This is a genomic window from Streptomyces tamarix, assembly GCF_032423885.1.
Classification (GTDB): domain Bacteria; phylum Actinomycetota; class Actinomycetes; order Streptomycetales; family Streptomycetaceae; genus Streptomyces; species Streptomyces tamarix.
In genome coordinates this window covers 1-56,298 of sequence record NZ_JAWCTQ010000035.1, presented here as the reverse complement: position 1 = coordinate 56,298, position 56,298 = coordinate 1, and the positions used below count along the sequence as shown (strand labels likewise).

56 protein-coding genes and 2 pseudogenes (1 of these 58 only partly in view) are annotated in these 56,298 nt (G+C 70.9%); 21 read left to right on the top strand and 37 right to left on the bottom strand.

Annotation, left to right across the window (positions count from 1 at the left end; all coding sequences use genetic code 11):
• Positions 1 to 47, top strand: a pseudogene (locus RND61_RS23810) (STAS domain-containing protein); its annotated part reaches 229 nt to the left of the window's first position; the annotation flags it as partial.
• 54 nt (positions 48 to 101) lie between these two features.
• On the opposite strand, the gene ehuA reads toward RND61_RS23810, so the two are convergent.
• From ehuA to ectA, 8 genes are all read right to left on the bottom strand, one after another.
• Positions 102 to 863, bottom strand: coding sequence for an ectoine/hydroxyectoine ABC transporter ATP-binding protein EhuA (gene ehuA, locus RND61_RS23805; RefSeq protein WP_315880134.1), 762 nt, complete (start codon positions 861 to 863; stop codon positions 102 to 104).
• A 37-nt stretch (positions 864 to 900) separates the two neighbouring features.
• A complete protein-coding gene (gene ehuD / locus RND61_RS23800; RefSeq protein WP_315880133.1) occupies positions 901 to 1,536 on the bottom strand; it encodes an ectoine/hydroxyectoine ABC transporter permease subunit EhuD in 636 nt (211 codons plus the stop codon).
• Positions 1,536 to 2,210 (bottom strand): ectoine/hydroxyectoine ABC transporter permease subunit EhuC, encoded by a 675-nt coding sequence (gene ehuC, locus RND61_RS23795; RefSeq protein ID WP_315880105.1) that lies wholly within the window; start codon positions 2,208 to 2,210, stop codon positions 1,536 to 1,538. The genes ehuD and ehuC overlap by 1 nt, the downstream gene beginning before the upstream one ends.
• Before the next feature lie 12 nt (positions 2,211 to 2,222).
• Entirely contained in the window at positions 2,223 to 3,137 is a 915-nt protein-coding gene (ehuB, locus tag RND61_RS23790) for an ectoine/hydroxyectoine ABC transporter substrate-binding protein EhuB (protein WP_315880104.1), read from the bottom strand.
• A gap of 33 nt (positions 3,138 to 3,170) precedes the next feature.
• On the bottom strand, positions 3,171 to 4,070 hold the full coding sequence (gene thpD, locus RND61_RS23785; RefSeq protein WP_315880103.1) for an ectoine hydroxylase: 900 nt from the start codon (positions 4,068 to 4,070) through the stop codon (positions 3,171 to 3,173).
• A 58-nt stretch (positions 4,071 to 4,128) separates the two neighbouring features.
• The gene (locus tag RND61_RS23780; RefSeq protein ID WP_315880102.1) at positions 4,129 to 4,533 is read right to left on the bottom strand and encodes an ectoine synthase; all 405 of its coding nucleotides are present in this window, start codon (positions 4,531 to 4,533) and stop codon (positions 4,129 to 4,131) included.
• A 28-nt stretch (positions 4,534 to 4,561) separates the two neighbouring features.
• Positions 4,562 to 5,830 carry a diaminobutyrate--2-oxoglutarate transaminase gene (gene ectB, locus RND61_RS23775; RefSeq protein ID WP_315880101.1) on the bottom strand — a complete coding sequence of 423 codons (1,269 nt, stop codon included), beginning with the start codon at positions 5,828 to 5,830 and terminating at the stop codon, positions 4,562 to 4,564.
• A 74-nt stretch (positions 5,831 to 5,904) separates the two neighbouring features.
• Entirely contained in the window at positions 5,905 to 6,453 is a 549-nt protein-coding gene (gene ectA, locus RND61_RS23770) for a diaminobutyrate acetyltransferase (RefSeq protein WP_315880100.1), read from the bottom strand.
• 1,099 nt (positions 6,454 to 7,552) lie between these two features.
• Between ectA and RND61_RS23765 the strand changes: the two genes are divergently transcribed.
• Entirely contained in the window at positions 7,553 to 7,990 is a 438-nt protein-coding gene (locus RND61_RS23765; protein ID WP_315880099.1) for an ATP-binding protein, read from the top strand.
• Between the two features lie 317 nt (positions 7,991 to 8,307).
• On the opposite strand, the gene RND61_RS23760 is transcribed toward RND61_RS23765, so the two are convergent.
• The 5 genes from RND61_RS23760 to RND61_RS23740 form a co-directional block, all read right to left on the bottom strand.
• Positions 8,308 to 9,588 (bottom strand): cation:proton antiporter, encoded by a 1,281-nt coding sequence (locus tag RND61_RS23760; RefSeq protein ID WP_315880098.1) that lies wholly within the window; start codon positions 9,586 to 9,588, stop codon positions 8,308 to 8,310.
• Positions 9,589 to 9,882: 294 nt separating this feature from the next.
• Entirely contained in the window at positions 9,883 to 10,119 is a 237-nt protein-coding gene (locus RND61_RS23755; protein WP_315880097.1) for a hypothetical protein, read from the bottom strand.
• Between the two features lie 170 nt (positions 10,120 to 10,289).
• On the bottom strand, positions 10,290 to 11,522 hold the full coding sequence (locus RND61_RS23750) for a cation:proton antiporter domain-containing protein (protein ID WP_315880096.1): 1,233 nt from the start codon (positions 11,520 to 11,522) through the stop codon (positions 10,290 to 10,292).
• Between the two features lie 270 nt (positions 11,523 to 11,792).
• Positions 11,793 to 12,335, bottom strand: a complete 543-nt coding sequence (locus RND61_RS23745; protein ID WP_315880095.1) for a DUF421 domain-containing protein — start codon at positions 12,333 to 12,335, stop codon at positions 11,793 to 11,795.
• Between the two features lie 155 nt (positions 12,336 to 12,490).
• A complete protein-coding gene (locus tag RND61_RS23740) occupies positions 12,491 to 13,534 on the bottom strand; it encodes a PP2C family protein-serine/threonine phosphatase (RefSeq protein ID WP_315880094.1) in 1,044 nt (347 codons plus the stop codon).
• Positions 13,535 to 14,078: 544 nt separating this feature from the next.
• Between RND61_RS23740 and RND61_RS23735 the strand changes: the two genes are divergently transcribed.
• On the top strand, positions 14,079 to 14,582 hold the full coding sequence (locus RND61_RS23735; protein WP_315880093.1) for a hypothetical protein: 504 nt from the start codon (positions 14,079 to 14,081) through the stop codon (positions 14,580 to 14,582).
• Positions 14,579 to 14,761, top strand: a complete 183-nt coding sequence (locus RND61_RS23730; protein ID WP_315880092.1) for a hypothetical protein — start codon at positions 14,579 to 14,581, stop codon at positions 14,759 to 14,761. Before RND61_RS23735 ends, RND61_RS23730 begins: the two co-directional genes overlap by 4 nt.
• Positions 14,762 to 14,938: 177 nt before the next feature.
• Here RND61_RS23730 and RND61_RS23725 read toward each other — a convergent pair whose 3' ends face one another.
• The 5 genes from RND61_RS23725 to RND61_RS23705 form a co-directional block, all read right to left on the bottom strand.
• Positions 14,939 to 15,244 carry a MazG-like family protein gene (locus RND61_RS23725; protein WP_315880091.1) on the bottom strand — a complete coding sequence of 102 codons (306 nt, stop codon included), beginning with the start codon at positions 15,242 to 15,244 and terminating at the stop codon, positions 14,939 to 14,941.
• Between the two features lie 137 nt (positions 15,245 to 15,381).
• Positions 15,382 to 16,101 carry an HAD family hydrolase gene (locus RND61_RS23720; protein ID WP_315880090.1) on the bottom strand — a complete coding sequence of 240 codons (720 nt, stop codon included), beginning with the start codon at positions 16,099 to 16,101 and terminating at the stop codon, positions 15,382 to 15,384.
• Positions 16,098 to 17,600 carry a helix-turn-helix domain-containing protein gene (locus RND61_RS23715; RefSeq protein WP_315880089.1) on the bottom strand — a complete coding sequence of 501 codons (1,503 nt, stop codon included), beginning with the start codon at positions 17,598 to 17,600 and terminating at the stop codon, positions 16,098 to 16,100. The genes RND61_RS23720 and RND61_RS23715 overlap by 4 nt, the downstream gene beginning before the upstream one ends.
• Positions 17,601 to 17,858: 258 nt before the next feature.
• Entirely contained in the window at positions 17,859 to 19,040 is a 1,182-nt protein-coding gene (locus tag RND61_RS23710; protein WP_315880088.1) for a helix-turn-helix domain-containing protein, read from the bottom strand.
• A gap of 6 nt (positions 19,041 to 19,046) precedes the next feature.
• A complete protein-coding gene (locus RND61_RS23705) occupies positions 19,047 to 19,520 on the bottom strand; it encodes an NUDIX hydrolase (RefSeq protein WP_315880087.1) in 474 nt (157 codons plus the stop codon).
• A 138-nt stretch (positions 19,521 to 19,658) separates the two neighbouring features.
• Here RND61_RS23705 and RND61_RS23700 point away from each other — a divergent pair, with 138 nt between their 5' ends.
• From RND61_RS23700 to RND61_RS23635, 14 genes are all read left to right on the top strand, one after another.
• Positions 19,659 to 20,597: a TauD/TfdA family dioxygenase gene (locus tag RND61_RS23700; protein WP_315880086.1), complete on the top strand. Its 939-nt coding sequence runs from the start codon at positions 19,659 to 19,661 to the stop codon at positions 20,595 to 20,597.
• Positions 20,598 to 20,837: 240 nt separating this feature from the next.
• A complete protein-coding gene (locus RND61_RS23695) occupies positions 20,838 to 21,254 on the top strand; it encodes an ATP-binding protein (RefSeq protein ID WP_315880085.1) in 417 nt (138 codons plus the stop codon).
• Positions 21,255 to 21,555: 301 nt separating this feature from the next.
• Positions 21,556 to 23,979, top strand: coding sequence for a sensor histidine kinase (locus RND61_RS23690; RefSeq protein ID WP_315880084.1), 2,424 nt, complete (start codon positions 21,556 to 21,558; stop codon positions 23,977 to 23,979).
• A gap of 2 nt (positions 23,980 to 23,981) precedes the next feature.
• Complete coding sequence (locus tag RND61_RS23685; RefSeq protein WP_315880083.1) at positions 23,982 to 24,626, top strand: hypothetical protein; 645 nt, start codon at positions 23,982 to 23,984, stop codon at positions 24,624 to 24,626.
• Positions 24,627 to 24,651: 25 nt separating this feature from the next.
• Positions 24,652 to 25,422: a hypothetical protein gene (locus RND61_RS23680; protein WP_315880082.1), complete on the top strand. Its 771-nt coding sequence runs from the start codon at positions 24,652 to 24,654 to the stop codon at positions 25,420 to 25,422.
• Positions 25,419 to 25,664: a hypothetical protein gene (locus RND61_RS23675; RefSeq protein ID WP_315880081.1), complete on the top strand. Its 246-nt coding sequence runs from the start codon at positions 25,419 to 25,421 to the stop codon at positions 25,662 to 25,664. The genes RND61_RS23680 and RND61_RS23675 overlap by 4 nt, the downstream gene beginning before the upstream one ends.
• A gap of 40 nt (positions 25,665 to 25,704) precedes the next feature.
• A complete protein-coding gene (locus RND61_RS23670) occupies positions 25,705 to 26,094 on the top strand; it encodes a hypothetical protein (RefSeq protein WP_315880080.1) in 390 nt (129 codons plus the stop codon).
• A complete protein-coding gene (locus RND61_RS23665) occupies positions 26,091 to 26,867 on the top strand; it encodes a DUF317 domain-containing protein (protein WP_315880079.1) in 777 nt (258 codons plus the stop codon). The genes RND61_RS23670 and RND61_RS23665 overlap by 4 nt, the downstream gene beginning before the upstream one ends.
• Positions 26,864 to 27,040 carry a hypothetical protein gene (locus RND61_RS23660; protein ID WP_315880078.1) on the top strand — a complete coding sequence of 59 codons (177 nt, stop codon included), beginning with the start codon at positions 26,864 to 26,866 and terminating at the stop codon, positions 27,038 to 27,040. Before RND61_RS23665 ends, RND61_RS23660 begins: the two co-directional genes overlap by 4 nt.
• Entirely contained in the window at positions 27,037 to 27,873 is an 837-nt protein-coding gene (locus RND61_RS23655; protein ID WP_315880077.1) for a DUF317 domain-containing protein, read from the top strand. Before RND61_RS23660 ends, RND61_RS23655 begins: the two co-directional genes overlap by 4 nt.
• A 132-nt stretch (positions 27,874 to 28,005) precedes the next feature.
• A complete protein-coding gene (locus RND61_RS23650; protein ID WP_315880076.1) occupies positions 28,006 to 28,539 on the top strand; it encodes a hypothetical protein in 534 nt (177 codons plus the stop codon).
• Between the two features lie 2 nt (positions 28,540 to 28,541).
• On the top strand, positions 28,542 to 28,910 hold the full coding sequence (locus RND61_RS23645) for a DUF317 domain-containing protein (RefSeq protein ID WP_315880075.1): 369 nt from the start codon (positions 28,542 to 28,544) through the stop codon (positions 28,908 to 28,910).
• A gap of 60 nt (positions 28,911 to 28,970) precedes the next feature.
• Positions 28,971 to 29,309, top strand: a complete 339-nt coding sequence (locus tag RND61_RS23640) for a DUF317 domain-containing protein (protein ID WP_391653993.1) — start codon at positions 28,971 to 28,973, stop codon at positions 29,307 to 29,309.
• 34 nt (positions 29,310 to 29,343) lie between these two features.
• A complete protein-coding gene (locus RND61_RS23635; protein ID WP_315880074.1) occupies positions 29,344 to 31,128 on the top strand; it encodes a type IV secretory system conjugative DNA transfer family protein in 1,785 nt (594 codons plus the stop codon).
• Here RND61_RS23635 and RND61_RS32740 read toward each other — a convergent pair.
• From RND61_RS32740 to RND61_RS23540, 19 genes and pseudogenes are all read right to left on the bottom strand, one after another.
• On the bottom strand, positions 31,067 to 31,579 hold the full coding sequence (locus RND61_RS32740; protein WP_391654009.1) for an AMP-binding protein: 513 nt from the start codon (positions 31,577 to 31,579) through the stop codon (positions 31,067 to 31,069). The genes RND61_RS23635 and RND61_RS32740 overlap by 62 nt on opposite strands.
• 399 nt (positions 31,580 to 31,978) lie before the next feature.
• Positions 31,979 to 32,554 (bottom strand): cysteine dioxygenase family protein, encoded by a 576-nt coding sequence (locus RND61_RS23625; protein ID WP_315880072.1) that lies wholly within the window; start codon positions 32,552 to 32,554, stop codon positions 31,979 to 31,981.
• A 25-nt stretch (positions 32,555 to 32,579) separates the two neighbouring features.
• Positions 32,580 to 32,900 (bottom strand): phosphopantetheine-binding protein, encoded by a 321-nt coding sequence (locus tag RND61_RS23620; RefSeq protein WP_315880071.1) that lies wholly within the window; start codon positions 32,898 to 32,900, stop codon positions 32,580 to 32,582.
• A 9-nt stretch (positions 32,901 to 32,909) separates the two neighbouring features.
• Positions 32,910 to 33,335 (bottom strand): 4'-phosphopantetheinyl transferase family protein, encoded by a 426-nt coding sequence (locus RND61_RS23615; RefSeq protein WP_315880070.1) that lies wholly within the window; start codon positions 33,333 to 33,335, stop codon positions 32,910 to 32,912.
• Positions 33,336 to 33,356: 21 nt separating this feature from the next.
• A pseudogene (locus tag RND61_RS23610) lies at positions 33,357 to 33,437 on the bottom strand (4'-phosphopantetheinyl transferase); the annotation flags it as partial.
• A gap of 133 nt (positions 33,438 to 33,570) precedes the next feature.
• Positions 33,571 to 34,593, bottom strand: a complete 1,023-nt coding sequence (locus RND61_RS23605; RefSeq protein ID WP_315880069.1) for a thioesterase domain-containing protein — start codon at positions 34,591 to 34,593, stop codon at positions 33,571 to 33,573.
• Entirely contained in the window at positions 34,578 to 35,276 is a 699-nt protein-coding gene (locus tag RND61_RS23600) for a hypothetical protein (protein ID WP_315880068.1), read from the bottom strand. The genes RND61_RS23605 and RND61_RS23600 overlap by 16 nt, the downstream gene beginning before the upstream one ends.
• 19 nt (positions 35,277 to 35,295) lie before the next feature.
• A complete protein-coding gene (locus tag RND61_RS23595; RefSeq protein ID WP_315880067.1) occupies positions 35,296 to 37,014 on the bottom strand; it encodes a non-ribosomal peptide synthetase in 1,719 nt (572 codons plus the stop codon).
• Complete coding sequence (locus RND61_RS23590) at positions 37,014 to 40,061, bottom strand: amino acid adenylation domain-containing protein (RefSeq protein WP_315880066.1); 3,048 nt, start codon at positions 40,059 to 40,061, stop codon at positions 37,014 to 37,016. Before RND61_RS23590 ends, RND61_RS23595 begins: the two co-directional genes overlap by 1 nt.
• A gap of 34 nt (positions 40,062 to 40,095) precedes the next feature.
• Positions 40,096 to 41,286 (bottom strand): cytochrome P450, encoded by a 1,191-nt coding sequence (locus RND61_RS23585; protein ID WP_315880065.1) that lies wholly within the window; start codon positions 41,284 to 41,286, stop codon positions 40,096 to 40,098.
• 2 nt (positions 41,287 to 41,288) lie between these two features.
• Positions 41,289 to 43,301 carry an alpha/beta fold hydrolase gene (locus RND61_RS23580; RefSeq protein WP_315880064.1) on the bottom strand — a complete coding sequence of 671 codons (2,013 nt, stop codon included), beginning with the start codon at positions 43,299 to 43,301 and terminating at the stop codon, positions 41,289 to 41,291.
• Positions 43,298 to 44,968 (bottom strand): non-ribosomal peptide synthetase, encoded by a 1,671-nt coding sequence (locus tag RND61_RS23575; protein ID WP_315880063.1) that lies wholly within the window; start codon positions 44,966 to 44,968, stop codon positions 43,298 to 43,300. Before RND61_RS23575 ends, RND61_RS23580 begins: the two co-directional genes overlap by 4 nt.
• 32 nt (positions 44,969 to 45,000) lie before the next feature.
• Positions 45,001 to 45,774: a thioesterase II family protein gene (locus RND61_RS23570; protein WP_315880062.1), complete on the bottom strand. Its 774-nt coding sequence runs from the start codon at positions 45,772 to 45,774 to the stop codon at positions 45,001 to 45,003.
• 47 nt (positions 45,775 to 45,821) lie between these two features.
• Positions 45,822 to 47,579, bottom strand: coding sequence for an ABC transporter ATP-binding protein (locus RND61_RS23565; protein ID WP_315880061.1), 1,758 nt, complete (start codon positions 47,577 to 47,579; stop codon positions 45,822 to 45,824).
• Complete coding sequence (locus tag RND61_RS23560; protein ID WP_315880060.1) at positions 47,576 to 49,312, bottom strand: ABC transporter ATP-binding protein; 1,737 nt, start codon at positions 49,310 to 49,312, stop codon at positions 47,576 to 47,578. The genes RND61_RS23565 and RND61_RS23560 overlap by 4 nt, the downstream gene beginning before the upstream one ends.
• 213 nt (positions 49,313 to 49,525) lie before the next feature.
• On the bottom strand, positions 49,526 to 50,815 hold the full coding sequence (locus RND61_RS23555) for a condensation domain-containing protein (RefSeq protein WP_315880059.1): 1,290 nt from the start codon (positions 50,813 to 50,815) through the stop codon (positions 49,526 to 49,528).
• Positions 50,812 to 51,954, bottom strand: coding sequence for an acyl-CoA dehydrogenase family protein (locus RND61_RS23550; RefSeq protein WP_315880058.1), 1,143 nt, complete (start codon positions 51,952 to 51,954; stop codon positions 50,812 to 50,814). The genes RND61_RS23555 and RND61_RS23550 overlap by 4 nt, the downstream gene beginning before the upstream one ends.
• 79 nt (positions 51,955 to 52,033) lie before the next feature.
• Entirely contained in the window at positions 52,034 to 53,242 is a 1,209-nt protein-coding gene (locus RND61_RS23545; RefSeq protein WP_315880057.1) for a threonine synthase, read from the bottom strand.
• A 222-nt stretch (positions 53,243 to 53,464) separates the two neighbouring features.
• Positions 53,465 to 53,947 (bottom strand): TauD/TfdA dioxygenase family protein, encoded by a 483-nt coding sequence (locus tag RND61_RS23540; RefSeq protein ID WP_315880056.1) that lies wholly within the window; start codon positions 53,945 to 53,947, stop codon positions 53,465 to 53,467.
• Between the two features lie 50 nt (positions 53,948 to 53,997).
• On the opposite strand from RND61_RS23540, the gene RND61_RS23535 reads away from it, so the two are divergent.
• From RND61_RS23535 to RND61_RS23525, 3 genes are all read left to right on the top strand, one after another.
• Complete coding sequence (locus RND61_RS23535; protein WP_315880055.1) at positions 53,998 to 55,125, top strand: beta-ketoacyl reductase; 1,128 nt, start codon at positions 53,998 to 54,000, stop codon at positions 55,123 to 55,125.
• A 46-nt stretch (positions 55,126 to 55,171) separates the two neighbouring features.
• A complete protein-coding gene (locus RND61_RS23530) occupies positions 55,172 to 56,023 on the top strand; it encodes a 3-hydroxyacyl-CoA dehydrogenase family protein (RefSeq protein WP_315880054.1) in 852 nt (283 codons plus the stop codon).
• A gap of 27 nt (positions 56,024 to 56,050) precedes the next feature.
• On the top strand, positions 56,051 to 56,298 hold a 248-nt coding region (locus RND61_RS23525; protein ID WP_180333205.1), incomplete at its 3' end, for an acyl carrier protein.

Below are 56,298 nucleotides of genomic sequence, written 5' to 3'. Positions count from 1 at the left end.
TCGCACTTCACGGCAAGCTGAGCGACGCGCTGATAGCTGGACACTGAAGACCCAGGCATGCCGGCGCACCGCGTCGACAAGCCGGACATTCGCCGGACCCGTCAGCGGACCGCCCGCAGGAACGCCCGCGTGCGCTCGTGCTCGGGTGCGTCGAGGAGCCGCTGCGGGGGCCCGGACTCCAGGACGCGGCCGTGGTCGAACATCATGATCCGGTCGGAGATGTCCCGTGCGAAGCCCATCTCGTGGGTCACGCACAGCATGGTGATGTCGGTGGTTCGGGCCACCTCGCGCAGGACGTCCAGCACCTCCGCCACAAGCTCCGGGTCGAGCGCTGATGTCACTTCGTCCAGAAGCAGGATCTCCGGACGCATCGCGAGCGCGCGGGCGATGGCGACCCGCTGTTGCTGTCCGCCGGAGAGCCGCGTGGGGTGGGCGTCGTGCTTGTCGGCGAGGCCGACGAGGTCGAGCAGGTCCCGGGCGCGGCGAGCGGCCTCGTCCTTGTCCAGGCCGAGGACGTGGACCGGGGCCTCTGTCACATTGGCTAGGACTGTCATGTGGGGGAAGAGATTGAACTGCTGGAAGACCATGCCGATGCGTCTGCGGCGCGGGGTGAGGTAGCGCTCGCTCGCCGGGACCAGTCGGCCGCCCGGACCGGTCGGCATGTGCGAGAACGGCTTTCCGTCCACGTGGATGACGCCGTCGGTGACCCGCTCCAGCGTCATAAGAAGTCGGAGGATGGTGGTCTTCCCGGAGCCGCTCGGTCCGATCAGCGTCACCCGCTCGCCGGGAGCGACCGTCAGATCGAGGCCGTCGAGGACGGTGTGATCGCCGAAGCGCTTCGTCACCCGCTCGAAGCGGATCATCTCGGGAGCGTCGCCGGGGTCGGCCACCGGTCGGCTGTCAGTGGGCAAGGTGTGCCTCCAGACGTCGTACGAGAAGGGAAGTGGGCCAGCTCGCGACCAGGAAGACGGCCGCGGCGAGGGTGAAGGACTCCAGATAGGCGAAGTGGGTGCTGCCGAAGGTGCTTGCCTCGTGGACCATCTCGTGCACGGTGATGACCGACAGGTACGGGGTTTCTTTGAACAGGGAGATCGCGTAGTTCCCCAGTGCGGGCAGGACGTTGCGCACGGCCTGCGGCAGGACCACGGCCCACCAGACCCGGCGGTGCGGCAGGGAGAGGGCCGTGCACGCCTCCCACTGGCCTTTCGGCACGGCGTCGATTCCCGCGCGGTAGACCTCCGAGAGGTACGTCGCGTAGTGCAGGCCCAGGACCGCGATGCCGAGCGGCAGCGCGTCGAGACCGGGGATGAGCACCCATGCGGCGAACAGCTGCACCATGACCGGGGTGGAGCGCACGAAGTGCGCCAGGAAACTCACCGGGAGGGTGATCCACCGGATGTCCGCGCGCTGGAGTAGCGCGATGACGAGTCCTGCCAGCACCGCGACGAGGAAGCCCAGGAGCGTGGCGAGGAGTGTGACACCGAAGCCCTCGAGTACGACGGGCAGCGCGGCGCGAGCCGCTTCCATGTCCCACATCATGCACCACCCTCTTGCCCGAGCCGCCCCTTCGCGGTGCGCTCCAGGGCGTTCATCCCGGTGCCCAGGAGGCTGGCCACGCCGAAGTACAGCAGGAGCAGCAGCAGATAGGCGGCGGCCGTGCCACCGGTCGCCGATCGCAGCTGGTCGATCTGGAAGGTGAGGTCGGTGACGGTCACCAGGGAGAGCAGCGGGGTGGCCTTGAGGAGCTGGATGAGCAGGTTCTTGAAGGGTGGGATCATCAGGACGTATGCCTGAGGGAGCAGGATCCGGCGCAGGCGCAGGGCCGGTCCCATGCCGAGGGCGATCGCCGCCTCGCGCTGGGCGCGGGGCACCGCGTTCACGGCGCCCCGCACGACCTCCGCGCCGTATGCGCCGTAGTTGAATCCGAAGGCGAGCACCCCGCAGGCCATCGGCTCCAGGCGGAAGCCGAGCATGGGCAGTGCGAAGTAGAGCCAGAAGAGCTGCACGTACAGCGATGTCCCGCGGAGGAACTCGACGGTCACCCGTGTGGCGCCCCGGACCAGCAGCCGCGAGGAGCGGGAGGCCAGGCCCAGGCTGAAGGCGAGCACGAGAGCGAGGGCAGCGCCCAGCACGGTGGCCTCCAGGGTGATAAGGAGGCCCTCGCCGACGTCGGGCAGCGCCCGGCCGAGTTCGGGCAGGAAGTCAGCCATGCCCACGTCCCATCACGCCGTGCACAGGTCGGCCGTGCGCAGGGTGCGCGGCGGCACTTCGCGTTCGGTGAAGCCGTACTTCCCGATGAGCCGCACATAGCGAGCGGGATCGGCGGTGATCTTTCTCAACTCCTGGTTGAAGGCGTCCCGGAGGCCGGTGGCGCCCGGCCGGAAGACGGCGCCGCCGGGGCTGTGCTGTTCGACGCCGTCGATGACGGGCACGAACGGCTCCAGCACCTCCACGGCCGCGCCTTCGTTGGTGCGGGCGAGCCAGCGCAGGGAGATGCCGGTGAGGGCGAAGGTGTCGATGCGGCCGGCGAGTAGGGCGTCCAGCCCGTCCTGCTGCTTCGCCAGCGCCTTCACCGAGCTGGCCGGCACCCCGGCGGCCTTGGCGTACGAGGTCTCCACGGCGGCCGTGAGCACGCCGACGGTGGCGCCCTTGGCCGCGCAGGACCTGAGGTCGGTCAGCCTCTTCGGGTTGCCCTTCGGGACCATGAGGGCGGTGGGGGAGACGAACTCGGGCTCGGAGAAGATCACCTTGGCGCAGCGTTCGGGGGTGATGGCCATGCCGGCGCTGACCACGTCGAACCGTCCGGCGAGGAGGCCGGGGATCAGAGCGCCGAACTCGGTCAGGGTGGGCTGCAGTTCGGCGATGCCGAGCGCGGTGAAGATCTCCCGGTGCAGCGTCGGTGCCTGGCCGGCGAGTTCGCCGCCGTCCTGGAAGCCGTACGGTGCCTCGCCGGCGAAGCCGATCCGGACGTGGCCCTGCTCGCGCAGCTTCGCCAGCAGGTCGGCGTCGTCGGCCGGGGTGCCGCTGCCGGTCTCCGTACGGCTGCACGCGGTAAGGAGCCCCGGGGCTGCGATTCCCGCGCCCAGGAGCGCGCCGCCGGTGAGGAAGAGGCGTCTGCGGGTGAGTGAGGGGGTCATGCCGTCCTTTCTCCGGTGTGGGTGGGAGCGATGTCAGCCGATGGGGGTGACGTCGCGTGCTGCGATGAAGGACGGACGCCGGACGGGTGCGGCGAAGGGCAGTTCGGGTGCGTTCTCGACGCTGTTGAAGACGAGGAAGACGTTGCTGCGCGGGTACGGGGTGATGTTGTCGCCCGAGCCGTGCAGGGCGTTGCAGTCGAACCAGACGGCGGAGCCGGCCTCGCCGGTGAAGTGCTCGATGCCGCACGCCTCGGCGAAGGCGGTGAGCGCCTTGGGCGAGGGGGTTCCGGCGTCCTGCATCTGCAGGGACCTCTTGTAGTTGTCCTTGGGTGTCGCGCCGGCGCAGCCGAGGAAGGTGCGGTGCGAGCCCGGCATGATCATGAGGCTGCCGTTGGTGGTGTAGTTCGGCGTCAGCGCGATCGAGACCGAGACGGTCCGCATGCGGGGCAGGCCGTCCTCGGCGTGCCAGGTCTCGAAGTCGGAGTGCCAGTAGAAGCCGCTGGCGCCGAAGCCGGGCTTGACGTTGATCCGGGATTGGTGGATGTAGACGTCGGAGCCGAGGATCTGCCGGGCGCGATCCACGAGGCGGGGGTCGGCGGCGAGCCGTGCGAACACCTCGCTGATCCGGTGGACCTCGAAGACGGAGCGGATCTCCTGGGAGCGCGGCTCGACGATCGCCCGTTCGTCGGCGCGTACGGTCGGATCGTCGACGAGGCGGTCCAGTTCGGCGCGGAGTTTCGTCACCTCCTCGGGGGTGACGAGGGCGTCGACGGCGAGGAAGCCGTTGCGCTCGTAGTCCTCCAGCTCACGGGGCCAGAACGGGCCGGGGGTGCCCGGCTCGGACCAGACGACGGGGTCCTTGCGGTCGACGAGGGCTTCCTCGGTGCCGCGAGTGGGGTAGGTGTCGAGGGGACGGGCGGGTGCGGAGGCCATGGATCTCTGCCTTTCCTGCTCTTCCGGTGCCTGCGGGGGTGGGGAGTGCCGTCGGGTCTCAAAGGGGGTCCGGCTCGGTGAGGAGCGGGTAGACGCCGTTTTCGTCGTGGTCTTCGCGGCCGGTGACTGGCGGATTGAAGACGCACAGGCAGCGGAACTCCTCCTTGACCTTGAGCGTGTGCCGCTCGTGGTCGTCGAGGAGGTACATCGTCCCGGGCGTGATGGTGTACGTCGTGCCGGTCTTGTGGTCGGTGAGCTCGGCCTCGCCGGCGGTGCAGACGACGGCCTCGACGTGGTTCGCGTACCACATCGTCGTCTCGGTCCCGGCGTAGAGGACGGTCTCGTGCAGGGAGAAGCCGACGCGTTCGCGTGCGAGGACGATGCGCTTGCTCTCCCAGGTGCCGGAGGCGGACCTCACGTGCCGCTCGGTGTTCTCCAGCTCGTCGAAGCTGCGGACGATCATGGGGGCGGTGCCTTTCCGTGGTGGGGCTTCAGGCGGTGTGGCGGACGGCGCGGGCGAGGATGCCGAGCCCCTCGTCGAGCTCGTCGTCGGAGGCGGTCAGCGGTGGCAGGAGCTTGATCACCTCGCTTCGGGGTCCCGAGGTCTCTATGAGGAGGCCGAGCTCGAACGCCCGGCGGCACACGGCCTCGGCCCGCCCCTCGTGTGCGAGCTCCAGACCCCAGACGAGGCCTCGCCCGCGGAAGGACATGCCCAGCCGTTCGTGACCGGCCGCCAGTTCGCGCAGGGCGGCCTCGACACGCCCGCCTGCCTGGAGGGTCCGGTCGCGCAGGGCCGAGTCGCGCCAGTACGTGTCGAGCGCGGCGGTGGCGGTGACGAAGGCCGGGTTGTTGCCGCGGAAGGTGCCGTTGTGCTCGCCGGGTTCCCACAGGTCCAGCTCCGGGCGGAACAGGGTGAGGGCCATGGGCATGCCGTAGCCGCTGATCGACTTGGACAGGGTGACGATGTCCGGAGTGATGCCCGCCTCCTCGAAGGAGAAGAAGTCGCCGGTCCGGCCGCAGCCCATCTGAATGTCGTCGACGATCAGGAGCATGTCCCGGCGGCGGCAAAGATCCGCGAGCCCGCGCAGCCATTCGGCGCGGGCGACGTTGACGCCGCCCTCGCCCTGGACCGTCTCGACGATCACGGCGGCCGGGTGGTCGAGGCCGGACCCGGAGTCCTCCAGGAGCCGTTCGAACCAGAGGAAGTCGGGAACCCGTCCGCCGAGGTAGTGGTCGTAGGGCATCTGGGTGGTGTGGGTCAACGGAACACCGGCGCCCGCGCGCTTGGTGGCGTTGCCGGTCAGGGCGAGGGAGCCCAGCGACATGCCGTGGAACGCGTTGGTGAAGGAGACCACCGTCTTGCGGCCGGTCACCTTGCGGGCGAGCTTCAGGGCCGCCTCGACCGCGTTGGTGCCGGTCGGGCCCGGGAACATCACCTTGTAGGGGAGGGCTCGGGGTTCGAGGACGGTCGAGCGGAACGTCTGCAGGAAGTCCCGCTTCGCGGTGGTCGACATGTCGAGTCCGTGGGTGACGCCGTCGGCTCCGAGGTAGTCGAGGAGAGGGCGTTTGAGGGCGGGGTTGTTGTGGCCGTAGTTGAGCGAGCCGGCGCCGGCGAAGAAGTCGAGGAAGGAGTGGCCGTGCTCGTCGTACAGCCGACTGCCGCTGGCCCGTGCGAAGACGGTGGGCCAGGCGCGGCAGTAGCTGCGGACCTCGGACTCGACGGTCTCGAAGACGCTGGGAACGGTGTCGATGATGGTCACGTCGTACTCCAGTGAGGGTGCGCGGGTGCGGGTGTCGACGGCGGTGATCCGACCGGTCGGCGGGCGGCTTCGGATCAGGCGGCCATGGGGCCGATGCGGTACAGCACTTCGGTCTGGTGCCCGGGTGGGGGAAAGTCCGTGGGGGCGAAGAGGACCTCGCACGCCACAGCGGCTCCGTGCCGGGCCGCGTAGGAGCGGAAGAGGTGCTCGGAAGGCGTGTTGCCCGGCGTGATCGTCGTCTCGACCCGGTCGAGGCGGCTCGCCTCGGCGACCCTGGCCGACAGGGTGTCGAGAAGGGCGGCTGCCAGGCCCAGTCCGCGGTGGGCGGCGTCGACGGCGACCTGCCAGACGAAGAGAGTGCCGGGCTCCTCGGGGCGCAGATAGCCCGTGACGAAGGCGACGGGTCGTCCCTCCGGATCCCGGGCCACCACGGAGGTGTCGGCGAAGTCCCGGCACCACAGCAGGTAGCTGTAGGGCGAGTTGAGATCCAGCACGTCGGAGTCCCGCGCGATGCGCCAGAGGTGTGGCCCGTCCGCCACGGTGGGGCTGTCGATGCGGCACTGCGCGGCATGCGTGTGTGCCAGGCTCGGGGTGCGGCCCGGCTCGGTACGAGCGGTGGTCATGGGCGCCGAAGTTACCGAGCACAGGGATGAAGTTCCTGGCCTTCCGATCTTCCGGAACGCCAGGTTCTGTGTTACGGGAACGCCGTCGGCGGGCGTGGTGAGGCGCACACGGTTCCATGAATGCGTGGGGCTAATCCGGTGATTAGCGAACAAATACATCGTTTATAACGACGCCATAACACCATTGCTCTGTGTCACGATCGCGTCGTGAGCGTTATCGGATCGTCTACCTTGCGGAGGTTTGAGGTAGGTGGCATAGGCAAGGAGTAGAGCCTTTGGACGCCTCCATGAAGCCCCCGCGGGGGTAAGGCGCGCAGTGGCCGGGCCTCCAGCCGGACGAAGGAGATGCGTTCCCCCGCCTCGTGAGAGGTGGACGCGGAGCCGTCGAACGCGAAGTCCGTGAAGCGGCGCAGCGTTCGTGCGGCGCGGGGGTGACAGCCGGCGTAGTCGTTCATGATCCGGCCACCCTCCACCGGTGTGGGAAACGTCGTGGTGACCGCGTGGTATCAACGGCCGAACTGGACCGTCGCGCAAGGAGTGCTGTGGAAGTTCCGCTACCACTGGACATCGGGACTGAAGTCGCCTGTGACGATCCAGGTGTCGCGGTCGCGGGCGACCATCTCCAGCTCCCTGCCCACCGACGAGCACGCGAAGGAGCGGGCGGGACGTGCCGCGGCCTGCCCGGCCCGGGCAGCGAACCCCCGGCGGCACCCGACTCACCGCGATCCGCCCGGCAACCTCCGGGGACCATACTCGCCCGGCCCGTACGGCGGCGCGGCACAGCCGAGCACGAGCAGCACCTCCTCGACGACGGCCGGCGGACGGTGGCGGACGGCGGTGGGCGCGGTCGGAACAGGGCCGTCGGACAGTGAGCAGTAACCTCTCCTCGACGCCGGACACCGCAGACCCTGCCAAGTGTGACTGGGGCAGGCACGGCGGTGCCCGTTCGGGCTTCTCCCCGCCGGCGTTCCCAGTCTGACGACGACGCGCTGAGAGAGTTATGCATCCGTGATTCGAGGGTTGCGTGTAGACGAGATTTGGGGGTATGTGAGCGCCTTTAGCCAGGTTGCTACAGGACAAGAGTGGCGGTACGGAGCCAGTGCACGAAGACGAGGATCAACCGCTGGTCAGCCGTCCCCTGCTGTTTGTTGTCGCCCTGGAGGGCGGGGAGCGGATCGCCGAAGCGCGGGATGAGACCCGCCGTTTCATGACCGAGGTGCAAGCCGTTCACGGTATCCCGGTGTCAGAGCGTGCAATGGGCCTGGCCCAGCTGGTAGTCAGCGAGCTGGTGACCAACGCGCACAAGTACGCATCCGGCCCATGCCTGCTGAATCTAAAGGTCGGCGACGGCACCGTGGAAATCAGCGTCTGGGACAGCGATCCGACCCTGCCAGTGCCCCGGGAAGCCGATCCGCACCGGGTCGGCAAGCACGGCCTGGAGATCGTGATGGCCGTGTGCCGCAGCTTCGAGATCCGCCGCGAGTCGGGGGGTAAGCGCGTTAAAGCTACGGTCGCATTGGACGACGGCGGACGGTGAATCCGAACGAGCTCGCGCCGTTACGGCCGGGCGTGCCGATCGCGGCCGGAGCTGACGACGGCGCGGCATGGCCGGGGGTGGACGTGACCAGACGCCGAGCGCGGCAACGGAGCGGCTGGCGGCCGGGCAGGGTGGTACACATCGGCGCCGGGCGGCCGGCAGTAGCCAGAGCTCCGGCAGCCCTCGGCACAGCGTGCTCGGTCCGTGCGCACACGTGCAGCCGTGCTCCTCGAAGTCCGGCCGCACCGGGATAGAACCGACGGTTTCGGTTCCTTGCCGGGAGAACGGCGTCTGAGCGTCCTCGCGGGCAGGGCTGCTCAGTCCGCCCGGGACTGGCCGTGATGGCTGTTGATCTTTGTGTTGTTGCCTTCCCCGCCAGGGGACGACGGCTGGCGCTGTGGCTTTTTGTCGTCGTCGGGGAGGCCGATCAGTTCTTCGACGTCGAAGATCCGTGCGATCGGTACGTCCGTGCTGCTGTGGGCGATGATCGAGAAGGCGATGGTGACGGCGATCAGGGTGAACGCTTCCTCGCCCCGAGGAATGCCGGCTTGGAGCACCAGCAGTCCATAGACCACCGAGGCGAATCCCTTGGGGCCGAACCAGGCCGCGGTGAGCTTCTCCTTGCGGTTGAAATCCGTGCCCGCCAAGGACAGCAGCAGAGAGGCCGGGCGGATGAGGGCGATGGACAAGACGGCCACCGCGTAACCGCCGACCGACAGCTCACCGAAGAGGTGCGGAGTGAGCAGCGCGCCGAAGACCAGCAGCGCCGCGAACTTGGCCAGCTCCGCCAGGGCTCCTCCCAACGGCTCGAAGGCATCCTTGGCCTCGGGTGCGAGTGCGGCGATGACCGCGCCCGCGGAGAAGGCGGCCAGGTAGGGGTTGGCGTGGGTGAGGTGGCAAGCCGCGTACAGGACGACGCCGACCGCCAGCGGCAGCAGGGGCTGGAGGTTGGGTTCCGCGCCCAGCAGCCGGAATTTGACCAGCCAGTGCACCAGCAGCGGCAGGGCCACGCCGAAGAGCAGCCCGAGGAGGAGTTCACCGGCGATCGGGCCGAAGCCGACGTCCTCGGCATGGCCGGGGGGTGCGGCGGCCGCGATGAGGACGAGGACGAACGGCAGCGCCAGGCCGTCGTTGACGCCGCTTTCGATGTTGAGCAGTTGCCGCAGCCGGGCGGGGACCTCCTTGCGGCCCACGATGGCCGAGGCGAACACCGGATCGGTGGGTGCCAGCACCGCGCCGACCAGGAAAGACGTCGTCCAGTCCAATCCGACGAAGAAGTGTGTCAGCAGCGCGACTCCGAGGAAGGCCAGCGGCATGCCCAGACCGAGCGCGCGGGCCGGGTTGCGCCAGGCTCGGCGCAGGGCGGGGAAGGAGACGTGCATGCCGTCGGTGAACAGCACCGCGAAAAGCGCCAGATCGGCGGTGACCCGGACGATGTCGCTGTCCGGGGTGATGTGGATCAGGCCGAGGAAGCCGTCGCTGACGAGCGCGCCGCCCGCCAGGAAGAGCAGGGAGGTCGACAGCACCGATCGGGCGGCCAGTCCGGACAGCAGCACAGCCACCAGCAGCGCCACTCCGAAGACGATGACGAGTACCACCAGACGTGCTCCCGCTGTCGATCAAATGCTGCCGACGCCGGCGCCGGACCGGCAGGCGCCTCTGCCTCTCCGCTTGGAGGGCTTGGGCCTGGTTACCGGTACCCCGCCAACGCGCCTGTCACCGCACGAGCCCGTGCGGACTTCCTGTGCCCGGTGCATCCGCGGTCGGTTTGGGCGGCGGCAGACGGTCGGCAGTCCGGCCTTGTCCACCGCTGCACCCGGAGCGTTGAAAATACAGGTGCCACCCTGGTTCTGCGGGGTCCATGGCTGTGATGCACCCGACCGGGGGCTCGATCAGGCTGTCTGCGGCTTCGGTCGCTGGCCGCGCCAGCGGTACCAGCAGAACCGAACGCCCTTGAGACAGAGGAACAGCAGCGCGAGCTGCACGACGCAGACCGCGGCTCCCAACGCACCGTTGGAGACGGCTCTCAGGACCGAGGCGGCAAGAGCACTGCCGCCCTCCCTTGTCGCGGCGGCCGCCACGCCGACCGGAATCGCCGCCTGGAGCAGTCCGGCGAGCAGCGCCAGCACAGCCAGCCCGGCGCCCGCTTGAAGGAGCAGGCCGATGACTCCTCGTTTCCTCGACCGTGTGTGCACAGGTGTCCTTTCTGCTCGCGCGTTCAGCCGCACATCCTGCCAGGCTGCATACGGCCGTCCCCGTAGGGGTCGGCCGGGCGCGACCTGGAACTATCAGGGCGAGGTCACCCCGTACCGCTTTCGGAGGCCCTCGCCCGCCGGCCCGCTGTGCGGTAGGCCTTCAGCCCGGATGTGGTGGTGACGCCGTGTACCACGGTGCTGGCGGCGATGACCAGCGTCCCGGCAGCCAGTACCCGCGGATCGGCGCTGAGCCGGTGTGCCTCCATCGTCAGGTAGAACAGAGCTGAGACGCCGATGGGCCCGAACCAGCCCAGGAAGAGCGCATCACGCCACGTCAAGGCCAGCGGGCGCTTCAGGGCCAGCACGACCGGCAGGCGGCGCAGCAGCAGCACGCCCAAAACCAGCAGCAGCCCGCGCCACCACCCCAGGTCTGCCCACGCCTGCCAGGGGACCATGGCGCCGAACACCACGAACAGCGGCAGGACGGCGAACCGGTTGATCGCCTCGTCGATCTTGTTCTCGGTCGTTCGTTCGTCGATCGAGCCGGCCGCGTTGAAGACCAGACCGGCGACGAAGACGGCCAGCACACCGTCGACGCGCAGCAGCCCGGACAGGCCCAGCACCAGCAGGGCGAGCATCAGGGTGTAGAGGAGCAGCGGGCCCGGCTGCATAGTGCGGTGGTTCTCGGCGGCCCGCAGCACTGTGCCGCCCAGCCAGCCGGTCGCCGCTCCCAGCAGCGTGGCGCCCGCAACCTGCCAGAGGGACTCCAACACCGCCTCGCCACCGCTCAGGGGTCCGGCGATCGCGATCGCGGCGAGCACCAGGGGCAGGGCGAGGCCGTCATTGGCCCCCGACTCCAGGGAAAGCAGTTGCCGGGTGCGCGCCGCGACGGTCTTCTCGGCGGGCTCACCGGTGACGACGCTGGAGGCCAGTACCGGGTCCGTGGGACACAGGGCCGCGCCCAACAATGCCGCCGCGCCCAACCCGACGCCGAGAGCGGCGGCTGACACCACCGTGGTCACCAGCGTCATCCCGGCCATCGCGAGGATCAGCAGGAGCATCACGGGTTTGACTTGCGCCCGCACATCGCAGAACCGGTAACGCAAGGCCACAGCCATCACCGAGACGGCCAGGAGCAGGCGGGAGGCCTCGTGCAGCTCCTTGTGCCCGTCTACCACGGTGGGCAGATCGATGACGCCGAGCCCTGCGGGGCCCAGGACGACTCCAGTCAGCAGGGCCAAAAGGGGAGCGGTCAGCGGGGCCCGCTGGATGCACTTCGAGAGCGCGGCCACCACCAGGGCCAGGACACCAACGGTGGTCAGTAGAACATCCAGCATGTATCTGCGAGTGCCCCACCTCGATCACGGCGTACCTTTGTTGGCCGCACCGGCACCCGAACGGCCCTGGCGCGAAACGTTCCGCCTCCCGGACACCGCAAGGCGAAGCCACGTCCCGCTTCCCGTACTCTTCCTCCGCAGGCCGGTGTCGGACCGAGCATGCCACCTGACCGGTTGGCAGTTCCCGGAGCGGCCCGGACCCGGCTCGTCCAAAGGAGGCGGGCAGGCCGGCACAGCCCCTGATAGCCGATGCGGGTTTCTTCCCGCGCTTCATTCTCCCTTCGCCTGCCCGGCTGCTCGCGGAGCCGGCCTGCGGACGTCCTGAAGAGAGCTGCCGGAGCCGGTCTGAGACCGGCTGAGGACACTGAAGCTGCCGTCGGTCTCCAGTACCACCGCGGTGACGTCCTCGACCGCACCGATCCCCTGCGAGCGAATCGCCTGGCGCACCTCACTCTCGGTGACCCGCTGTCGAGCCATCGCATCGGTGAGCATGCGACCGTCCTTCAGCAGCAACGTCGGTTCCGCCTTGATCAGCCGCCGAAATCCGCGTGAGTGAACGGCAGACTTGGCATTGATGAACTGCAGGACCACCAGCAGCGCCAGAGCGAGAGCTCCCTCGGCCAGGGACACACTGCGGTTGAGGAGGATGGTGGCCAGAGTCGAACCCAAAGCCACAGTGACCACCAGGTCGAAGGCGTTCATCTTCGCCAGGGTCCGCTTGCCCGACAACCGCACCACCACGATCAGTGCCGCATAGGCACATACAGCCATGACCGCCACGCGAAGCATGTCGTACCAGGAGTCGTAGAACATCCCCTACATCTACCCGACGAAGCGAAGGCCGGACCTGTCAGCCACACCGGCGGTGTACCCCCGCTCAGTTTGTGCTGCTTTCATCAGGACCATGGGGATGCCGGTCCCGGTTGCGGCAGTGCGGGGGCGCACGGAGGGACGGGGATCGTACGGTGTCAGCGATAGCGGAGCAGCAACATCGCGGCGTCGTCGTGCAGCGGGCCTCTGGCGTGCTGCAGCAGGTCCTGACGCAAGGTTTCCAGCGCTGCTTCTGGGTCGCGTTCGTTGAGCAGGTGGGCGCGGTCTGCGAGGGGATAGAAGCGGCCCTCGGCGTCACGCGCTTCGGTGACGCCGTCGGTGTAGAGCAAGAGCTGGTCGCCGGGAAGGAAGTCGATGCAGAACGGCTCCGGGTGGTCCAGGTGAGCACTCAGGCCGAGGGGGAGCGCATGGCAAGGGGGGTCGGCCCAGGACGTGGTGCCGTCGGCACGGATCAGCAGGGGCGCCGGATGACCGAAGTTGAGGAAGACGACCTGTTCCGCCTTCACCTCGGCGAGGATGGCGGTGACGAACTTCTCCCCTTCCAGATCCCGCTCGACGGCCCGCTCCAGTCGGCAACCCACCTCTGCCAGGCTTGTCTCCTCCGGAGCCGCTTCGCGGAAAGCCCCAAGGACCACGGCCGCGGTCTCCACCGCCTCCAACCCTTTGCCCTGGACATCACCAACGATCACCCGCACACCATTGGGCGAAATGACCACTTCGTAGAGATCACCGCCGATGCGCGCCTCGGTCACGGCGGACATGTAGGACACCGCCGCACGTACACGCCCCGCGAGCCGCGGAACGGGCTTGAGCAGCACTCGCTGAGCGGCCTCGGCGATGGAACGCACGCTGGCCAGTTCCGCCTCGCGTTGCTGACGCATGGATACGGCCACGAGGCCTGCTGCGGTGACACCGGCAACGGAAGCGATGCTCATGAAACCGCGAACAGCGCCGAGTAGGCCGTTGTACCAGCCGAGAGCGACACACAGCAGGAGCGCGACCCCACCGACGCAAGCGGTACGCCGCCAGCTACCAATGAGCGGAGCGAAGGCAGGCCCCAGCGCCACCAGCGGCAAGAAACCCACTGCGGGACCGGCAGCGACGTCGGCCACCGCAACCGCCGCCATCATGGCGAAGGGCAGTGCCGACAGCACGGCGTGACGACGGCTCCCCGCTTCCATTCAGCCCTCTCCTCGCCCGGACACGGCCTGGACCAGACCGGCACGGTTCCAGCCCGGCAGATAAGATCCATAATGGCAGACCCCCGCATCCACCATCCGAGGGGTAAACGCGGCACACCGATCTCCACGCCGTACCGGCCGCCCCACGCTTCCCGGACCTGGCGTCCGACCACTTCGGCCACTGCCACGCTGCGATGCCTGCCCTCCCTGACACGCGGTCGTGAGCCGGACCAGCCAGCCCACCGGCACCTCCTCGGCCAAAGCACACAGCTGGACGGTGGTCCGGTTGATCAGCGTCAAGGCGCTGCGGGCATGCAGGACGCGGGCGTAGCCCCTGGGGTCCAGGCCGGTGAGGTAGCACATCTCGAGGTTGTCGGCCGGTTTGCGCAAGGCTCGACGGAGATCGAGGTAGAGGCTGTCGGTGACCAAGGCACGGGCACCGTCGTGACGGAAACCGATCGAGCCGATGACAGCGGCGACGGAACCTCAGGCCAACGCCTTCGTCAGCGATGAATTAGGCTTGTGGAACGGGTGGCGAGAGCCAGTGACGACCGCGCTGATGGGCCCGTGGGCGGCGCCGCTGCTCAGTGGCGGCAGCCTCGCGCCCTCAGCTCTGGAACACCTCCAAGCCGAGGCGAAGGAGATCCACCGGCAACTGACCCCGATCTGGCAGCGCAAGATCAACCGCGCGCGGCTGTGGAGCCTGGACCAGATCTTCGGCGATGGCCTGACCACGTACGACGTCGTCGCCAGCGGCCCGGACCCGTACGAGCTCCTGACCGGCACCCTGTCCGACGAACCTCGCATCGCTGCGGTCCTCGCCCAACTCACCCCGGTCGAACGCGCAGTCGCAATGACCTGGGCCAACACGCGCGCCGCCATCTGGGCCGAGGCCGCAGCCATCGTCACCGAGCTGGACACGCCCCTGGTCGCCGGCCTCGACCCGGCCGCCCTGGGCACGCGGGTGCGCCGCAAGCTCCAGCGCTTCGGCAGTCGGTACGCCGAGCATGCCGCTGCGGCCGCTGCCCGGCGGCAGGAGCAGGCATGACCTTGACCGCCCTGCTCTTGATCACGCTGCTGTTTGTGGTGACCCTGCTTGTTGGCGAAGGGGTCCTGGCCCTGCTGCTGCACCGACCCACCTGGGCCACCGCCGCCACCGCTGCGCTCGCCGCCATGATGCTCATGGCCACCGTCGTCGGCGTGCTCGTCGCCGTCACCCGCAGCTGAGCTCACCTGGGCGGCACGCGCGGGCGTGCCGCCCAGGCGAATCTGCCACACCTTCGCGCCGGGTACCCCCGGCGCTATCCAAGGCGATGACTCTGGACAGCGACCGCGAACGCTCAGACCAGCCAGGTGGAGCGCTCACTGGCCAACCGTGACGCTCAGTCACAGCAGCGGGAACGCTTACCCGTCGCTCGTCCGGACCTGTGCCCCGTGCGCGTTTCGCTCATACGTGCGGCGTGCGTTCTTTTTGATCTTCCGCTCTACCTCTGAGGCGAGGTCTACGCCGTTCATCTCGGCCAGGGCTGTCAGGTAGAGGAAGACGTCGGCCAGCTCTTCTCCGAGGTCGGGCAGGCCCTTGCGCCAGGCGGTGAAGGCTTCGCCGACCTCGGCGGTGAGGAGACCGAACTCCAACGCCACATCCGTGGTGTTGAACCCCTTGATGGTCTTGTTCTCCCAGGCGAGCTTCTGGGCCGATCCGATGTCCACGGCTTCTCCGGCGGTGGTGCGGCAGGTGCTCTCGCAGCCTAGCGGGAGCTGTGCGACGGCGTGCCGGGTTCGGCGAGCCGTCGCCCTCACCGGTCACGTCACCGTGGATCGCCTCCAGAACGCGGTGAACCCGTTCCTCACCGACCCCGTACGGCAGCCTGAGCCCGATTGATGAAGTGGAGGAGGGTGGTGGTGGAGGTGAGGTCGGAAAGGACGTGCTGTGCTCCCGCGGAGCGGAGCTGTTCGGCGGTGGTGGTGCCTGATGCGACCCCGATGACCCTGGCGCCACCTTCCAGGCCGGTGCGCACGTCTTCCAGCGAGTCACCCACGATCACTGTGTTGTCGCGGTGGAAACGGCCTCCGTGCTTGGCGGCTGCCCGGTCTTGGGCGATGCGCACGAGAGCTGGGCGGTGGAGGTTGTCGGACGCGTAGCCGCCGATGGTGGTGTCGAGGTAGCCGATGAGGCCCAGCTCGGACAGCTTGGTCTCGGCGCTGCCGCGCAGGTTTCCGGTGACGACGGTCGGGATCAGGTCTTCCGCCTGCTGGACCGCGGCGAGCGCGTCCACGGCTCCGGGCATGACGACCCCGTCACGGACCAGCAGCTCGCGGTGTCCGGCGAGGCGTTCGGGGAGCTCGGCGACGATGCGGGCTGCGAGCGCCTCCACGTCCTGTTCGGGAACCTGGTTGACGCGCAGGAGTTCACGGACGGCCAGGGGCATGGTGACCCCGGTGCCACGGGCGGGCAGGGCTGTCGGGGGACGGCCGACGACGCTGGTGAATGCCTCCCGGTAGACGCGGCGGTCGATATCGCCGGTGTAGACGAGGGTGCGGTCGATGTCCCACAGGACCAGGATCATGCGGCACGCTCGCTCATGACGGCCTGACCACGTTCCAGGAGGTCCCGGGCGGGTGCCGCCGATGAGTAGCGGCGGGCTTCGGTGAGCATCGCGTCCAGGTTGTCGTCCAGCCGTGCGGAGCGGACTCCGTCGACGAGAGCGAGGACCTCGTGTCCGGTGGCGGATCCGGCCTCGACGTCGCCGGCGCGCATCTGGGCGGTGGCGGCGCGGGAGAGGAACTGGGCGCGGGTGCGGATCTCGTCCGGGCTGAAGGCGTTGCGGGCGTCGGCGAACGCCTGGGCGGCCTGGTCGGGGCGGCCGAGGTCGAGCAGGCAGCTGCCGGTCTGGCCCATGATCTCTCCGAGGTTGATCCAGTACAGCCAGTGCGGGTCGTCTTCTCCGCGTCCGCGGGCGCACAGGGCCTGTGCCTCTTCCAGGGCGGTGAGGGCCTGGCGGTCTTCGCGTAGGCGGGCGTGCCCGCGGGCCTGGCGGGTGAGGAGCATGGCGTGCAGGGCGGGCGCGTCCTGGTCGGTGATGATCTGGCGGGCGGTGCGCGTGGCGGTGATCGCGTCGCGGGGGTCGCCGGCGGAGTAGCCGTGGATGGCGATGAAGGACAGCGCCCCGGCCCGCAGCCTGCTGTCGCCGCTGGCGTGGGCAGCGCGCAGGGCTCCGAGGAGGAGGTTGTGGGCGGCGGTGTGGGCGCCGCTGTCGAAGTGGTACCAGCCGGTCTGGATCGCGGTGTCCGCGGTCACCGCCGCGAGGCGTCGGCCGGTCGCCTCGTCGAAGTCTCCTTCTTTCAGGAGCCGGAGGAGGACCTTCAGGTGCGCTGTGGCGGCTCGGGCGAGGTTGCCGCTGCCGTGGCTGGCGTCGGCCTGGCGCAGGGCGTCGGTGGTGGACTGCAGGCTGGTGAGGAGCTGGTCGGAGACGCTGATTCCGTTCCGGGCGGTGGCGGCGACGGCCTCAGGAGGGGCGACGGCTGCTTGCAGGATGTACTGCGTGAGGCCGGCCCCGCCCAGCGCGGCGATCAGGCTGCGGCGGTTCAATCCGTTCATGGCTCCTCCGACGGCTGCTTCCAGTGAAGTCACCATACGAGCCGCCGTCCACGGCAGAGCCGGATCGATGGCCTCGACAAGCCGCTGCGATTCGGCCTGCGCGAAGGGGGCGAGGAGGAGGTGGCGCAGGTCGGCTGGAAGCCCGAGTCCGGTCAGGAGATCGATGATCGTCTCGCGGCCGTTGACCTGTTTGAGGCCGCGCTCCAGGTCCGAGATGAAGCCCTGGGTCAGTCCGGTCAGCTCCCGTACGGCCTTCTGTGAGAGCCCGGAGCGGCGGCGGACCAGTCGTACGACCGTTCCGAAATCCCAGGCGGCAAGGGCCCGGTGCACTTCCTCATCGCGCCAGGCCCGGTCCGGGATCGTCGGTGTCGCATCGGACCGGACGCAGGCGGAGCAGCGGGTGTCGGGGTTGTACCGGCTGATCGGCAGCCCGCACCTCACGCACGTGCGCCCTGGCCCCCCTGGCATGTTCACCTCGGCTTTCCTTGCCACGTTCCAGCTCCCCCCGGCTATGAGACCAGGCTAGGTGGAGATCGATATCGCTGCAGCGATATCGCCGCAGCGATGCCCTCGAAGTCGGCACGCCTCCAGACTCATGGCACTGACAGGCACTCACCGCCGAACTGCGCTGGTGACAGGCCGTTTTGATCTGCCAGCCCAGGGAGGAGACGCCCGATGGGAACAGGATGCCCGGCTGTGCCCGCGTCACGTGGCACCCGCCTTCGGCTATGCAGCGATCTCGGTGCGGAGCTGGACCAGAGCACGGGTGGCGGCGTCGTGAGTGTCGGGCAGCCTGCCAACGGCGGTGCGCTGGACGCGCTGGAGCTGGTGCGGGAGGCGCTGGGCCTGGGCTTCGCGTACGGCCGTGGTCAGGAGCTGCGTAGCACCGTGGCTGTCGCCGGCGAGGAGGCGGACGCGGCCGGTGGTGATGAGTTCGATGACACGCCATTGGGGTGCGACCGTGACGGTCGGGGCGGGCGGGGCGGACTCAGCATGCCGTATCGCGTCGCGGGTGCGGCCGGTGGAGATGAGGCCGCGAAGGCGGATCTCGTAGAGGGCGATGGGGTTGACGAGGCTGGTGTGCTCGACCGTGTCGAGGAACTGGTGGGCTTCGCGGACGGCATGGTCGAACAGCGCCGCGTTGCCGAGGGCGCCGGCGGCACGGGCCAGGAGCGGCAGTACCGCGGCTCGCTCCTCGGTACTGGGGGCGGTGGCCGCGGCCTGGGTGAGCCGGTCGACGGCCGCGCCGAGCAGGCCCGCCTTGCGCAGCTCATTGCCGTGCATGCGCAGGGCGGTGGTGGTCAGGGCCCGGTCGTCGAAGGCGCGGACGACGTCCAGGCTCTTGGCGGTCCAGTGCGCGGCGGTGGCCAGCCGTTCCTCGGGCAGCACGTTGCCCAGGGCCGTCCCGAGACTCAGCCGGGCGTGCGCAAGGAGCCGAAGGACGTCCCGCTCGGTGCTTCCGTCCTGGGCGCGGGCTTCCAGACGGGCGACGAGCGGCCACAGTTCGGCGACGGCTTCGGCCGCTCGCCCGCACTGGCGGGCGACCTCGGCGAGCCGCACGGTGGAGGTGCCGAACTGGATCATCGCCCGGTGGTCGGTGTCGGCCGGGTCGGTGACGCCCAGGACGTGCGGGGGCAGAGCGAGCCGCTCGGCAACGTGACGCAGGCTGCCGACATCGCTCAGATGCCGTTTGCCCAGTTCCAGGGCCGAGATGTACGTCTTGTCGTAGCCCAGGAGCTCGCTGGCCTCCAGCTGGCTGGTGCCGTGGACGTGCCGGTAGTACCTCAGGATCGAAGCCAGGTCACGCGTGGCGAGGACGGCCTGTGCCTCCGGTGTCGCCCAGCGCCAGGAGACCAGCCGAGCCGACCGGCGCGGGGTCGACCCGGAAGCAGAGGTGAAGGTGTCCATGCCGGGTCACCTTCCGGGGTGGTCGTACCAGGCCGCGATCGACTGCTTGTACCCCTCGGGCATGGTCAGGTCATCGACCTCGTGCCGGTGGAAGAGTCCGATCTCCTTGTGCTCGTGGCTCAGCACCGGCACACGGTCGGGGGACAGGACCGTGCAGCCGTAGGTGACGATCAGGACCCGGCGGCCGGGAATCGGCTCGTAGATCCAGGTCCCGCCGTCGAGCAAAGGCCCCGCCTTCACCGTCCAGCCGCTCTCCTCGGCCACCTCGCGCTCCAGCGCCGCGTCCGGGCTCCCGTCGGCTGGCGCCGATCCATTGCCCGCAGGGCCGATCTCCAGCCGGCCGCCCGGCAGTTCCCACTCACCACGCTCGTTGTGCAGGAGCAGTACACGTTCGCGGGGATCGAGGGCAACGCCCTTGATCGACACCGGCCACAACGACGGCTTGTACATGGGCTGTCCCTGAAACGTGAGCGCGGACATGGCCTTCGGAACGTAGCACCCGCCCGCAGGACGGAGCCGGGCTTGCCGCATTTGTCCGGGTCGACAGTTTGTCGCTTTACACCCTCCGTCGGCCGTCCGGACGCTGGGTGTCCAGCTCGCCCCCAGAGGAGCACGTCGATGACGACACCTTCGCTCACCTTGTTCGAGACACATGTCCTCCCCTTCGCTACCGGTTCCGGCCGGACCCGCGCCGTAATGGAGCGCCTGCGGACGCGGGGTATCGCCACCGTCGAGGGCCTGGGCACCCGAGCCGAAGTCCTCGCATTCGCCCGGCAGGTGATGACGTTGGTGCCGCACCCCGACAGCGACCCGGACGGGCTGACCACCATCCGTGACAGAGGTGCCGCCTCCCGCCGATCCGGGCTGGCGGGGCTGGGCTCCGGGGAACTCCTCGCGCACACCGAACGCTCCAGCCTCCCCCGCCCACCCCGTTTGATGCTCCTGGTCTGCCAGCAGCCCGCAATCTCCGGCGGGGAGGTGCTCCTGACCGACGGCCGCGCCCTCCATGCCTTCCTCGCCGAACACGCGCCGCAGGCCCTGGCGATGATGGTCCTGCCCGGCACCGCGTTCTACGGCGACGGCGGCGGACATCCCTCCCAGATCTTCACCCGCCACCGCGACGCACGGATCTCCATCCGCCTGCGTCAGGATGCCCTCGCCGCATTCAGCCCACTGATCACCGGACACCTGCCCCACCTCCGTGCGGCGATCGACGCCCTTCAGCAGCGCATCACGCTCGACACCGGGCAGGGGTACCTGATCGACAACAGCCGCTGGCTCCACGCCCGCACCGGCTTCTGCGGCGATCGTGTGTGCGTACGCGCCCTGGGCAACCCCCGAACCCGGATGGCCCCCGGCTTCCCCGTCCTAGCCCCTATGGTCGACGTTGCGCTGGACGACGTTCCCGGTGGTCTTCCCACGCCGGCGCTCAGCGGTCGAACCGCTGCCGTGGACCCATCCGTACGACGCGGCTTCGCTGCTGGTACAGGCCCCAGTCGCTCCGTCCGGTTCAGAACTACCGGGAGGAGTGCGGCGTGGCCTTCGACGTCGTACTAACTGACCGTCTCTGGCCGAAATGGCCTTGCACTTCCTCCCTCGCTACGAAGGGCCGTTCGAGCCTGCGGTGCCGTTCCCCGGTCTCCGTACCGCCGATGTGCTCACGCCCGGCAATTAACAGATCTCCCTGCACAAAGCCGTGCCGCCTGTCACCTGGTCATGCCTGCGCACTTCGAAGAGGACGCGATGACAACAACCACCGCACAACCGTCCCGAAACCCTCCTCACGGCTCCCGGCTGATGGAGGTCTCTTTCCCCATCGCTCCGCGCGCGATCGGCACGCCGCCGGTGCCGCAGGATGCCGCCTGCGTGGGGAAGATCCGCAAGGAGAGCCGAACCTGCCTGGGCGCCTGCGGCCTGTCCCACTTGATCGAGGACGTGTGCCTCGTCGTCTCCGAGCTGGTGACGAACGCGCTCGTGCACAGCGGAGGGACCGAGATCACCCTGACGCTGGAGCTTCGCGGCGACTTCCTGAAGGTCACGGTCCGCGACGGAACCCCGACCCGTCCGGCGCCCCGCGCGCCGAAGATGGGTGAGGAGAGTGGCCGCGGCCTGCACCTCGTGGAGGCGATCGTCCACCAGCACGAGGGGAGCTGGGGTGCCAGCGACTGCGGTGCGGTGACCTGGTGCGTCCTGTCCGCCCGAGATGCGGCATGAGGGGCACCGTGGTAGTCGACGCCGGCCCGGTAGCCGTCTCGGGGGCGCGGAGGCCGTAGACACGGGTGGCCTTGTGTACGGCGGCATTTCCTCGTCGCCGTGCTGGGGCCATCCGTGGGTGGGCTCCTCTTCCCACCTCTCCGTAGGGCGACCGGTCCGGCCGCGGCTAGTGCCCGCCGGAAGGGAGGAGTGAGAGCAGCAAGCTCTGCTCTCCCGACCGCCGTGGTCGTGGCGTTGCCCCGCGGTGGCCGGTCCACCCGCCTATCACCACTACACGTAGACGATCATCTTCTGAGGAGTCATGACCTCCACCCTTTTCCTACCGCGTGAGGGCCGACGGCGTCGTCGGCACGCCACCGGCAGCACCGCGCCCCGCCCCCGCATGACCGTGTTCGCCTCGACCGTGGGCACGGGCGCGGTGGCCTCGGCGGCGTGGGCCGTCCAGGCGGCCGGGCTCCTGCCCTGGCAACTGTGCGTCCTGGTCGTGGGCATCGGGTGGGTGGGGGTGGTGGTGTGGGGCTGGCGACGCGCCGGCGCCGCGGAGCGCATTCTGTGCGCCCAGCAGGCGGAGCGTCGTGGCCAGGTGGGAGCGCTGGAACAGCTGCTGCGTCTCCTGGCCGAGGGCAGGGCGGCTGTCGCGGAAGCGGTGGGCCGGGCGGAGGCGGGCGAGGTGGGGCCCGGGCTGCCGAAGACGGTCGACGGGTCTGTCCTGCCCGATGGCTTCGCGTCGGTCGCGGACGCGATCGTGGCCGCGCTGGGTGAGGCGGTAGGGGCCGTCTTCCGGGTGGCGGCCGACGAGCGGCGCCGTACGGACGCCGAGCGGGAGCAGGCCGAGATGGCACGGGGGTTCGCCTCCCGGATGTATGCCCTGGTTGAGCGTGCGACCGCCGCGATCGACGAGGTCGAGTCGGCCATCGAAGACCCTGATCTCCTGGCCAGGGTGTTCCACGTGGACCACCTGCCGATCCGGATCAGGCGCCGGGCCGAAGGGCTGGCCATCTTGGGCGGGCACCGCCTGTCGCCGCTGCGGGAGGCGCCGTCGCTGTCGCTGTCGACCGTGCTGCGCCTGGCCCTGCAGGAGGTCGAGCGCTACCAGCGGGTGGTGATCCACCGGCCCGCTCCGGATGTGGCCCTGCCCGCCTACGCCGCGCCCGGGGTGGTGCACCTGCTGGCCGAGTTGATCGACAACGCGACGTCCTTTTCCCCGTCCGACACGCCGGTGGTGGTTCGGGCTGCAACGGCGGCGGGCGGGGCGGAAGTAACGGTCGAGGACCTCGGGGTGGGGATCAAGCCGGGCTCCTTGGAGGCGGTGAACCGGCTGATCGCCGACCCGTACGCCGCTTCCGTGCACGAGCACGTGGTGTCCGGCCGTATCGGTCTGGCCGTCGTGGGCCGCCTGGCCGCCCAGTACAACCTGCACGTCGCCCTCCACCCACGGCCCGAGAGCGGCATCCAGGCACGAGTCCTGCTGCCCGACCACCTGCTTCTCGCCCCGACACCGCCCGCGCCTCTCCCCCGTGCCCTCACCGAGCCTGCCCCCGCGTCGGCACGTCGACCGGCCCGACCGGTCGCCGCCGCGGTCGGTGCGACGACACCGGCCGGGCTCCCCCGCCGAACCCCCGCCCCGACACACTCGACCGCCGGTGGCGAACACCCGGTCACTGCCGCTGGTACTCCCTGTCCGCGCTCAACCAGCTCGTCCACGTCGCCGATTCCGGCCGCGCGGGCCGATAAGCGCCGCCCGGCCCGGTCTCGCCGGCAGCGGCATCGAGCGTCTCTTCCCTTCTCCCCCTTCTTCGTCCGGCTCTTCGCGCCGGCACCGAGCGAGATCATGATCATTCACGTTCACCGACGCGGCGCCGACGCCGCCGCTGCCCTCGCCGACGCGCTCGGCCGCCCGGTCAGCAAGGACGAGGGCCTGACCACCGAGCCCGGCGGCGACGTGGTGGCCCACTGGAACCAGCTGGACTACTACACCGACGAGCACAGAGTCTGGACCACGCCAGAGTGGGCGGAGCACCTCGCCGACCCGCTGCTGGAGCACCCCTTCGTCTCCGGCCCGGACGACGACCGGCGGGCGATCCTCCACCTGACCGTGCGGCTGCACCCGCTCGACCGGGAGCTCTCACCGGCCGAGTGGTCCGAGATCGGCCACCGGATCGCGCGGATGGCGGGGCTCGCGCCGCCCGGCGACGAGCGGGCGTGCCGCTGGATCGCGGTGCGGGACAAGCCCGACCGCATGGACGTGATCGCCAACCTCATCCGTCTCGACGGCGCCTGGGCCAGCACGCCTCACCGTCTCGCGCAGGTCCTGGACGCGGAAGCTCGGCGCATCGAGGCCGACCTCCTCCTCCGCGTACGCCACCCCTCGGTGGAGGACAAGCCCACCGGGCTCGCCCCGGCACCGGCCGCCGCACCGCCGCTCGTGCCGGCCGCGACCAGCCCGCTCGCGGGAATCTTGAGACAGCTCGCGGCCGAGCAGGCCGGGCCGATCGCGACGGTGCGGAAACTGATCGAGCAGGTCGGCAGGCAGGCGGCAGCCCTGCCCGGACACCAGACCGCCGCTGCGGGACGCGACCTGTTCTGGGCGGCCCGCCGTCTCCACGGTGTGCAAGAACACCTCGGGGAGATCGCCACCCGCCTGAACCCGCCCCTCCCACCAGCGCCCGAGCGGGCAGCCCTGCCCGTGACGGCGCCCGCCTCCTCCGCAGCGGTGACGCGGTGAGCATGCCGGACACGAGCGCCGGGCGGACCGTGACCATCACCCGCGCCCAGGACACCGGGCAGATCATCGCCCGCGGCGGTGACGGTCCGGCCCACGGCATCCTGGAACGCACCTTCTTCCTGCGCGAGGCGCACGGCACCACCTGGCACCGGCTGTCGCCCACGATCAAGCCCGAGGAAGAACCGCATGTGACCCGCCTCGCCGTCGAACGGCTCCAGGGCGCCGGGTACGGCGTGGTGGCCGATGCGGAGTTCGCCTCCCCGCTCCTGGGTTTTCAGTACGTGACCACGGGCCGGTCCATCGCCAACCTCGCCGTACGCGTCCGCGAAGCGTCCTCCGCCGCCGAGGCGTCCGACCTGCTGGAAGAGGTGACCGCCGCCCACGACGGCATCCTCGCCTTCCTCGACCAGATGCTGCACGCGCTCGCCGACGTCTACGACCGCCTCGGCGGCCCCGCGGACCGTCATTCCGCGGCCCGCATGCGCTACCTGGCCGCGCACCGGCTCGGCACCATCAGCGCCGACCTGCTGCACACGCGCGCCGAACTGGCCGACCGCAGCGCCCAGCCCTCCCGGTCGGGGCCGGCCGGCCCCGTGCCCGCCCCACCGGCCGCGCCAGCGCCTACCGCCTCCGGACGGATCCGATGACCCCCGCCCCTTCTTCGAGGAACCCATGCCCGCCCCCCGCGCCCTGCCCGTCGACGGCCGCGACCTGGAGTCGTTCGCCACCATCCTCTCCGAGGAACTCCCCGGCACCTGGACCGTCACCCACCACTCACACCAGCACCACCAGGCCCAGCTCGCGCACGCCAAAGACGTCTGGGACCTCAACCTGGTCAGCGAAGCCATCGCCGAGTTCGCCTTGGGCGAGGACGCCCACCTCACCCGCGACGACGGCACCCGCCTGTACGTCATCGTCCGCCCGCTGCACGACGAGGAGTTCCTCGTCGCCGCCATGGCGCCCGCCGGCATCGCCCCGGAGGCGTTCGCCGGGGTCCGCGAGCCCGACGGGATCGTCGTCCCCGGCGCCCCCGAGCGGGCCGCCCGCGCCGTCGCCGCCGACCTCCTGCCCCGCTACGACATCGCCCTCGCCCAGGTCCGGCACAACGCGATGAACCCTCCCCAGCCCGTTCCCGCCCCCGGCGCGAAGCCGGAGCAGGTGGTGATGACCTGGCGCGACGACGGCACCCTCGCGGCCGTCACGGGCGCACGCCCCGCAGCCGAGATCCTGGTCGCCGAAGGGTTCGTGTGGGAGACATCGTCGAACGCGTACGTCCTCTCCGGCGACGACACCCAGACCCAGGCCCACGCGGTCCAGGACGCGGGCGCCCGCCTCGCCCGGCTCGGCATCGGCACCGTGCTGCGCGCCGCCACCCGCCCGACCGCCGACACCACGGTGCCGGCACCGCCGCCCGGTGCCCGAAGCACCGCGCGCGCCCGGTGACCGGCACCCCCCGCCACCCCGCGCGCTCCCAGGAACCCCTCGTCGGCACTCCGGCCGGCCGCCCGCGTGTTCCCCCGCTCGATGCCGCTCTCAGGCCCCGGCTCGCCGCCTTCCTGCTGCGCCGCTACCTGCGCGATGTCGTCGTCCAGGCCGCGGGTCCCGACCGGCACCGGCCCGCCGTATCGCCGCTTCAGTCCCCCGCCGACGCCCAGGCCGCCCCCATCCACCGCCACACCCGCTGACCGCCGTCGTGGGTACGGCACAGCACTCCCTGGACCACCCATGCCCCCGCCCGTCACCACCGCTACCCTCGCCGACAGCATCACCCAGCAGCTCGACCAGCTCTCCGAGCACTTGGCCCAGGCCGGCCCGCAGCAGGCCGCGCAGATCCTGCTGAAGGTCCTGAACGCCGAGGACGGCGTCCTGGGCAGGTTGTCGGCCCTGATCGTCACCGGCACCTACGTCACCAAGCACCACACCCAAAGGGGTGCGTTCCCTGCGGAGATGTGGCTGGCGCTGGGCCGCACCGCCAACACGCTGCACGACCTCGCCCTCGATCTCGACGAGCACCAGGAGGTCTTCGAAGAAATCGCGACGCAGCGTGCGACAGCCGCATCCGCCGCGGTACCGCCGCAGGCCACCGCGCTGGTGGCACGCGGGAGGCACCGGTGAGCAGGCGGCAGCAGCGGTGGACCGGCTGGGGCCAGGCCCAGCAGCACTACCTGATCGAACCCCGCCACCTCGCCGGCGGCGGAGACCTGCGGCACGTCACGGAGTACCTGCGCGCCTCCGGGTGGAAGGACACCACCCGCCGCACCGGAGCCGTCTTCGCCTTCGACTCCCCCGACCAGCTGGTGCGCGTCGCCTACCGGCCACCGGGCGGATGGCAGATCCGCGGAGCCGCTCAGGGACATCAGCCGGCCTGGCAGGTCACCCTCACTCCGCAGACCCCGGTGGAGATCGTCGCCGGGGTCACCGACGCCCTGACCAAACCGCGCTCCGCCCACGCCCCGGACGTGTGGGCCCCGCTCGCCACGCACCGCTGGAACACCGAGCCCGGCCAGCCCTACACCGCCACCAGCCCGAACCGGGACGCGTTCGTGCAGTACGTCACCGGCGAACACGACCAGCAGCACTGGTGGGTCGGGGCCCGGAACGAGTTCGGCCCCGTCTGGAACGCGCAGGCCACGGCGAGCACCCCGCTGCACCTGATGCAGGCGCTGACCACGGCCTTGGCCGACCCGGAGCCGGTGATGCGCCCGCGCGGACACGTCCCGCTCAGCAACCGCATCCGCACCACCTCCGTCTCCGTGCTCCCCGACCAGCTCACCGCCTGGCAGCGGGCCCGCATCACCGCCGCCCGCACCGCCGCCTGGGGCCGCACCTGGACCTCATCCCGCAGCCGTACCGCGCCGGCCGCGCCCCGTTACGCAAGGACCCGATGAAGCGCCTCGCCCCTTCCTCCCCCAACCAGCAGACCCACCTGCCCCTGGAGCTCGCCCATCCCGACGCCCGAGAGACCGCCTGGAGGTTCCTTCCCACCAGGGGCATCAACCAGTGGCAGATCGGCTTCGCAGCGGAGACACCAGTGGAGGTCACTGCCGGGGCGGCGCCGTGACCATAAGCCCGGCCCAGCGGGCCTCCTACGCCAACGACCACCACACGAAGATCCCGTTCGCCACCGCGCCCCGGCACCTCGCCGGCCCCGGGGATCCCCGCCACGTCACCCACGCGCTGCTCGCCGGCGGCTGGAGCCTCACCTCCGCGCCGGGAGACCCCCGGACCGTCCTGACCGGTACCGACCAGGCCCACCAGTTGGTGCTCGACCCGTTCTCCAACGACTCGTGCTGGCGGCTCCATTCGGCCGACTGGTCGTGGGACGCGTCGTTCGACCGGATGGTGCCGGTCGAGATCATCGCCGGAGTCACCGACCGCCTCGTCGACGGCCCGCGCCGCGGCGACATCGGCCCGTGGGAACGCATGGCGCAGGCGGGCTGGGCGGTGGAGCGCCGCCCCGACAAAACCGGCGAGGCCCTCTCCCCCGGCCCCTACCCCGTGCGGGCCGAGCTCCGGCCGATCAGCGAGGAGGAACCGGACCGGTGCGTCTGGCGCATCGAGGCCCTGCCCGAGTACGGCGGCCCGCGCATCTGGCACATCTGGATCAGCGGTCCCGTTCCCGAGCACCTCCTGTCCGGCCTCGTCGAGCAGCTCGTCTCCCCCGCGCCCGTCCTGCGCCGGATGTTCGATCTCACTCACTACGGTGCCCGGCAGATCCCGAGCCCGCTGAGTCCCGAGCAGGCGGTCGAAGCCCACTTCGACCGCGTCGACGCCACCCAGCAGCGGGCCCGCGCCCGGCGCCGCACGCGGCTCAAAACGGCTCTCCCCGCCCCGGCCACTCCGCCCGCGGCCCCCGCCCCGGCGTCGCCTGCTCCGGCCGCCGCCCGCCGCTGACCGGGCGAACAACCCCACCGACCGGCACCTGAAGGACCCGACATCCCCGCACTCCCCGACTTCCACCGCGCCGCGCTGGAGCAGCTCAGCCGCTTCCTGCGCGAGAGCCAGAAGATCCTCATCGCCTGGGAGGTGTACTCCGAGGAGCACACCGGCCTCGACGGCTGGCCCTACGACCAGCACGCCTACGACCTGCGCGCCGCCCAGCGCACGGCCGGCGTCGCCGCCGCGTTCGACACCGTCCGCGACGCCGCGCACCACCTCCTGGCCACCGCCGAGGCGCAGCTCGTCGCGCTGCCCGCCCGCACGGTGCAAAGCCGGTGGACCTGGCAGCTCGGCACGCTGCACGACGCGCTCACCCGGCTCGACTCCCTGCACGAGGAGTGGCTGGAGACCCGCGACAACCTGCCCCTCAACGCCCGTGCGGGCACCGACGCCTACGACGACGCGCTCGCCGCCCACCACGCCCGGGCGTGGAGCTGCCTGTACGACTGGGCCACCCACGGCCAGGCCATCCTCGACATCCACGCCGCCGCCCGCCGCGCTCCCTCCACCTCGGCCCCGTGCACCGCTGCCCTGAAGGCCGCGCCCCGCGTTACGGCCGGCCCGCGGCCCGTCGCCGGCACGCACACGACCACGACGGCCGCCCCCGGAAGGGGACGGTGAGCATGGGCATCTCCCTCTTCGTCTCGCCCCGCCACTTCGCCGGTCCCGGCGACCCGCAGTGGGTCACCGTGCCCCTGCACCGCGCCTGCGGCTGGAGCTACGGCCACGACCCCCTGGCGCCGCGCGTGCTTCTGTCCGGTCCCGGCCAGAAGGCGCTCCTGCGGTTGCAACCCGAACCCGAACCCGACCGACAGTGGTGGACGCTGCGGCATGCCGCCGCCCCCGACCGGCCCGCCTGGTACGCGAGCTTCGGCGCCCGTACCCCGGTCGAGATCATCGCGGCCGTCACCGACACCCTGACCGACCCGGCGGACCCGGCGGACCCGGCTGCGGACACCGATCCGTACGGGCCGCTCCTTGAGGCCGGCTAGACGCTCGCACCCGGCCGGGACGGGCTCATCTCCTCCGACGGCAAGGCGCACGTCGAGCACGTGGTCACCGACGCCTCCGACCACTGGGTCGCCACCACCACGCTGCACCAGGGCCCGGTGTGGCAGGCCCGCTTCGGCCAGCACACCCCGCCGCACCTGATCGCCGCGTTCACCCGGGCGCTCGCCGACCCCAGCCCCCTGCTGCGCGAGGGCCTCCCGTCGAGCATCCCGGCCTACGGCACCAGGCTCGTCACCCTCACCTCCCGGGAGGTTCCCGCCGTGCAGGTCGCCTCCGCGCTGGAAGACCGCGTCCGCGCTCTCGCCGCCCGCCGCGCCGCCCCGCCGACGTCCCCGTCGCCTCCGCGGCGTCCCCCGTCCAGCCCGGGCCGCACCCGCTGACCACCGCCCCCATTCCCCTTACGGAACAGTTCCTTTGTCCCAGCCCAGCTCCTCGTCCGACGACATAGCCTTCAAGATCCTCCTCGGCGTGCTCGCCGTCGTCGTCCCTCTGTCCCACCTCGCCTGGCTGTCCGGCAACATCACCGCCTGGGTCACCGGCAGTGGCTCCTGGGCGCCGTACCAGCCAACCGCCGCCCTGCTCCACCCCGACCGGCTGTGGCCGCAGGCCGGGGAGATGTCCCTGCTGATCGGCGCCCGCATCGTCCCCGTCGCCGTCCTGCTCGCCCTCGGCGCCGCGGTCGGCGTGGTGTGGTCCCGCCGCAGAACGAGCGGCGGCGGCCGGAAGAAGAAGATCAGCGGGATGGCCAAGGCGAAGGACGTCGAACCGCTGCTGGCCAAGGCGATCACCGCCAAGGCCCGCTCCCTGCGGCCGAGCCTGAAGACCGCCACGCACATCGACGCCCGCGACACCGGCCTCCTCCTGGGCAACCTCCAGGGCACCCGCCACGAGGTCCGCATGGGCTACGAGGACGTCGCCGTCGCGATCATGGCCCCGCGTTCCGGCAAGACCACCTCGTTGGCGATTCCCTCGATCCTCAACGCGCCCGGCCCGGTCCTGCTGACCTCCAGCAAGGCCGCCGGTGACGCCTACACCGCGACCATCGACGCCCGGGCGGCGGTGGGACGGGTGTGGTCGATGGACCCGCAGCAAATCGCCCACGCGGCCCGGGAGATGTGGTGGAACCCCCTCGCCGACGCCAAGACGCTGGACGGCGCCGGCCGCCTGGCCGGGCACTTCCTCGCCGCCTCGGTGGACGCCTCCCAGCAGGGCGACTTCTGGTCCAAGGCCGGATCCAACATCCTGTCCCAGTTGTTCCTGGCCGCCGCGCTGGACGAGCGGCCGATCACCGACGTGATGCGGTGGCTCGCCTTCCCCGCCGACCGCACCCCGCTGGACATCCTGCGCGACCATGGCTTCACCGCGGTCGCCGCCCAGCTCAAGGGCACCGTGGAAGGCCCACCGGAGACACGGGACGGCATCTACGAAACGGCCCGACAGTACGCCGCCGCGCTGCTGAACAGCGAGATCGCCGCGTGGGTCACCCCGCAGAAGAACGTCCCCGAGTTCAAGCCGAGTCAGTTCGTCACCTCCACCGACACCCTCTACCTGCTGTCGAAGGACGGCGGCGGCGGAGCGAGCGCGCTGATCGCGGCGTGTGCGGACTCCGTGATGCGGGCCGCGACCGCCCAGGCCGAACGCGCCGGCGGGCGCCTGGATCCGCCGATGCTCGCGATCCTCGACGAGGCCGCCAACGTGTGCAAGATCAGCGACTTGCCGGACCTGTACTCCCACCTCGGCTCCCGCGGGATCATCCCGATCACGATCCTGCAGTCCTACCGCCAGGGTCAGAAGGTGTGGGGGGACGCCGGGATGGACGCCATGTGGGCCGCCTCGACCGTGAAGGTGATCGGCTCCGGTATCGATGACCCGGACTTCGCCGACAAGCTCTCCCGGCTGATCGGTGACCACGACGTGGAGACCACCTCCACCTCGCACTCGGAGTCCGGGAAGTCGACTTCGGTGTCGATGCGGCAGGAGCGGATTCTGCCCGCCGACGCGATCCGCGCCCTGCCCAAGGGCACCGCGCTGTGTTTCGCCACCGGTCTGCGCGCCGCCATGCTCGACCTGCGCCCCTGGTACCTCGAACCCGGCGCCGCCGAGCTGTCCGCCGCCTCCAAGCGCGCCTCCGACGCCATCACCGCCCGCGCGGTCGCCAAGCACGCACCCCCGCAGTCCGAATCCGGGACGGCCGCGTGAACCGGACGCACCTGCACCTGGTGCCGGTCCGCTCCCGGCAGGCGAAGGACTTCGTCCGCGCCTGGCACCGCCACCACCCGCCCCCGGCCGGGCAGGTCTTCTCCGTCGGCGTCGCGGACGAGTCGGGGCCGAGCGGGTACTCGGCCTGCATCCAGCGCAGGCAGTTGACGATGGCCTCGTGGGACACAGCCACCCCCTTGGGCCGGCCGGTGGATCCCGAGGTGTAGATGAAGTAGGCGGTGTTTGACGGGCGGGGCGGGGGCCACTCCGTCCCGTCGGCCGCCAACCCGTCCTGTTCCGACATCCGCCGGACGTCCTCGCCGTCCAGCGTCAGCACGGGCTGTGCGTCCTCGATCATCTCCCGTGTCCACTCGGTGGGCAGCAGTGGATCGATCGGAAGGTATGCGGCGCCTATCCTGTGCACCGCGTAGAGGGCGACCAGCAGCTCCACGAATCGCGGCACCGCGACCGCCACGATCGTGTCGGGTCCCACCCCTTGGCCGGAGCAGCCGCGCCACCCGCCCGGCCTTGGCGTCCAGCTCGACGTACGTGAGCGATACGTCGGCGTAGACGAGCGCGACGGCGCCAGGGGTACGGGCCGCCTGGGCCGCGAACAGATCGGGCAGGGTCTCTGCCCATGTCGTGAGCCGCGGTGTCGCTCATGACGTCACTTCTCATCATTGTCGAACTGGGCGTCGGAGCGGGCCGGCACCGACGAGGCCCGGGAGAGCGGATCAGCCGGGTTGCTCTGCCGGGGGCGGGCAACCTCGGGTGCGGCTTCACCGGGGTACAGCGCAGTGCCCGGCTCCTCCAGAGGCCGGCCCGGTCCGCTTCCGCAGCCCTCTCCTCGTCAGCCGGTGAGCTCCGCCGCCCGCACCGAGAGGGCGTAGGTGCGCCTGATGCTGGAACCGCTCCTGCGCAGGTCGGTTCCGTACACGTGGATGGACACGCTGGTGTGGTCGGCTGCGTTGCGGACCTCGTGGATATCCCCCGGCGGAACGAGGAAGTCCACGGCGCCGGCCTCGTGCACGGTGGCCTCGATGGGGACCAGGTGGGCCTGGTCCCCGTCCGCTGCCAGGCGGTAGTGGATTTCCTCCTCGGCCCCGAGGTGGACGCCGGTCACGCACCAGGCGAGGTGGTCGTGAACGGCGGTCCGCTGCCCCGGCAGCCACACCAGCGCGACGATCGAGAACAAACCGTCGGGCTCCACGTGCAGGACGTGCTGCCGGTAGGACCACCAGTCCGGCTCCAGCTGTTCCGGCGTCAGCAGTCCTTCGCCTCCGAGGTGGGGGGCGACGGTCCGGGCGACGCTGCGGGCGGTGTGCTCGGGGTTGTCTGCGCCCCCTGTGCGCACCGCCGCTCGGATGTCGGTGACAAGCCGGGCCAGCGGCAGCGGGACGGTCCTGCTCTCGGTGTGTCCGTTCACGCGGATCGTCCTTTCTCGCGGTCGGCTACGGGTGGGTCGCTGCGGCCGGGCGGACGGGCGCCCCACGCAGCTCCTCGATGCACGCGGCCAGCGTCTCGACGGTCGGAGCGTCGACGAGGGCGCGCACCGGGATGTCCAGTCCGCGCTCGGCCCGCAGCCGGCCCGCGACCGTCAGCAGGGAGAAGGAGTCCCCGTCGGCCTCGAAGAAGTTGGTCCGCACATCCACCTCGGCGAGCCCGAGCACTTCCGTCCAGGCGGTCGCGACGGTGCGCTCCGTCTCGGTGCCCGGCGGCGTGACGGCCGCCGGCAGCACCGGAACCGGCTCGGGCCAAGGCAGCTGCTCCACGAATCCGCCCTATGAGCGGGCCCGGTTCGGAACGGCGCTCGCGGCTTGGACCATCCCGTCCGCCACCCGCCACCGCCCTTCGAAGAAGACCGGGCCGTCCCCCTCGGCCATCGTCTCCGGCGGCGACAGCCGGGCGGTGAAGGTCTCGCTGTCCGGGTCGAGTTCCACTTCGGCGTCGACGAAGTCGAGCGTGACGCCACCCAGGAGGTACCACGCCTTGTAGACGCTCTCCTTGACGGCGAAGAGCAGCGTGTCCCAGTGCACCTGGGCGTTCCTGGCGACGAGTTCCGCGAGGTGGCGCCGTTCGGCCGGGGAGGAGGTCAGGCGCAGACCTCCGTCGGGCAGCGGCTGGTGAACCTCCGCATCGATGCCGAGGGAGCGGAATGCCCCCGCCCAGGCGACCACGGCCGCCCGGTAACCCGAGCAGTGGGTCAAGCTGCCGACCACGCCGGACGGCCACTGCGGTGCCCCCGCCGCGCCCCGGGGGATCAGAGCCGGCGGGATGCCGAGCCGCATGAGGGCGGTTCGGGCGCAGTGCCGGACGGTGGCGAACTCCCGGCGCCTGGCGACCGGCGACCGGGCGACCGCGTCGGCCTCCCCGGCTACAGCGGGGCGTCGGGCACGTCGCCGTACGCCTCCTCGACCTCCACACCGGGCGGCAGGAGGGTGATCACGAGGTGGCCCCGTCGAGTTCGGCCATCACGGCTTCCACTGCCTCCAGGGTGGGAACGTGCTCGATCATCTGGAAGTGGTCGACGGGAACCGCGTACTGGCGGAAGTCCGGCAGACCGAGATCCGGCCAGTCGACCACCGGTCCCGGGGTCGCGGCGATGTCGGCGGGGTCGTCCCGGTCCTCGGTGGAGAACAGCCGGACCGGGAAGGCGACCGGCTGCGGGACGAAGCCGGAGACCGCGGCGCCGACCGAGCCGAAGACGCGCACCCGGGCGTCGAAGTCAGCCGGATCCTCGCCCGAGCCGAGCTCCCGGAGCACCTCCCCGGCCCCACGATCCGCCACCTCGGCCGGCAGCCCGGCCTCGGCGACGAGCTGCCGGAGCTTCTCCTGCATGGCCTGTTCGACGGTGAGCGGCGGGCAGTAGAGGGAGGTGTTGAGCAGCAGCAGCGAGCCGATCTCCCAACCCCGGGCGTGCAGGGCCCGGGCCAGCTCGTACGCCACGATGCCGCCGACGCAGTAGCCGGCCAGGTGCAGGCGGCACGGCAGCTCCAACACCTCCAGCACCTCGGCGAAGTCCGCCACCTGCTCGGCGAGATCACTGCTCGGCAGGCCGTCCTGGACGTTCAGGCCGCGCGCCTGGAGGCCGTGCACGGGCCGGTCGGCCAGGCTGCCGCCGAGGCGGTGCAGCCCGACGACGCTGCCGCTAGCGGAGGGCACCAGCAGCAGCGGTGTGCCGGCGCCGGCCGTGTTGAGGGTGACGAGCCGCCGGTGGGCGGTGTCGGTGCCCTCGCGGAGGGCGGAGCCGATGCCGCGGAAGGTCCGCAGCTCGTAGATCCGCTGGAGGGAGATCTTGACGCCGGAGGCGCCCCGCACGGCGCCGGCCAGCTGGGCCGCCTTCAGGGACGTGCCGCCGGAGGTGAAGAAGTCCGCATCGGGATCGGCCGGCCGCTCGCCAAGGATGCGGGACCACTGGGCGGCCAGCAGCGCGTCGACGGCGTCTCGCTCTATGACGGCAGGCATGCCTCTTCCTTCCTCCCGGTGGCCAGCAGGCCGGTGAGCAGTTCCTTCACCACAGGGGCGCGGAACAGCTCCTCCGCCGTCACGCCGACCCGGTACACCTGCCCGGAGCCCGGCCAGTCGAGCCCCTCGCTCAGCAGGACGTACGCGGGGGCCGGCGGGGTCTGCGCGGGTTCCGCCGCGGTCAGGGTGAAGCTCAGCCAGGCCCGCTGCCCCCCGGTCAGCTCGACGAGGATGTCCTCGTCGAGCCCGGACGAGCATGCGACGACCACCGAGAGCAGGGAGGAACTGCCCAGTGCGAGCGCCTCACTGGCCGGCAGGCCGGTGATCGCGGGCACCTCGGCGGATTCGTCCATGGCCTGGACGAGCTCTTCCAGCAGTTCCTGCGGGGCCTCGGGGTGGGCCGGTGCCGGGTCGAGCACGATGAGCGGGACGTCCGGGCCGGGCAGCGCCTCCACGAGCGCCGACGCCAGGCCGACGGCCGAGCAGTAGGCCAGCACGGCGGCCGGGGGCGGTCCGGCGGCGGTGATCCGCTCGGCCCAGTACGCGGCCTGTTCGGCGGTCCCGACCACTCCGTCGGCGAGTCCGGGGTGGTGCAGGGGGTCGATCCTGAGGGTCCGCTCCTGCCAGCCGTCGGGCAGGATCCCGTCGAACGTCCTCCGGGGGACCTCGTTCCCGAATTCCATGATCACGAGGGGGGGTGCATCACTCGGCGCTCCTGACGGCTTCGTCGACCTTGGCGGAGAAGGCCGCGAGAACAGGGTTGTTGAAGATGACCTGAAGCCCGATTTTGACGCCGAACAGCTCACGCGTCCGGGACACGGCCCGGGCGGCGATCAGCGAGTGCCCGCCGATCTCGAAGAAGCTGTCCTCGGGACGGGGCCGGTTCCCGGTCAGCTCGTACCAGATCTCGGCGATCCGCGCCTCGGTGGCGCCGAGCGGGGCGTGTTCGGCTGCCGCGGCCTCGACCGGGATGTTCAGCAGAGCCATGACGTCGATCTTGCCGTTGGGCGTCAGCGGCATCGCGTCGAGCTGGCGCAGCACGGCGGGGAGCATGTACGCGGGCAGCCGGTCGGTCAGCGCGGCACGGATGCCGCCCGGCTCGGCCTCGCCGCAGTGGAAGGCGCGCAGCGATCCGCCGTCCTCGTCCGGCACGTGGACGACGGCCGCCTGCTGGACGCCCGGAACGGCCAGCATCTCCCGCTCGATCTCGGACAGCTCCACGCGGTGCCCGCGGATGCTGACCTGGGCGTCCCGCCGCTCCACAAACTCCAGCTCGCCACCGGCCGTCCAGCGGCAGATGTCGCCGGAGTCGTACCAGCGGTTCCCGTCCTGGTCGGCGGCGAACTTACGGCCGGTGAGCTCCGGGTCGCCCCGGTAGCCGAGAGCCAGGACGTCGCCCCCGATCAGCAGCGTCCCGGGCACACCTGGCTCGGTGATCTCGGCCCCGCCCGCATCGACCAACCGGACCTTCGCGCCGGTGATGGGGCGTCCGATCACCGGCGCGCCGCCGGTGGAGCCGCGGCGCAGATCCCTGCTGGCGGTGGTCACCACAGTGGCCTCGGTCGGGCCGTAGTGGTTGAAGACCGCGGCGGGGAAGCCGGCCGGCGGGCCCACCCGGAGGCGGTCGCCACCGGTCAGCAGAACGGCCAGGCCCGCGGGCGGTGCCGGGAGGGCGAACAGTTGCTCGGCGAGCGGGGTGCTCAGGAAGCAGTGCGTGATGGCGTTCTGCTCGATGAATGCGGCGATCGCCGCGATGTCGACGAGTATCCGCTCGTTCGGCAGCACCAGCGTCGCGCCGCTCGTGAGCGCGGCCCAGACCTCCCAGACCGTGGCGTCGAACCCCAGCCCGGCGAAGGCTCCGACCCGCACTCCGGGGCGGGTGCCGTAGGTCTCCCGGTGCCAGGACATCAGGTTCGCCAGGCCCGTGTGGCCGACCTCGACGCCCTTGGGTGCACCGGTCGAACCAGAGGTGTAGATAACGTAGGCCGGCTCGGCCGGGGTCACCAGCACCGGGTCCGCGCCGGGGCCGGTGCCGTCGAGCACCGGAATGCCGGCGGGCACCCGCGCGGCGAGCCCGTGCTGTGCGAGCACGGCGGCCGGCCGGGCGTCCCGCAGGATCGACTCGAGTCGGCCGCCCGGGAGTGCCGGGTCGAGCGGCAGGTAGGCGGAACCCGCGAGCCAGGTTCCGAGTTGGGCCACGACGCCGTCGATGCCGCGGTCGAAGAGCACGCCCACGAGGAGGCTGCCGTCGCGGTGGCCCTCGGCCTGCCGGATGCACCCGGCCACCGAGACGGCCTCCTCCCACAGTTCGCGGTAGGTCAGCTTCCGGCCGCCGCACTCGACCGCGACCGCGTCCGGATGCGCGTCGGCGATTTCGCCGAGCATCCGGACCACCGTCCGTTCCTTCACGATGCCCTGCATCAAAGACCACTCCTATCCCCGACAAGAAGTTCCTGGTACGCCCGGGCGACGCGCTCCACCACGTTCCTGCCGACTCGGTGGCCCTGGTGGGTGAGGTCCACGCGCAGTCCTCCGTCGGGCAGCGGCCAGACCTCGCAGACGAGTTCGTTCATGGCGGGCACGGCCGCCGGTGTGTACGGCCGGACGGTGCACTCCGGCAGTTCGAGCCGCGGCTCCTCGTTGCCCTGGTAGGCGAACAGCGTCTGGTAGAGCGGGTTCCGTCCGGTCCTCGGCGGGCGCACCTCCCGGACCACGTCCGCGAACCGCAGGTCTTGGCGGGCCAGGCCCGCCGTCACCACCGGCAGGGCGGCGGCGAGGGCGTCCTCGGGGGTCCGACACCCGTCCAGGGCCGGCAGGCGCAGGCAGAGGGCGTCCACGAGGCAGGAGACCGCCCGGGCCGCCTCGTTGCCGAACCGCCGGGCCAGCGCCACGCCGATCCCGAAGTCCCGCTGCCCCAGCACCCGGGTCAGGGCGGCGCCGTAGCAGGCCACCAGCGGGGCGAAGAGCGTGGCGCCGGACCGCTGGGCCAGCGCGGAGAGTGCGCCGACCCTTTCCGGCCCGACGGTGAAGACGACGGGCTGCGCCGCCTCCCGCGCCGCCGGGGCTCCGGCCGGCTGCGGGAAGTCGAGCTCGGGCAGACCGGCCAGTGCCGAGGACCAGTAGCGCAGCTGCTCCGGGTACCCGTCCGGGCCGTGTAGGGCCGCCTCCTCCTCGGCCAGCCGCCGTAGGCCGGGAGGCTCCGCGGCGAACCGCGGTGTCGCTCCGCGGAGTCGGGCCACGTAGGCCTGCGCCAGCTCGGCCACCAGGATTCCCTGGGACCAGCCGTCGAACGACACGTGGTGCACGGCGAGCCCCAGCAGCCCGGTCTCGGTCACCACGCAGCGCCAGACCTCGCCCTTCTCGATCCGCAGCGGCCGGCCGAGCGCCTCGTCGAAGCGCTCCTCGGCCACCGTCTCCACCCGGATGGCGTCGACCGGCCCGGGCAGGACGGTCACCGGTGCGTCGTCGACGCGGTAGACCGCCCGGAGGCCCTCGTGACGCCGGTGGAGGTCGTTCAGTGCGGCTTCCAGGACGGGGAGCCGCAGCGGTCCGGAAACCCGCCAGGCCACCTGACAGACGGCCGACGGGTCGTCCGGCAGCAGTTCGTGCTGGAGGCAGAAGTTCGCCTGGACGCCGCTGAGCGGGATGGGGCCGGTCTCCTCGGCCGTGCTGCTCGCCGACACCGCGGCGGCCGACTCGACCAAGGCCAGCAGGCCGGCCAGGGTCGGGGTCCGCAGGAAATCGCCGGCCGAGATCCGGCGGCCGATCCGGTCCGACGTCCGCGCGCAGAGCCGCAGCGCGTCCAGGGAGGTTCCGCCCAGGGCCGCGAACGAGGCGTCCGGGTCGGCCTCCGGGCCGACGATCCGGGCGTACTCCCCGCGGGCGATGTCCTGGTGGCCGCCGACGGCCGTGGCGGCGTCCGCCGAAGCGGGCGCCCGCGTGAGGGTTTCGAGCAGGGCGTGGCTGTCGGCCTTGCCGTTGGGGGTGAGCGGGATGGCCGCCAGCTCGCGGAATTCGGCGGGCATGCAGTGCGCGGGCAGCGATTCGGCGAGCCGGGCCCGGACGGTTTCCTCGGCGAGCGGTTCCGTGCCGGCCCCGTGCACGTAGAACAGCGCCATCCGGGAGAGGGCACCGTCCTCGTCGGGCACCGGCACCGCCACCGCCCGCTCTACCGAGGGCAGCGCGAGACAGGCGTTCTCGATCTCCAGGGGCTCGATCCGGTAGCCGCGGATCTTCACCTGCCGGTCGGTGCGCCCTCGGTAGTACAGGAGCCCGTCAGGCCCCTCGAAGCCCAGGTCGCCCGTCCGGTAGACGCGGGTCGGCACGCCGTCCAGCTCGACCGTGGTGAAGCGGGCGCGGGTCTCCTCCGGCTGTCCCAGGTACTCGTTGGCCAGGCCAGCGCCGGAGATGCAGACCTCGCCGGTCTCCCCCGGGCCGCAGAGTGCGTCGCCGTCCAGCAGGTGGACCCCGGTCTGCGGCACGGGCCGGCCGATCGGAACGCCGTTCGGGTGCTCGGTGTCCTCCAGGGTGATCGGGTGGGTCGTGGTGAAGACACAGGCCTCGGCCGGGCCGTAGCCGTTGGTCAGCCGGATCCCGGGGTGGCGGGTGAGGAATTTGCGGACGTGGTGCTGCGAGACCCGCTCCCCGCCGATGAGCAGCTGTCCGATCCCCTCGAAGCAGGAGAGGTCCTCGTCCACGAACATGTTGAACAGGGACGTGGTGAGCCAGGCGGTGTCGACGCCACGGTCGCGTACGAGTTCGGCCAGGCCGGCGGGCATCAGGTACTCGTCCTCGACCAGCGCGACCGTCCCCCCGCTCACCAGCGGGCCCCACACCTCCAGGGCCATGACGTCCCAGTACGGGGTGCCGGCGGCCATCATGGTGCGGCCGGGGCCGAGGTCGGCGAAGGTGCCGGGGCCGAACAGTCGGAGCACCGCTCGGTGCGGGGCGACCACTCCCTTCGGCGTGCCGGTGCTGCCGGAGGTGAAAAAAACGGTGGCGGCCGATCCGGAGGCGCACGGCAACTCGGGAGCCGGACGGCCGCGCCGGGCCAGCTCCCCGATCGGGGCGTCCGCACCGGTCCAGCACAGGACGCCCAGGTCCACGGGGGACTGCGCCAACAGCACCGGCGGGGCCAGGCGGCCGATGATCGAGCGGAGCCGTTCCTCGGGCCAGGACGGGTCCAGCACGGCGTACCCGGCACCGCACTTGAGGATGGCAAGGAGGGTCGCCACGAGCCGGGGGGAACGCGGTATCAGCACCGGGACGAGGGCGCCCGGACCGACGCCCGCCGCGTGGAGATCGACGGTGAGCTCGTCGCTCGCCAGGTGCAGCTCTCGGTAGGTCACCTCGGCGTCGCCCTGCCTCAGGGCGATCCGCTCGGGGTGCCGCCGGGCCTGCCGGGCCACCGCCTCGTGGATCAGCCCGCGGTCCGCGGGCTCCGGAGACCCGCTCGTCACTCGTGTCATCCCAACTCTCGTTTCAGGGTTGTGCGGTCGGCCGTCAGCGGCTCGTGCCGCGCACGGCCAGGCGTTCCAGGACGGTGATGCCGAAGTGCTGCCTCGTCACCGGCGGCCCGTCGAGGGCCAGATCCGGCCACTGTCCGGCGAGGCGCTCCAGCGCGATCTCGGACTCCATCCGCGCCAGCCCCGCCCCGAGGCAGTAGTGCGCACCGAAGCCGAAGGTGAGATGCCTCCTGATCTCCCGGTCGTAGTCCAGGAGGTCCGGGCCGGCGAAAACGGCCGGGTCGCGGTTGGCCACGCCGAGCATCAGCAGGACGAGGTCCCCTTCTGCGATCAGGTGGCCGGCCGCCTCCACCGGCGCGGTGGCGACGCGGGCCACCTGCTGGACGGAGGTGTCGAAGCGCAGCAGTTCGTCGACCACCACGGCCGGTTCGCGGCCTTGCACGCCGGCCCAGGCACCGGCGTGCAGCGCGGCCCGTACGGCCTTCCCGATGAAGGTCGAAGTGGTCTCGAACCCGGCGTAGATGAGCAGGCTGGCGGTGGCCCAGATGTCGGATGCCTCGATGGTGCCCTCCCTGCGTGCCTTGTCCAGCAGCCACAGGCCGGTGCCCTCGCGGACCTCCGAGCGCAGTGCCTCCTCCACCACGTCCGCGATCTCCCGCAGAGCCTGGTGCCCCCTGGCCCTGACCTCCGGCAGGTAGTCCGCGATCAGCAGCGCCGCGATGTCGGGCGCCCAGTGGTCCAGCCGGGGCGCCACGCCGTCGGGCAGGCCCAGGATCAGGCAGATGACGCGGCTGGAGAGCGGGACGGCGAGGTCCGCCATGACCTCCACCCCGTCCGTGCGCCCGGCCAGCAGCTCGTCGACCAGTTCCTCCACGACGGGGCGCATCGCGGCGAGCCGGTCGGCCGCGAAGAGCGGCGCGACGATCCGGCGGGCGGCCGCGTGTTCGGGGTCGTCGTTGAACATGAACCACCTGCGCACGACCTCTGCGGCCCGCTCCCCGCCCTCGTCCTCCCGGTGCAGGGTGGTGGTGCCCCGCTGCGGCCAGGCGGCCGACAGGGCGGGGTGCCGCAGCAGGGCGGTCACCTCGCGGAACCCGGAGACGATCCACACCTCCAGGTCCTCGTCCCAGCGGACCGGCTCCTCCTCCCGCAGTGGGAGGTAGTCCGCGCAGGGGTCGGCGGCCGGCTGGTCGCCGTTGCGGTACGGGCAGCGTGCGGCCTGCATCATATTCACTCGGCTGTCTCCGGGTACTGGTCGACCCGGCGCAGAGGGGCATAATCAATCTCGTCCAGGGTGTTCGGCGCCCCGTCCGCGAGGCCAGCCAGGACGGCCTCGACAGTCGCCAGGTACAGGCCGACGAGATCGGGGGGCAGGTAGTCACGGCTGGCGGTGAGCGACAGGTGGAGTCCGGAGCCAGTCGCGGCGCGAAGGTTGAAGCCCGGGCTCGCCTGCCAGGCGGTCGCGGCCCATTCGATGCCGTCGAGGAGCGGCGACCAGGGCTCCGGGGGCTCGGCGATCTCGCCGAGGAAGTTGAAGTAGCAGCCGAACAGCAGCGGGTCGGGGTTCGGGTGTCCCGCCGCGGTCAGCTGCTCCCGCAACTCGTCGAGGCTGTAGCTCCCGTGCAGGAGGCGTTCCAAGCCGCTCTGGTAGACCGCGCGCAGCACGGCCTCCGGGCAGGTTCCGCGGTCGGCCGCGACGGTCATCGGCGCCAGCTGGTTCATGCTGCTGACGAGGGTGTCCCAGCGCGAGTCGGTCCGGTTCCCGGCCACCAAGGCAAAGGTGGCCCGCTCCCGGCCTTTCAGCCGGAACAGGGCGAGTGCCGAGGCGCCCAGGACGACGGACTGCACGGAGGTGCCCAGCCGCTCGGAGATCCGGACGGCGGCCGCCATGGCCGCTTCCGAGTACAGGGCCGCCCTGACGCGGAGGCTGGTGTCCCCGGCCTGCCGGTCTTCCTCTACGAAGCCTTCCCAGGCCTTGAGCCAGTACTCGACGGTGCGGCGGCGCTGCCGCTCCTGTGCTCGTTGGGCCAGGGCGAGCTGCACCGGCTGGGGCACCGGCCCCGGCCCGAGTGAACCGCCGGCCACCAGGGTCCGGAACTCCTTCTCCAGCAGGGCGCAGGCGGCGGCGTCGACGGCCAGGTGGTGCAGGACGCAGACCAGGTGGCGGGGCTCGCCGGCGTGCGTCGCGATCACCGCACGCCAGGAGTGCTCGGACTCCACCCGGATCTCGCGCTCGGCCATGTCCGCGGCGAGGACTTCGGCAGCCTCCGCCGTCCCGTCCGGGAGCTCCACCCGGTCGAGGTGGACCGGTCGGAAGGGGTGGACGATCTGCAGGGGTTCGGCCGGGGACCGGTCGTAGACCGTGCGCAGCGCCTCGTGCCGCTCGACCAGCGCCGACCAGGCGGCCTCGGCCTCGGCGGCGGTGGTCCCGGCGGGCAGTGCGTACACCGCGGTCAGGTTCCCGTCGCTCTGCTCGTCCGGGGCGGACAGTTCCAGGTCGCGGATGACCGACAGCTGGCCGAAGGTCACGGGCGCGGCGGTCGGGGTCACGACAGCGCCCTCCTGCGTGCAGGCCGCCTCGACGGCGGCCACGAGCTCCCGCTCGGCGGAGTGCAGGAAGAAGTGGTCGCCGGGGATCCTCTCCACGCGGAAGGGGCCGTTCGTGTAGTCCGCCCACGCCTCAACCGAGGGCAGGTCCGCCTCGTCGTCCGCGTCCCCGTAGAACGCCGTGATGGGGCAGTCGACCGTGCCCGGGATGCCCGTGCCGTACGCGCCGAGGATCCGGTAGTCGGCGCGGATGACGGGGAGGTAGATCTCCATCAGCTCCTCGTTCTCCAGCAGCTCCTTCGGAGTCCCGCCCAGTGCGGCGAGCCGCTCGACGAGTTCGGCGTCCGAGAGCCGGTGGCTGTCCGCGTCGGCGGCAGGGAGCCGGGGGGCCCGGCTGGCCGAGACCAGCAGCGCCGACGGCCGGCGGGCTCCTTCGGAGCGGAGCAGTCTGGCCAGCTCGAAGGCGATCAGGGCACCGTAGCTGTGGCCGAACAGTGCGTACGGCGTACCGGTGTCGAGCTGCCGGTACAGGTCCTCGAGCAGTGCCGCGAGCTCGTCGATGGGCTCCTCTGTGCAGCGAGAGCCGCGTCCGGGGAGTTCCAGGGGCACGACGGTGACGTGGTCCGGCAGGTGCTGCTGCCAGGAGTCGTAGACGCGTGCCGAACAGCCGGCGTAGGGAATGCAGTAGAGGTTCACTTCGGCGCCTTCGTACAGATGATGTGGTCGGCCAGCCCGCTGACGGTCGGATTCCGGAAGATCTCCCTGATCGGCACCCGGATGCCGAGGCCTTCGGTGAGCCGTTTCTGGAGCACCGCCAGGAGGACCGAGTTCCCGCCAGCGTCGAAGAAGTTGGTGTGCTCGCCGACGGTGTCCGTGGCGAGGGTCCGCCGCCAGGCCTCGGCGACGGCCTCCCGTACGTCCCCCGGGGGCACCGGCGCGGCAGGTGCGGCAAGCGTCGCCGACCGATCGCCGTTGGCGGCCAGGCTCGCCGCGAGCCCGACACGGTCCGCCTTTCCGGTGCTGGTGCGGGGCAGGACAGGCAGGGCGGTGATCCTGGCGGGGTGGTGGCTCGCCGGCAGCCGGGCCTTCAACCAGGCCTGGAGGTCCGTCTCGGCCCGCTGCACCACGAAGGCCACCAGTGCCGCGGCGTCGGGCCGATCCGCGTCCTGAACCAGCACGACGGCCTGCGAGACGTCCGGGTGATCCTCCAGGACGGCCTCCACCTCGCCCAGCTCGATCCGGTGTCCGCGCAACTTGACCTGGCTGTCCAGGCGGCCGAGAAACTCCAGCGCTCCGTCCGGCCCGGGTTTGACCCTGTCCCCGGTGCGGTAAAGGCGGCGCGGGCTGTCGGGGGTGTCACCCAGCGGGAAGCGCTCGGCCGTCAGCTCCTCCCGGTCGAGGTAGCCGTGCGCCAGCCCCGTTCCGTAGAGCAGGAGTTCGCCATTCCCGTCTGTGAGCATGCCCGTCCCGGACAGCGGCTCGCCGATCGAGATGCGGTCGGCCGAGACCACCCGCGCGGCCGTGGCCCAGATGACGGCCTCGGTCGGGCCGTACACGTTCCAGAGCTCGGCGCACCGCGGCAGCAGCTCCCGGGCGAGGCTCGGGGTGAGCGGCTCCCCGCCGGTCCACAGCCGGCTGCGGGGTTCACCCGTCCAGCCGGAGGCCGTCAGCATCCGCCAGAAGCTGGGGGTGGCCTGGACGAGGTCCGGCCGGGCCTCCTCCACGAACTCCGCGAAGGCGAGCGGATCGGCCCGGCCCTCCTCCGGGACGACCGTGAAGGATGCCCCGACGGTCAGCGGGAGGAGCAGCTCTGCCAGCGAGATGTCGAAGGACAGTGCGGTCATCGCCAGGATGCTCTCGCCGGCCGCCAGCCCCGGCCGCTCGGCCAGACCCGCGAGGCGGTCGATCAGGGCCTCGTGCCCGACCATGACGCCCTTGGGCTGCCCGGTCGACCCGGAGGTGTACAGGATGTAGGCGATGGCGTCCAGGTCCGGTTCCCTCGACAGTGCCGGGAGACCATGCGCCTCCAGGGCGAACTCGCCCTCGGCCAGCTCGCGCAGGAGCAGGGCGGGGCGGGCGTCGCCGAGGACCCGGGCCCGTCTGGCCGGCGGGCTCTGCCGGTCGAGCGGCAGCACGGCGCAGCCCGCGGCGGCCGCGGCGAGGATGGCGACGGCCCCGTTGAACTGGTTGGATGCGTCGAGTGCCACCAGGGAGCCCGGCCGGACCTCCGCCGCGATCCGCCGGCCGAGCTCCTCGGCCAGCGCCGCGACGTCGCGGTAGGTGTAGGTCCGTGCGGTCCGTGCCGCCACGGCCTCGGGCGTCCGCTCCACCTGTGCCCGGACGACGTTCCACACTGTCTCCACACACGCCCCCTGGAGTTCGAAGAAGATACTGGTCAGTGGCCGACGGTCGGGAGGGCTCTGGAAACACTCCGGAGCACGGCCTTGCGCTCCTCGTTGAGGAAGAGGTGGCTGCCGGGGAACACCTCCACCTCGGTCGGACCGGTGGTCAGCTCGGCCCAGCCCTTGAGGTGCTCCTCGGCGACCCGCGGGTCCGCGTCGCCGCCGAATGCCGACACGGGGCAGGACAGCAGCTCGCCGGGCCGGTAGACGTAGCCGGCGAACAGCGAGAGGTCGGCCCGGAAGGTCGGCAGGATGAAGGCGGCGAAGTCCGGGTTCTGCAGCAGCTCCTCCGGTGTGCCGTTGAGCCGGCGGAGCTCGTTGATCAGCTCTTCGTCGGAGAGGTCGAAGTCGCTCAGCTTCCGGGACTCGTGGGCCGGCAGAGCCCGGCAGCCGGACACGATGACGCGGACCGGCTCCAGCCCCTGCTCGCGCTGGAGCCTGCGGGAGAGCTCCCAGCTGACAATCGCGCCCATGCTGTGGCCGAAGAAGGCGAAAGGCCGGTCCAGGTACGGGAGCAGGGCCGGGAGGAGGCCGTCCAGCAGCTTGTCGAGGTCGGCGATCGCCGGGTCGAAGAACCGGTCCTCCCTGCCCGGCAGCTGCACGGCGAACGCCTGGATACTCTCCGGGAGATCGGCTCCCCATTCCCGGAAGACCGAGGCGCCGGCCCCGGCGTACGGGAAGCAGAAGAGCCGGAGGGCGCTGGGCTCGGTCCGGCCGGGAATCGGCCGGACCCAGCTCTGTGCCGTCTGCGGTGGTGCCGAGTGCATGGGGTTCCGCTCCTACTGGTCGAGGGGTCGAGAGGGGTGGGGGCTGCTCAGGCCCCGTGCCAAGACTTCCACAGCGCGGCGTAGCCTCTGCCGGCCGCCAGCAGCTCTTCGTGGCTGCCCAGTTCGGTCATCCGGCCGCCGTCCATGACCGCGACCCGGTCCGCGTCGTGGGCGGTGTGCAGGCGGTGGGCGATGGCGATCACGGTGCGTCCCTTGAGTACGGCCGCCAGCGAGCGCTCGGTGTGCCGGGCCGTAGCCGGATCAAGCAGGGAGGTCGCCTCGTCCAGGATCAGCGTGTGCGGATCGGCGAGGATCACCCGGGCCAGGGCGAGCTGCTGGGCCTGCTGGGCATCCAGGCGGAGTCCGCCGGAGCCGAGCTCAGTGTCCAGCCCGTCCGGGAGCTCGTCCACCCAGTCGATGTCGACGGCGGCCAGCACCGCGCGCAGGTCCTCGTCGGTCGCGGACGGGTCGGCGATCAGGAGGTTGTCCCGGACGGTGCCGAGGAAGACATGGTGCTCCTGGGAGACCAGGACGACGTGTCGGCGCAGCTGAGCCGGGTCGAGCTCGGCGACCGGGACCTGCCCCACCGTCACCCGTCCGGTGCGTGGCCGCTCCGCCCCGGCCAGCAGCCGGCCCAGGGTGGACTTGCCCGCTCCGGACGGGCCGACCACTGCCAGCCGCTCGCCCGGGCGGACGGTGAGGTCGACGCCGTGCAGGACGTCCCGCTCGCCCTGGTAGGCGTAGCGGACGTCGACCACGTCGAGCTGGTCGTCCTGGGGCCGATCGGCGCCGGTCACGGGCGGGGCGTCCACTTGGCCGATGCCCTCGACCCGGGCGAACGAGGCATTACTGCGCTGGATCTGGTCGAGCCAGAGCAGGATCTTGTCCATCGGCTCGGAGAGCTTCCAGAAGTAGAGGGCGCAGGCGACCACCGCACCGGTGGTGACGGTGCCGGTGTCGCGCAGGGTGGCGCCGAGCAGCAGGATGGCGGCGACCGGGGCGACGTATGAGAACTCGACCACGGGGAAGAGCACCGTGCGCAGGTTCAGGGTGTAGGTGCGGGTGGCCCGGCAGCGCTCAACGGCCTCCGCGGTGGCGGTGATCCGGCGCTCCTGGAGGCCCAGGGCCTCGACGGTGCGGGCCCCTGCGGCGGTGGAGGTGAGGATCTCGATGAGCGCGGAGTTGGCGGCTCCCTCCTTGAGGTAGCCCGCGTGGGCACGGCGCAGGTACCAGCGGGTGGCGAACCAGATCCCGGAGAGGCACAGCAGCCCGCAGACGCCGAGGAGCGGGTTGACCGCGAGCATGGCGACCAGGATCAGGAGGATCTGAACCATCGCCACGGAGACCTCCGGCCCCGCGTCGCGCAGGGTGGTGCCGACAGTGGCGACGTCGGAGGTACCCCGCGTCAGTAGGTCACCGATGCCGGCGCGTTCGACGACCGACGCAGGCAGCACGAGGGAGCGTTCGACGAACCGCTCGCGGATCCGCGCCAGGGTGCGCTCGCCGAAGCGGTGGGCTGCGTAGCGGGCGAAACGGCCGAGGAGCAGCTGCGCGAGCGCGAAGCAGAGGATACCGAGGGCAAGCCGGTTGACGTGTCCGACGCCGGCGCCGCCCCGGACGTCGTCGATGATCTTGCCGAGCAGCCAGGGGCCGCCCAGGCCTGCGGCGGCGGCCAGCCCATTGAGGATCAGCATCACGGCAACCGCACGGCGGTCCTGGCCCATCAGGCCCACGGCGGCCTTGCGGACCTCGGCGGGACCGGCGATCGGAAGCCCCGCAGGGGCGGCCTCGGTCTTCGCGGTCATCGGACGGCCTCCTCGGCGGACATGGACTCGGTGTCGGTTTCGCCGCGGGCCACCAGCGCGCGGTATCCGGGCTCCGAGGCGAGCAGCTCCCGGTGCGGGCCAGCCGCCGCCAGACGGCCATCGACGAGGTAGGCGACGGTGTCGGCCTGCTCCAGTAGGACCGGTGACGTCGAGGTGAGGGCAGTGGTGCGCCCGGTCCGCGCCCGGCGCAGACCAGCGGCCATGGCGGCCTCCGTGTGGGCGTCCACGGCGGATGTGGGCTCGACCAGCAGGAGCACCTCGGGGTCCGCCAGCAGGGCGCGAACCAGCCGCAGCCGCTGACGCTGGCCGCCGGAGAGGTTGCTGCCCTGGGCCTGGATCGGGGTGTCGAGGCCGTCGGGCATCGCCTGGACGATCTCCTCCGCCGCGGCATCCTTGAAGGCCTGGGCGATGGACGGGCCGGTGTGTTCGGAACGGCCGCCGACCACGCTGCGCAGCGGCCCGGAGAAGAAGTCGGCGTCGTTGTCGGCCACCACGATGCGGCTGCGGACCTCCGCCAGGGCGACCTCGGCGAGCGGAACACCGCCCCAGGTCGCCGCGGATGCGCTGTACCGGCCGAGCCGGTCGACCACGGCCGCGGAATCGGCCGGGCGGGCGCTCACGATTGCGGTCATCCGCCCCGGGGCCAGTTCCACACCGGAGTCGGCGTCACGCAGGGTCGACGGTTCCCCAGGGGCCGGCCGGAGCGTCGCGGCGTCCTCGACTGTGGGCTTCAGGGCGAGCACCCGGATCACCCGCCGAGCGGCCACCAGGCCCCTGGTGAGGTCGTATCCGCCTTCGATGAAGTTGGAGACGGGCACTACCAGGACGGCGACGTAGCCGTAGACGGCGACCAGCGTGCCGATCGTGATGGTGCCCTCGGCGGCCATCCGTGCGGCGAGCCAGGTCACCAGCGCGAGGAAGAGGGCGGGCAGGCCGACCGAGAGCGCCTGGATCCAGCTGGTGACGGCGCCGACCCGGTAGCCCTCGCCCTGCAGGTCCTGCGAGCCGCGCAGGTAGCGGCTGGCCATCATCTCCTTGCCGCCGATGCCGTTGAGCACTCGCATGCCGCCGACGATGTCCCCGAGCCGGGCCGTCAGCGCCCCCTGCTGTTCACGGTACTTGGACTCCGCACCCTGGAGGCGCTCCAGCAGCGGCCCGACCACCACCACGAGCAGGGGCACCCCGAGGAGGACCACGAGGGCGAGCGGGACGGAGATCGACAACAGGAGTGCGGCCGCCACCAGGTATGCGACGACCGCGCCGACACCCGGGCCTGTGATCGTCAGCGTCTGGCTCATCTGCGCGACGTCGCCCACGCCGATGCTGGCCACCTCGCCGGTCGACACGCGGCGCGGCAGTTCGGCACCCAGCCGCGCGGAGTGTGCGACCACGACCTTGATGGTCCGGAAGGTGGCGTCCATGCGGACCCGCGTCATGATGCGGTGGCGCATGATGCCGAGCCAGGCATTGAGCAGCGCGGCGCCGACCAGTGCGGCCACCCAGCCGACCAGGGTGCCGGTCTTCCCCGACTGGAGCCCGTCGTCGACCGCGCGCTGCATGAGGTACGGCGGCAGCAGGAGACAGACCATCCAGAGGGTGCCGATCACCGTGCCACCCGCCACCCGCTGGCGCTGACTTATGGTCAGCCACCACAGATAGCGGGCGGCACTTCGGTGATCCGGGGTTCCCGGGTCGGCGTACGAATCCGTCATGAGTGAAACCCTAACCGTCTTCCCTGGGCCTTATCCAGAATTTTCTTCCACTCCCCGGCGCCTGCGGTTATAGTCACCATGGACAAAGGAGGTGTTCATCATGCAGAAGCAGCTTCGCGGTATCTGCGCAGGATTCTAGAACCGGCTCGGCCAAGCCAATTGAAGCCGACGTGCGGGGGGGGTAGATACCTTTCCCCCGCATTCTACTTCCGGTCATAAAACCCGCCACAGATTATCCAGCGAAACATCGGCCAGGGAGTTCTCAGAGCCCTTGCACATATTGATGAGACCGGCCTCGATCGAAGCCGCAAGAACGGCTGGGAGATTCCCTCCGAGGTAGTCGTGGCTCGCGCCCACTCCGATGAGGATTCCCTTCCCCGTGGCCACGGCCAGGTGGAAGTTCGGACCCGACCTCTGGGTGGACGGACGCCACTCGATCCCGGTGTGCAGGGCGGACCCGGCGGCCGGCTCGGCGTCCACGTCGCCGAGGAAGTTGTAGTGCTTGGCGAAGGCGGTGGGGTCCTTCTCGGGCACGCCGGCCTCGCGGAGGCTCTCCTTGAGCGCGTCGACGTCGTAGCAGCCGTGCATGTACGCCGTCATGGACTGGACGTAGCAGGCCCGCAGGTACTCCATCGGGTGGGCCTCGTCGTCGACCGTGACGGTCACCGGGGCGAACTGGTTGAGCGAGCCGACCAGCGGCACCCAGCGGGGCGTGAGCCGGTTGGCCGCCATCAGCGCGAAGCTCATCTGCCGGGTGCCCTTGAGCCGGGACAGCGCGAGCGCGCCGACGCCGAGCACCACCGACTGGACGGAGACCTTCAGCCGGTCGGAGAGCTCCTGCGCAGCGGCCAGCCCGTCCAAGCTGTAGAGCGACGCCCGGCGCCGCTTGCCGGAGTCCCCCGGGTCCCGGTCCGCCGGAACGATTCGCCCCCACGTCTCGGTCCAGTGCCGGACGCTCCGCGTGTTCGGCTCCTCCTGCTGCTCCTGCGCCATCTCCAGCGGTTGCACCACCGGGCCGAGCGTCCCGCCCTCCAGGAGGAGGCCGAGCTGCTCCTCCAGCACCCGCAGGGCGCCGTTGTCCGCCGCCACGTGGTGGATCACCGTGACCAGATGGAGCGCGTCCCCCTGGTAAGTGGTGACGAATGCTCGCCACGGCAGTGCGGTCTCAATGTCGATCGGCTCGCCGGCCGCCTCGGCACCCAGCCGCAGGGCCGCCGCGAAGCTGTCCTCCGCCAGCTCCACCGCCGGCACGCGGGACGGGCGGTGGGGGTGGACCTTCTGGACCGGCATCGGGCCGCTCAGGTTATAGGTGGTGCGCAGCGACTCGTGCGCCGCCACCAGCTGCAGCCATGCGTCCATCACCTGGGCCACGCCGACGCCAAACGGCACCTCCCAGACGCTGACCAGATTGGCGACCGACCGGTGGCCGGGGCCGTGCGTCTCCAGCGAACGCAGTACCGACAGTTGGCCGTAGGTCACCGGCCCCGTCCAGACCTCGCTCACAGCCGGACCGCCCGGACGGCGAACTGGCCGAGCATGGTCTGTTGAATCTGCGAGGTGCCCTCAATGATCTCCATCACCTTGGCGTCCCGGTAGTGGCGCTGGACGGACGCCTCCGCTCCGATGCCCTGGGCGCCGTGGATCTGCACCGCGTCGGCGGCGGCCTTGACGGCGACCGTCGAGGCCCGGTACTTCGCCAGCAGGGTGTGGTTGACGGCCTCCACCTCCCCCCGCTCCTTGCTCACCCCGGCGTGGTGGCAGAGTAGGCGGGCCGTGATGGTGTCGGTGAGCATGTCGGCCAGCATCTGCTGGACCAGCTGGTGGTTGCGGATCTCGGTGCCGTACTGGGCACGGCGGCCCGCGTACTCCGTGGAGGCCTCCAGACAGGCCTGGGCCAGACCGACCGAGCCCCAGGCAGTGCTGTAGCGGCCGAGGTCGAGCGCGCTGGAGGCGACGAAGGTGAGGCCGAGGCCGGGACGCCCGACCAGGTCGGCGGCGGGGATCCGGCAGTCATCGAAGGTGATCCGGCCGAGCATCGAGCCGCGCAGGCCGAGCAGGCCGTCGAGCGCCTCCACCGTCAGGCCGGGGGTGTCCCGCTCCACCAGGAAGGCCGTGTGCTGCCCCTCGAACTTGGCGAAGACGAGGAAGAGGTCCGCGATCTGCGCGAAACTGATCCACTTCTTGGTGCCGCGGAGGACGATGTCCGTGCCGTCGGCCGTAGCCGTGGTCTCGACCGCGGCGGCATCGCTGCCGACCTCCGGCTCGGTCAGGGCGAAGGCAGCCAGTGTGCGGCCCGAGGTGATCCGGGGGAGCCACTGCTGCTTCTGCTCCTCCGTTCCCCACTTGTGGATCGAGTGGGCGACCATGTCGTCCACGGCCACGAAGTTGCGGATCGACTGACAGCCGCGGCCCAATTCCTCGGTGAGCAGCCCGTATTCGATCCAGTCCATGCCGAGGCCGCCGAATTCCTTGGGGATCAGCGCACCGAGGTAGCCCTGCCCGACGAGGTCGGCGACCACCTCCCGGGACATCGACTGCTCGTGGTCGAAGCGGTCCGCCTGCGGCACCAGGGAACGGTCGGCGAAGGCTCGGAACTCGGCGTGGCGCCCGGCCTGCTGCGGGGAGAGGTGACTGAGTATCAACGGAATCCTTGCGACGGTGGGGCGGGCGGGCGCGGCGCTCCGGTGGGAGCGGCGGCACCCGGCCCGGGGAGCAGGGGGCTCAGCCGGCGGTGGCGGCGGCGAGAGCCGGTCCGGCGTCGGAGGCGGTGTACCGCTCGCGGCCGGTCAGGTTGACGAGTACGACCTTGTCCGGGGTGATCCGGCGGGCCGCGGCCTCGTTGCGCAGCGCGGCGATGGTCGCGGCCGAGGAGTGGCAGACGTCCAGCCCCTCCAGCTCGCGGAGCATCGTACGGGCCTGGACCAGCTCGTCCTGGCTCACCGAGACGATGGCGCCGCCGCTCTCGGCGGCGATGTCCCGCATGTAGGGATACGTGGCCCGGCCGTCGCCGAGCAGAATCGCGCGGGCCAGTCCGGTGGGGCGCTCGATGACGTCGTCCTCGGTCAGCTCGGCCCGTCCCTCGCTCCAGGCTGCCGCCATGGGCGCGCAGGTGTCCTGCTGGACCATCAGGAGGCGCGGCGGGGAGGTGAGCCGGCCGCAGGCGAGGTACTCGGCCACTCCCTTACGCACGGCCATCATCCCCATGCCGCTGCTGATGGCCTGGACGACGACGTCGGGCTTGTCGTCCATGGCCTCGAAGGCTTCCAGGTAGGTGAGCTTCAGGCCCTCACGCCGGGCCCAGTTGAAGAACCCGCCCTCCCAGACCAGCCCGTTGCGGGCTGCGAACTCCTGGGCCGCCTGGGTGGCCTGCGCGTAGTTGCCGTCCACCACGGTGAGGGACACCCGGTCGCCGGTCTCGATGTCGTGGTCGCCGGTGAAGTCGCGGCCGCAGAAAAAGTGTGCCCCCATCGAGGGGTCGCGCTGCACGGCGCGCGCCAGGGCGGTGGAGCTGTTTCCGGTGCTGGAGGCAACGAACTCGTTGATCCCGAACTGCCGGAACACCGCCAGGACCACGGAGGCCAGCCGGTCCTTGGTGGTCCCGGTCGGCTGCTGGGACTCGTCCTTCACCCAGAGGCGGGGCAAACCGATGGCCGCTCCGAGGTGCGGGGCCGGCCGGCAGGGGGTCCGCACACTGATGTCGGCGTCGAGGAAATGCTCGGATTCGACTGGGAGGAAGTCCAGGTAGGCCAGCTCGGGCCGGCCGCTGTCACGCTCGGTGGCGTTCTCCAGGTTGATCCTGGGATCGAGGGCACCCGAACACCGGGGGCATCGGAGCCTGAATTCCGGATCGGACTCCCAGCCGCAATCGAGACAGAACAGGCGGTACTTGGGTGGCACTTCGGCCTTTTCACGGTGGTTGACGACCGGCATTTTGCCTTTCCCCCACAGAAGGTCCCGGAGAATGAATCGACTGGCCCGAATCTATGTCGGAGCCACAACGCCAGCACATCTGCCTACGACCGGGTTGGCTGTACATGGACTGTCTGGCGGTACATCGAAGACGTTCTTCCGAACGGTCTTCGTGGAATCCGGCCCGGGCCCCGGTACAGGATCCGGGCCCGCGCGGCGGCCGTGGCGCCACGGCACGGCCGCTCAGGCCAGCGCCCCGAACCGCCCCCCCATGAGGGCGCGCGACTTAAAGCCGTTGGGCCCGCAGGGCACGTCGCCAACGACGGTCGTGCGGTGCACGATCCGCTCTTCCTCGAACATCAGCCCGTCCACCGGCCCGGCATGGGCCACGGCACGGTTGTCCCACATGACCAGCATATCCTGCTCCCAGCGGACTCGGGCGTGGATCTCGTCCCGCCCGGCGAGCTCGTCGAGGAGGAAGTCGAGCAGGGCTGCACTCTCACGGGGCTTGAGGCCGCGGATGGCCTGGAGGAAGACGGCACTGACGAGCAGGCTGCGTGCACCCGTCTCGGGGTGCACCCGAACCAGCGGGTGGACGGCCGCGAAGGGGCCGGCCGGCTTGCCGTCGAACCGGCGCGGAGGCCGTCTGCGCCGAGCTGCTCGGGGCCCGGACCCCCGCCGCGGTCGCGCTCCGCGGCGGGCTGCGGTACGTTGCGGAGCTCGCACCAGTGCACCTGCGGGAGCAGCCCAGGTCCGCACCGGTGCGCCCGGACGGGGTGTACCTCATCACCGGCGGCCTGGGCGGGCTCGGGCTCGCGGTCGCACGCCACCTGAGCCGTTCGGTGCCGGGTGCGCGGCTCGCCCTGGTCAACCGCACCGAACTGCCTCCGCGCGAGCGGTGGGACGAGGTCGCCGACGCCAGGCTGCGCGGGCAGATCAAAGCACTGCGCGAGCTGGAGCAGAACGGCGCTGAGGTCCGCAGCTACTCCGGTGACGTCACCGATCTCACGGCGATGCAGGCGGTCGTCGCGAAGATCCGCGCCGAACTCGGCGCGATCGGCTGTATCATCCACGCGGCCGGCGTTGCCGGCGACGGCTTCCTCTTCCGCAAGGAAGCGGAAACCTTCCGCCGTACGCTTGACCCCAAGGTGCTCGGCGCCACCGTGCTGGACCTGGTCACCCAGGACGATCCACCGGAGCTCATGGTCAACTTCGGCTCCACGGTGGCGATCTTCGGAGCGGCCGGGCAGGGCGACTACACTGCCGCCAACAGCTACCTGGACCACTTCGCCGAACAGCGCTCCGCACGCGGCCGGTGGACGGTGACGGTCGACTGGAGCGACTGGCTGGAAACCGGAATGGCCTTCGACCACGGAGTCCAGCAGGACCAGGGCTTCTTCCGGTCGGTGTCGGTCGAGGACGGTCTCGGCAGCTTCGAGGAGATCATCTCCTCGGCCTGCAGCCCGGTGATCGTCGGCGAGATCAACTATCCCAGGCTGGGCGCATCCGGCGGGCTCACGGAGCTGCTTCGCCGCGCTCCGCTGGTAATGGCCGCCCCGATCCGGCAGGCTATCGCCGCCGCCTGCGGCGACGGCGGCGAATCCGCCGAGACGGCGCCCGCCACCCCGTCCGACGGCGAGCCGAAGCTCTTCGGCAGGGAGAGCGGCGACTTCAGCGACACCGAGCGCGCACTCGCCCGGATCTGGGCCCGCGAGCTTGACCTCACCGAGCTCAACGTGCACGACACCTCGTTCGCGCTCGGTGTGGACTCGCTGGCCGCGCTCCGGATCGCCCAGAGCATCCAGAAAACCATGGACATCCGGGTCTCCATGGTCGACCTGTTCCGCTACGTCACGATCGCGGACCTCGCCGCGCACCTGGACACCAAGGACACCCAGGAGTGATCAGGCACACCCGCTTCCCTCTCTATCGCACGAAGGTGGTACCCCAGTGAGCATCCGAACCATAGGTGTGATCGGCGCCGGCACGATCGGCCGCGGCGTCGCCCAGTCCTTCGCGGAGTCCGGATTCGAGGTGGTCCTCGTGGACGTCTCGCAGGCCCAGCTCGACAGCGCGACGGAGCAGATCGGCCGCGACCTGCTGGTACAGCCGATGTTGCTCGGCAAGCCCCTGAAGGATGACGCCAAGACCGTACTCGCCCGGATCACCACCGCCACCGAGCTCACCGCGCTGGCCGATGTCGACTTCGTGGTCGAGAACGTCACCGAGGACTGGGCCGTCAAGCGGTCGGTCTACGAGCAGATCGACACGATCTGCCGGCCCGGGGTGATATTCGGTGTGAACACCTCGGCCGTGCCGATCACCCGAGTGGGCTCGGTCACCGGGCGGCCGGCCGAGATCCTCGGGCTGCACTTCATGAACCCTGTCCCGATGATGGACACCGTCGAGGTGGTCAGCGGGCACTTCACCAGCGAGGCGACGCTGGATACCGCCCTCGGCCTCCTGCCGGAGATGGGCAAGGAGGGCATCATCGTCAAGGACGCCCCCGGCTTCATCACCAACCGGGTCCTCATGGTGACCATCAACGAGGCGATCTTCTGCGTCCAGGAGGGGGTCGCCTCGGCCGAGGACGTCGACAAGATGTTCCGCGGCTGCTTCGGCCACAAGATGGGCCCCCTGGAAACCGGTGACCTGATCGGCCTCGACACGATCCTGAACTCGATCACGGTCATGTACGAGAGCTACAAGGACAGCAAGTACCGCCCCGCCCCGCTGCTCCAGCGGATGGTCGACGCACGACTCCTGGGCCGCAAGACCGGCCAGGGCTTCTACACCTACTAACCCGACACAGCCAAGGAGAACATCCACATGACGAACGACGACGTGCGCGCCCGGGTCCGCGAATTCCTCGCCCCGCAGCTGGCCGGCCAGCCCCTCGCCGACAGCGACGACTTCTTCGCCCTCGGCTACGTCAACTCCCTCTTCGCGATGCAGCTCGCGCTCTTCGTGGAAAAGGAGTTCGCCCTGACCCTCGGCCCGGCGGACATGGACTTCGATAACTTCCGGACGGTCGACGGCCTCGTCCGCCTCGTCACGTCGCGGACGGCGACGGCGGC

Excerpts from the sequence above, each read along its gene's own strand:
- RND61_RS23780 (WP_315880102.1), bottom strand. The coding sequence starts at position 4,533 with ATGATCGTCCGCAGCTTCGACGAGCTGGAGAACACCGAGCGGCACGTG.
- RND61_RS23690 (WP_315880084.1), top strand. The coding sequence starts at position 21,556 with ATGACCTCCACCCTTTTCCTACCGCGTGAGGGCCGACGGCGTCGTCGG.
- RND61_RS23670 (WP_315880080.1), top strand. The coding sequence starts at position 25,705 with ATGCCCCCGCCCGTCACCACCGCTACCCTCGCCGACAGCATCACCCAG.
- RND61_RS23565 (WP_315880061.1), bottom strand. The coding sequence starts at position 47,579 with ATGACCGCGAAGACCGAGGCCGCCCCTGCGGGGCTTCCGATCGCCGGT.
- RND61_RS23730 (WP_315880092.1), top strand. The coding sequence starts at position 14,579 with ATGACCTTGACCGCCCTGCTCTTGATCACGCTGCTGTTTGTGGTGACC.
- RND61_RS23680 (WP_315880082.1), top strand. The coding sequence starts at position 24,652 with ATGCCCGCCCCCCGCGCCCTGCCCGTCGACGGCCGCGACCTGGAGTCG.
- RND61_RS23685 (WP_315880083.1), top strand. The coding sequence starts at position 23,982 with ATGCCGGACACGAGCGCCGGGCGGACCGTGACCATCACCCGCGCCCAG.
- RND61_RS23570 (WP_315880062.1), bottom strand. The coding sequence starts at position 45,774 with ATGCACTCGGCACCACCGCAGACGGCACAGAGCTGGGTCCGGCCGATT.
- RND61_RS23745 (WP_315880095.1), bottom strand. The coding sequence starts at position 12,335 with ATGTTCTACGACTCCTGGTACGACATGCTTCGCGTGGCGGTCATGGCT.
- ehuB (WP_315880104.1), bottom strand. The coding sequence starts at position 3,137 with ATGACCCCCTCACTCACCCGCAGACGCCTCTTCCTCACCGGCGGCGCG.
- RND61_RS23585 (WP_315880065.1), bottom strand. The coding sequence starts at position 41,286 with ATGATGCAGGCCGCACGCTGCCCGTACCGCAACGGCGACCAGCCGGCC.
- RND61_RS23750 (WP_315880096.1), bottom strand. The coding sequence starts at position 11,522 with ATGCTGGATGTTCTACTGACCACCGTTGGTGTCCTGGCCCTGGTGGTG.
- ectA (WP_315880100.1), bottom strand. The coding sequence starts at position 6,453 with ATGACCACCGCTCGTACCGAGCCGGGCCGCACCCCGAGCCTGGCACAC.
- RND61_RS23700 (WP_315880086.1), top strand. The coding sequence starts at position 19,659 with ATGACGACACCTTCGCTCACCTTGTTCGAGACACATGTCCTCCCCTTC.
- RND61_RS23545 (WP_315880057.1), bottom strand. The coding sequence starts at position 53,242 with ATGCCGGTCGTCAACCACCGTGAAAAGGCCGAAGTGCCACCCAAGTAC.
- RND61_RS23660 (WP_315880078.1), top strand. The coding sequence starts at position 26,864 with ATGAAGCGCCTCGCCCCTTCCTCCCCCAACCAGCAGACCCACCTGCCC.
- RND61_RS23740 (WP_315880094.1), bottom strand. The coding sequence starts at position 13,534 with ATGGAAGCGGGGAGCCGTCGTCACGCCGTGCTGTCGGCACTGCCCTTC.
- ehuD (WP_315880133.1), bottom strand. The coding sequence starts at position 1,536 with ATGTGGGACATGGAAGCGGCTCGCGCCGCGCTGCCCGTCGTACTCGAG.
- RND61_RS23600 (WP_315880068.1), bottom strand. The coding sequence starts at position 35,276 with ATGGAATTCGGGAACGAGGTCCCCCGGAGGACGTTCGACGGGATCCTG.
- ehuC (WP_315880105.1), bottom strand. The coding sequence starts at position 2,210 with ATGGCTGACTTCCTGCCCGAACTCGGCCGGGCGCTGCCCGACGTCGGC.
- RND61_RS23705 (WP_315880087.1), bottom strand. The coding sequence starts at position 19,520 with ATGTCCGCGCTCACGTTTCAGGGACAGCCCATGTACAAGCCGTCGTTG.
- RND61_RS23605 (WP_315880069.1), bottom strand. The coding sequence starts at position 34,593 with ATGCCTGCCGTCATAGAGCGAGACGCCGTCGACGCGCTGCTGGCCGCC.
- ehuA (WP_315880134.1), bottom strand. The coding sequence starts at position 863 with ATGATCCGCTTCGAGCGGGTGACGAAGCGCTTCGGCGATCACACCGTC.
- RND61_RS23695 (WP_315880085.1), top strand. The coding sequence starts at position 20,838 with ATGGAGGTCTCTTTCCCCATCGCTCCGCGCGCGATCGGCACGCCGCCG.
- thpD (WP_315880103.1), bottom strand. The coding sequence starts at position 4,070 with ATGGCCTCCGCACCCGCCCGTCCCCTCGACACCTACCCCACTCGCGGC.
- RND61_RS23560 (WP_315880060.1), bottom strand. The coding sequence starts at position 49,312 with ATGACGGATTCGTACGCCGACCCGGGAACCCCGGATCACCGAAGTGCC.
- RND61_RS23720 (WP_315880090.1), bottom strand. The coding sequence starts at position 16,101 with ATGATCCTGGTCCTGTGGGACATCGACCGCACCCTCGTCTACACCGGC.
- RND61_RS23715 (WP_315880089.1), bottom strand. The coding sequence starts at position 17,600 with ATGCCAGGGGGGCCAGGGCGCACGTGCGTGAGGTGCGGGCTGCCGATC.
- RND61_RS23645 (WP_315880075.1), top strand. The coding sequence starts at position 28,542 with ATGGGCATCTCCCTCTTCGTCTCGCCCCGCCACTTCGCCGGTCCCGGC.
- RND61_RS23590 (WP_315880066.1), bottom strand. The coding sequence starts at position 40,061 with ATGACACGAGTGACGAGCGGGTCTCCGGAGCCCGCGGACCGCGGGCTG.
- RND61_RS23710 (WP_315880088.1), bottom strand. The coding sequence starts at position 19,040 with ATGGACACCTTCACCTCTGCTTCCGGGTCGACCCCGCGCCGGTCGGCT.
- RND61_RS23595 (WP_315880067.1), bottom strand. The coding sequence starts at position 37,014 with ATGCAGGGCATCGTGAAGGAACGGACGGTGGTCCGGATGCTCGGCGAA.